Origin of the sequence: Sporomusa acidovorans (assembly GCF_900101845.1) — a bacterium.
GTDB lineage: Bacteria > Bacillota > Negativicutes > Sporomusales > Sporomusaceae > Sporomusa > Sporomusa acidovorans.
The window spans coordinates 57,672-115,342 of sequence record NZ_FNAM01000009.1; the positions used below are offsets into that span (position 1 = coordinate 57,672).

The following is a 57,671-nucleotide window of genomic DNA, read 5'->3' on the forward strand; positions in this document are numbered from 1 at the left end:
AATGTCCGGATGCCGCGTTCACAAAACATCACATTAAAATTGCCTTCACTCATAATATACTCGGCAGCATGCAGCCATTCGTTGATTGTTGCCGCCATACCACGCTTTAACAGCACCGGCATACCGCTTTTGCCCACTGCTTTTAAAAGTTGGAAATTTTGCATGTTGCGGGCCCCAATTTGCAGAACGTCCGCATAGGCACTTACTGTCGGAACAGACTGGATATCGACAACTTCGGTAACGATCTTGAGTCCGGTTACAGCCTTAGCCTCCGCCAATAGCTCCAGTCCTTTCTCTTCCAGCCCCTGAAAAGAGTAGGGCGAAGTCCGGGGCTTATAAGCCCCCCCGCGTAAAAACTGGGCACCGGCCGCTTTGACAATTTTAGCTGATTCCAGCAGTTGTTCCTTGCTTTCCACCGCACAGGGACCTGCCATTACAACCAGGTTTGCGCCGCCAACCAGGATACCGCCAATATCAATGACCGTATCTTCATTTTTAAATTCCCGGCTAACCAACTTATACCCGGCAGTAACAGCAATTGTCTTTTCCACCCCGGGCATGGCCTCCAGGGGAAGCTGGGCCATAAGTTTTTTCTCGCCAATCAGACCAATGATTGTGCGGACTTTTCCTTCCGATAGATGAACCTTCAAACCAGCGCCGGTTACCCGGGCCACTACATTGTCAATTTCAGTCTGCGCAGCGGCTGGGCTCATTACAATAATCACAATTATCGCCTCCGTGTAAAAATATAAAAAGCCCCGTCCCCCTAACAGGGACGAGACTTGTGCTCGCGGTACCACCCTGCTTGCTTAAAATTAGCAAGCCGCTTTCTTCAGGTACAGGTTATTCCGATACCCTAGCCTCTGATAACGGTGGCCTCCGGCGCAGTCTACTGGAAAATCGTTCAACCTGCTGCTCATGGGTGTATTTCAATCAACACGCTTACCGGGTCGCACCATCCCCCGGCTCTCTGAAAATAGCATAGCTGATTTACTTATCCCCTTCATTGCATTTATATATGCTGTTGACAAAGACTATAGCACGATCACATTCCTTTGTCAAGGAACCAAAACCAAATTAATTAAATACATTATACAGTTCTTTTGTAAAATCTAAGATTATACCAGGCTTCTCCCTCAGCCGGTAATTGTTCCCAGCCTGCCTTCGTTAATTGGTCCACTAACCCTGCCAGCGCTTTTTGATGGCGATTATTTTTTTCATCGGGGGTAAAGGAACATGACATAATCTCAATTTTAGCCGACTTCTTGATGATAGTATCCTTAATTCGTGCCTGGAACTCACCAATGTCACGGGGAAATATCCCCCAGCGCTCGCCGGTAGTCTTATAGATAATTTCACACTCCATGATAATGCCCCCTAAATTGCGGCTGTCCGGGCTACTCCTTGCCTTTTAACTCCTCCAATGCTTTCGCCAACTGGTCAGGACAGGAAGTATTCTTATCGCCGCATTTGATTCCTTTCAGCTTACTGATAACCTCTTCCACTTTCATTCCTTCTGCAAGCCGGCTTACACCTTGCAGGTTACCGGAACAGCCTGATTGAAACTGAATTTTTTTTACAATCCCTTCTTCGACCAAAAACTCGATCTTTCTGGCACATACACCACTTGTTATGTAAGTATTCATTCCAGTCCACATTTCCTTCCCATATACGTAGTATGATAACATTATAGCATACTACTTATGCAGACATAATAATTTCTTTATAGCCGGCGAACAGCGTCGATCAATGGCGGCACAACCTGTTTTTTACGCGACATAACACCCGGCAAAAACCAGCTGCCGTCTGACCGTCCTGGGCCGAAAGCAGTGGCAATAAGCCCTGACGGCTGACCGTAAAACATCAGGTAGGTTGCCTCATCCAATATGCCTGTAACCAGCAGTATCGCCATATTATACTGTTCCTTTATACAGATTGCCTGCAAAGCAGCCTCGATCTGGCTTTGCTGTTGGAGCACGCTTTCGGGGTCCATAACAGAGATTTGACTGATAGCAACATAATATTCGCCAATCTGAAATTCTTTCAGATCGGTGGCAACAATATCGGCCGGTGTCAGCTTGTCAATTACCGAACCGGCTTTTAGCATCGCCATTCCGAAATCCTGAATAGAAAGTCCGGCGATCTGGGCCAATTTATTAGCCGTATCATGGTCTTTCGCCGTTGCGGTCGGCGACTTAAAAAGTACGGTATCGGAAATGATGGCAGCCAGCAAAAGACCGGCTAGTTTCTGAGGGATAGCTACATTCCTGTGCCAGTGCATATTGGCTACAATCGTAGCTGTCGATCCCACAGGTTCATGTCTGATAAAAATTGGCTCACTGGTTTCAAGCCCGCCTAAGCGGTGGTGATCAACAATTTCAACAATTTTTGCTTCCTCAATGCCATCCACTGCTTGCGAGCGTTCATTGTGATCCACTAAGATAATCTGATCGCGCTCAGGGACGATCAGTCTGTCACGGTCAATAAGTCCCACCAGTTTTCCTGCCTGAACCACAGGATAATTACGGTAACCTGTACGAATAATACTGTTTTTTATGTCAGAAACCATATCATCAGGCTTAAAGGAGGTCACATTCGTTTTCATGATTTTCCGTACCGGAATGCTCTGGTTGATCAACCGCCCACAGGTATAGGTATCCTGCGGCGCTTTTATAATATAAGTACCTGCCGTCCGTGCCGCCCTTACGACCTCGGGGGCCACTGCGAAATCGCCGGTAACAATCAGGCAGGCCACACCGATCTCAATACAGGCAAGCTGAGCGCTGGTGCGGTCACCCACTAACACGATATCATCGGGCTGAATCACTTTAGCCATAGTCTGCGTACGGGAAGCAGCGATTTTAACATGTCCTTCAATTCTTTTTGACAACTCTCCACCGCATACCAAAGTTCCGCCAAGGCACTGTAATATACCGGCATAGTCGACACCTGTTTCCCGCAAATCCTGCATGCCCAGTTCATTAACATATCGCTCTGCCAAATCACTGACAGTAACGATGCCCACTAAGCTTTTGTCACTCTCAACAACCGGAATAGATTTCAAATTATGCTCTTTAATAAGCTGACCAAGCTTCCGCAAGGTATTCCAGGGATGAATAGCGATTGTATTCTCATGCATGACATCTTTTGCGCGCGGGTATAAATCCAAAATCAGTTCAGGCGGCTGCACGCCAAAGACATCCAATACATATTTGGTCTCCGCGTTAATTTTACCAGCACGTGCCGGAACTGTATGCTCGCCCAAAGCCGTTTTTAGATGTGCGTAAGCAATTGCTGAACAAATAGAATCCGTATCCGGATTCCGGTGGCCGATTACATAGATTGGTTTGGACAAACTGTTCTCAACTCCTATACTTTTTGAACTACGACCTGGCACATTCACCAGCCTCTCCCTTCATGATGGCTAAGCCATGATCCAGCGCCGGTAATATAACTTCTAAACATTCCCGCACACCTTTGGGACTGCCGGGAAGATTAATGATTAACGTTCTGCCGCGCATTCCTGCTACCGCGCGGGACAACATAGCCCGTGAAGTTTTTTCCAATGACTTGGCTCGCATTACTTCGGGAATACCGGGAACTTGTCTGTCAATTACGGCCAACGTGGCTTCCGGAGTAACATCGCGTGGGCCAAGGCCAGTACCTCCGGTCGTAAGGATAAGATCAATTTTCAAATCATCGGCCATTTCTATCATAGCCTGGCTAAGGGCTTCGCGCTCGTCGGGGACGATGACATACCGCTTGACCTCGCCAAGCTCAGCCATAACTTCGGCGATGGCCTTACCGCTCAAATCCTCGCGCTCGCCGCGTGAGCCCTTATCGCTGGCTGTAATAATACCGATACTATACATTTTCAATCACCTCCAGAATATCTCCTGTTGCCACCTGTCCACCTGTCACTACAATGGCAAATATCCCTTCTTTAGGCATAACACAGTCACCGGCCTGATAATAGATTTTGCAACGATTATGGCATACCTTGCCAATTTGACTGACTTCCATCAAGACCTCACCAATCTTTAGTTTTGTGCCGATTGGCAGTGAAGGCAGGTCAATACCCGCAGTAGTTAAATTTTCGGCAAAGTCACCCGGATGCACATCAAGACCTTTTTGCCGCATCTTTTCGATACTTTCCAGAGCTAATAAACTTACCTGCCGGTGCATAAAGCCGGCGTGAGCATCCCCTTCCAGCCCCATTCCCGGCAACAATTTTGCTTCCCCAACATTTTTTTTGCGTTCACCTTTATTTTTGCTGGTGCATACTGCTACAATCTTTCCCTGCATGCTTTAATCCTCCCTTACAAAATTACCGCTTTTTCCACCCGATTTGGCCCGCAGCCGGATATATTCAATCGTCATGGCCTTATCTACCGCCTTACACATATCGTAAATCGTTAATGCTGCGACAGATACCGCTGTCAGTGCCTCCATCTCTACGCCAGTCTTGCCGGTCGTTTTAACTATAGCCCGAATATCAATAGCATTGCCTGCATCGTCTACAGTAAATTCAAGATTAACCCCTGTTAACAGCAACGGATGGCACATGGGGATTATATCCCATGTCCGTTTGGCCCCCATTACGCCGGCGACCTGTGCGACTCCCAAAACATCACCCTTACCCAGGGCTCCCTGCTTCACCAGTTCGAGGGTAGCAGGCTTCATAACAATCCGTCCTTCCGCCACTGCTTCCCGTTTTGTTTCGTCTTTGACAGTTACATCTACCATACGGGCTTTGCCTGCATGATTAAAATGGGTTAATTCCACTATGATTCCCCCTTCTGGAGCTAGCAAATTTCGTCTTAGCAACTAACCGGCAAAAATAGCCCAGCTTCACCAATTATCATCCGCCTATCTGCGACATCTTCCGGAAAAATTGAGTCGGCTCAGCGGCATTTGTCAGCGAATGCTCCTGTGGTTTACTTTTTATAACATGATAAAAAATCTCCGCAATTTCGTCATCGCTGGCGCCATTGCGCAAAGCGCTTTTTACGTCAACTTCTTGATTGGACAATAAACATGGTTTAAATTTTCCATCCGCAGTCAGCCGAATTCTGTTGCACACTCCGCAGAAATGGTCGGAAAGCGGTGTAATAAAACCAAATGAGCCTGGGGCCTGGGGCAAAGTGTAGTACTTGGCGGGACCGTTGCCGTAAATATCCAAAACAGGTTTTAATACTCCCCGCCCGCTGGAATTAATCGTAGTTTTCACCTCATCAATACTTGGACCAGGGCCGATTTGAACTTCTCCTATCGGCATATATTCAATAAATCTGACCGCTATGGGCGTGCGGTGTACTAGATCAAGGAAATAGGCAATATCCTGTTCGGTTATTTGATTAGTTAGCACAACATTTAGTTTTACCGGTGTTAGTCCCACGGCTAAAGCAGCCTCAATTCCTTCTAAAGTTTGAGCCAACTCCCCCCCACGGGTAATCTGGCGAAACCGTTCGGGATTGATCGTGTCAAGACTGATATTGACGCGGGTTAAACCGGCAGCTTTTAGCTGAGCGGCCATCGGCGCCAGCAGACTGCCATTTGTCGTCATGGACAAATCGGTAATTGTTTGCAAGGCGGTAATGTTGCGAATAAACTCAATAATACCTTTGCGGACAAGCGGCTCCCCGCCGGTAAGGCGGATCTTATTAACTCCACGATTGCTAAGTATCTTTATTATCCGTAGAAATTCTTCATAGGATAGAATTCCTTCATGGCTGAGCATTTTTACGCCCTGTGTCGGCATACAGTAAACACAACGAAAATTACAGCGGTCTGTCACAGAAACCCGCAAATAGTTGATTTGACGGTTATGACAGTCATACATAGCAATCAGTCCTTTACTATTTCGATTTTAGTACACTTGCTTCTAAAAAGTCCGCCATGGCTGCCGGTTCTTCCAGGGAAAAATGGGGAATTGCATCATAAATTACGGTATCAGCTGCTACAGCCAGAAGTTCCGTCTTAACCCCCAAGGGATCATGGCCGGCCGCCTGACGGTATATTTCAATTTTTGCTTTTTTTTCCTGCTTGTAGCCTTCGGTAAAGATGATGTCAACATCGCGAATGAGCTGGATCACCTGATTCAGCGGCACTTCTTGTTCAGATTTTTTAATCAATGCCATTTTATGAGGGGAAGTCAGGCATACTACATCCGCACCGGCCTGAGCATGCCGCCACGTATCTTTGCCTGTCTGATCCATTTCAAAATCCTGGTGATGATGCTTGATAACCGCAACTTTATAACCTCGCTGCTTCATTACCGCAATTAACTTCTCCAGATAAGTTGTTTTACCACTGTTTGACCGCCCTACTACAGATATAACCGGGATCATGATTGTCGCTCCTTTTACCTATATATAATACGCAATATAACCCCCCGGACATTATGCCAAAATAGCGAAAACCAAATGACGATGATCGCTACTTACACTATGACAATAACGGGCTTTATTAATTTCACACATACTTACTGCAATATTCCGTATATTTGTAGAAACTTCTCCATTTTTAGCTGATTAACCTCCTCTTAAAATTAACTTTCATGATTTTTTCTTCAGCTAGCAGGAATTTTATTACTCTCTTGGGAAAAATACTATACTAAAAATTATTGGGAGGTATAATAATGGCTAACTTAACTTTTTATGGTCATGCCTGTTTTAGTTTATGCGCAAAAGATACCACATTATTATTTGATCCGTTTTTTACCGGCAATCCGGTTAATCCTGGTAATCCGGCCGAAGTCAGTTGCAACTATATTCTGGTCAGCCACGGGCATAGCGATCATCTTGGTGACACGATAGACATAGCTAAACGCACCGGCGCAACCGTACTGTCCACTGCTGAAATCGCCTCGCTAGTCGGTCAGCAGCAATGCGCCAATATCAGCATGCACTTGGGTGGTAAGCGTACCTTTGATTTTGGCTATGTAAAACTAACGCCCGCTTTTCATGGCGCCGGTGTTCCCGGCGGACACGCCGCCGGTTTTATTGTTAATTTTTTTGGCAAAACAATCTATTTTGCGGGTGATACTGCCCTCTTTGGCGATATGGCCCTGCTGGGCCGTTTAGAAAATATTGATTTTGCCTTGCTGCCCATCGGCGACAACTACACAATGGGCCCGGAAGATGCGGTTGAGGCAGTAAAAATGCTCAAGCCGAAAACAGTAATTCCTATGCACTACAATACCTGGCCGGTTATTGCTCAATCACCAGAACTATTTAAAGAAAAAGTAGAAGCACTTTCCATTTCTGTACAAATTTTAAATCCGGGACAAACCATTACCCTGTAAAAAAAGCGACCATGTCATATTTATAACTGAACTGCTTCCACCTATTCTTTTAAAAAATAATCTTAAATAAGCCTTTTGCCATTACTGCTGGTAAAAGCCTTCATCATCTCGATATATTTATCAAAATTGCCGGCATCAAAAGCTGATACCGGCAATTATTGATTCACTATTTTAATCCAAAGCTTTCACAAGATCTCTAACATCACCAATAATCGCTCGGGGAATTGGCAAATCAAGCATGGTTTTTAGTCCCGGCTCGGAGTTAATGACAAGCGGAACCATGTTAACACAGATAGCAATAGTCGCAATTCCTCCCGGAATTTCCGGTTTTATCTGAAGATTCATATTTGGCGTGCCATTAACAGTAATATAGTCTCCTGTTTCAATATTTTCTAATTCAGGTTTAATTTGTTGCGGATGTTCCATCGTAATAAATGTTTTGCCATCAAAATCAGCATATCCAAGCTGTCGGCAACCTGCCACATCACCGGCATTGACTGAAACAATATCCGTTGCTCTTGGTACTTTCGTCAGAATTGGTTCTTTATCTTGCCGGATATTATTCATTTTGATGCCAAAGGCTTCCTCAAACATTCCGAAAGATTGCAAAAAACCAATGTGACCGGCAATGGTTTCATTTTTTACTCCCTGAATAAATTCTTCCGGCTTCAGACCAATTCCCTGTTCTACCATAACTGCCTTACCAAAACAGGCCAAATCATTAATTCTTTTCACATTAAGGCTTTCCACTGTATCACAGACTCCGGTAAGCATAATTACTACCAAATCCATAATAAAACCGGGATTTACACCTGTGCCGAGTATCGAGACTCTATTTTCCTTAGCAATTCTATCCATTTCATCAGATAATTCAGGGTCAACTACACGCGGATAGGACATTTCTTCTGCCGTCGTAACAATATTCATGCCAGCTTCCGCTGCCATCTTAATCTGAGGAAATACAACTTTTGTAAAAGAAGCTGTCGCCAAAAGACAAACATCGGCAAAACCTTTTTTTATAACATCTTCGGCATTTTCGGTAACTGTACAAGAATTATCTTCGTTCGCCGCAATTTCTAATATTTCATAAAGCTTTTTACCGACTTTCTTAGGATCCATATCAATAGCACCGACAATTGTAAAACCTTTTTTACCTAACATCATTCTGGCAATGCCGCTTCCCATAGAACCTAATCCCCAAACAACGACTCTAACTTTTCTTTTCATTATAACTCCTCCTAATGATAAATAACTAATTTAAAATCATATAACTATGCACTATAAGCCTGTTCATTTTTATAATATTTTTTTACATAAGGTGATGTCATTGCAATCAACAGACAGCCATAATCAACGTTAAATTCTATTACGTCACCAATAGTAAATTTTTTCTTGCAATCAGTCACATCAAGAATCAAATGGTCGCTACTGGCACCGAAAATATTTATATCTTCATCAAGGGGTGTTAATCCGTCTACCTTTATATCCTGTCTACCTATGGCAACAATCGCCCGTTTCCTTATCCCCTTATCCTCATAATGCGGCTTCCTGCCAAAAGCATCTACACCAATGTTCCCTATTGGAATTGTTGGTTTATCTTTCAGTTCCACAATTTGACCTTTAATAATAAACGCATCTTTGTAACAATTAGGTATAAGCTGCCCGTAAGAGGTTTCCCTCCCTAGCATAATGGCTTCACCAATTCTCAATTGATTAATTTCCCGAGGAATTGTATGATTGATCACCATGTATAAGCTACTGGAATTCCCCCCTGAAATGATCGGTACTGTAATTGAAAATTTCTCTTCTATATCTTTTTTTAATTTAACGAGCATCCCTAAATTGTGTTTATCAGGAATTACCGCCCCGTAACAAGTCACATTTGTCCCCAAACCAAACAAATGGATATGCTTCATTTGTAATATTTTTTCAACAGTATCCATAACATCCTTTATCAATACCCCTTCTCTTAAATCCCCTACATCAACCATAAGAATAATGTTATGAATTTTATTTAACCTGGCGGCCGCTTCCGCTAATTTACTGATGGTACTAATCTCGGAATTAAGACTGATATCACTATATTGAACAACATCATCGATTTCACTTAGCATCGGAACTCTCAGCAATAGTTTCGTACAATTTAAATCCTGTAATTTCTTCAAATTTTTCATTCTGGAATCGGCAATTTGCGTAATTCCGGCCTTAAGAAAAGCTTCTACAATTGGCTTTTGGGCACAAACCCCTTTACTAACAGCACCTATATCAATGTGTTCGTTATGACAAATAGCTTTAATTTCACAAATATTATGGATTATTTTCGCTATATCGATATCTATGCATGGATATTCCTGCCTCATAATTCCTCTCCCTTTTCAAAAGCACTTATACAACTGCCGCCTCCATAACCTTCGCTATCCCTAAACTTTGCATTAGCAATGCCTGCGAGGCAGCTTTATTTTCTCTGCTTAACACTCCGGCACAAGCCATAATATAGTCTTTATCCAACAAAACTTTAGCGCCCTTTCTCGGCATCATTGTCACATCTTCCTTCAAATACCTTATCGCCGTCAGTATTGTCTCGCCGCCCGGAATTCTTGTCAGGGCCCCGCCTGTGCCCACTATATACTTCACTTGGGATAAATCTTTGCCGTACGCAATAAAGCCGCCATCACCGTCATATTTTCTTTTAAGCGTACCGGCGTGTCTTTTCAGGGCAACGTCAACCGCTTTTTTCGTTAATAAGCGGCTTGCTGCAATATCTTCTTTCTCAATGGGGATCGCTGTAATGTGCTGCGCGATATATTCTTTTGAAAACCCTCCCAAATCCCTGATATCAAGCAGTTCTATAACATTGTTACTGTTTACAAATACCCCTAGGTCACCCTCTACCGTTCTTTTAGCTTTGGGCTCAGGATTAACCAGCATATCTAATATAGCACTGCTTCCTTCAGTAACGGAGTGAACATCTGTCGTTGCTCCGCCAACATCAAACACCAATAAATCCCCCAGTAAGTCATATAACAATTTAGCGCTTTCCATCACCGCGCCCGGTGTTGGCATAATACTTCCTGTCACCATCTCTTTGATATGATTCATTCCCGGGGCTTTTACAATATTTTTTTCAAACACTTCCTGGATTACTTTGCGTGCCGGTTCAACATTCAACTCATCTACACTGGGGTAAACATTCTCTATTATATAGAGTTCCTGACCTTTGAAGATTTCCCTTATTTCTTCTTGGTTGGCAATATTGCCGCAATACAATACCGGCTTATTAAATTGTTCATTACTGATTAATTCAGCATTATATAACGCTGTTTCTCGTTCACCATAGTCTGTTCCGCCGGCAATCATGATCATATTAGGATTGATTTCATATATTTTTTTCAAATCACTTTTTCGCATTCTCCCGGACGTAACCATTTTTATTACCCCACCGGCACCTAATGCCGCTTCCTTAGCTGCTCGGACAGTCATTTGCCCCATCAACCCATGAACAGTTATTTTCAAGCCTCCGGCCGCACTGCTGGTAGCGAGCATTTTGCCCCAGACAAGCGGTTCTTTTAGCTGATTTTCAATCTCGCGTATCGCCGCTTTTAGACCAACTGTTACATCACCTTCTAAAACTGTAGTGGGGCCTTTTCCTTGAAAAGACATATCAATAAAAAATCTTCCTTGTTTATCCTGTTTGGAACTAAAGGCTGTGACTACCGTCGTCGTGCTGCCAATTTCCGCCACTAAATAATCAACTTTCAACTTTATTCCCCCCTATCTATATACAACGTGCTAAAGATTTGTGCAGGCGGGTGGTGTGTTGGCAAAAGCGGAAGTCAAACGCCAGTGGTGGGGCGTTGCCAATACACCATCCGCCTGCGCCCGCAAAATTCAATGCGGAATATATAGAAGGTTACCGCCTCATTCTAAACAGGCAAATTTCTAAATATCAATACTTTTATTTTTCGTTGTCCGCTACACCCATTAATTTCTTAATAATGAATGATGCAACATCAGTACCGTTTGATCCTCTGCCAAATCCGACATCCATTCCATTGGCCCTTGCTATCTCGTCAGTAACTTGTGTACCTCCGGAAACAAGGATGATTTTATCTCTTACTCCCTTTTCAATACAAAGGTCATTTAACTTCTTCATATTTTTCGTATGCACGTCATTATGGGTAATAACTGTACTGCATAAAATAGCTTGTGCCTTCGATTCTATCGCGGCATCAACCAATTTTTCCAGCGGGCATGAAGTGCCTAAATAAATTGTCTCCATTCCAAACTTTTCAACACCGCCGTGTTTAATGTCTATTACTTCTCGTAAACCGACAGAGTGTTCATCTTCCCCAACTGTCGCCGCAACAACCTTGATGGGATGCTCTTTTACATAATCTTTCATGACTTGATTAGGCAGTACTTTTCTACGTTTGGGAAGCACTAGTTCGTCCCGTCTTACAGGCACAAAGTCACAAATTCCTTTAATTTCAACAAGTGTTCCCTCGGCTTTTTGCAATACTTGCTTATGCACAAGCTCAACATCTTTCAAATTCATTCTCTTGCCCATTTCCAAGGCTGCAGCTTCACTGATTTGTTCATTTTCAGGAATACATAAAGTAACCTTTACATACCCGTCTTTGGCCCATTGCACTTCGGGAAACACCGTACCATCTTCTTTTACCCGCTCCATTCTCTTAAACACATTATCATTGTCATCCAATTCATCAATATATTTAATTTTAGAATGATTGCATAATGTGCATTCACGAATGGGATCACAAGGTTTTTTATACTGACTGGGCACATGGTTATGGCCAAAATGAGCGCAAACCGGTGCGAAATAGTCCTCTTCTCGCTTTACGATGGTATCAACAGCATCACCACCATCCATTTTTCTGGCGATACCATCTCCATTTCTTTCCGGATACAAACCAGAATCCACAAAGAATCCTGCAGCAACCGCTTTAAAATATCCGCCTACTTCCAGCATTTCTTCTAAAAATAAGACTGCTCTTTCTTGAATCTCCCTGGATTTTTCCGGTAAATAACCGTTTCTTTTCAGTTCTATCATATCCATTAAGCCGTCCATGGCTATAAATGACTGTTTAGCTGTATTAACAGCATGAATGTTGTTATAATGCCACGGTACATTTCTTCCTTCATCAGGAGTTATTGTACTTTGAATATCTGCTGATGTTAATTCCGAAATCAGCAAATTCAATGTATGCCCAACGGTTGCTTCCCGTTCACACGACTCAATATATTTCGTGTTCATTTGCGCTCTCATTTTGTATTTTCTAAAAAACTGTCTTAGCGCCACAGCGTATGGTAGATCATATCTCATACACGGAGCCGGCGCTGATGTCGGCGGTACCGTGGATAGAGAAATATTTTCCGGTTTCATCCCCACCAATTCAGAGAACTTGGCATTAATGGCGTGCTGCACCATCAATTCGGGCATTACATTATAGCCCTTCATGGCGGTGGCATTGGCATTATGCGCCCCATCAATTTGCAGCATGCCTGCCCAAGCCATTATTTTCTTGGCCACAGCGGCATCGACAAACGAGCGACACATATTAATATTTCTGTATAGCACATTATATTGCGGATCCTGGTGGGCCCCATTAACACCTTCCTCAGCAAACATTACGGCTATATCGGGACCTGCCACACCGGAAACATAAGAATGAAAATTAATTTTTCTACCGACTTCTTCTTCTATTAAATCAATCGCTTTTCTTGTTGCTCTGACTTCTTTTCTCGTAATAGGTACCCCGCCGATTCCTTCCGGCGTTCCTTCGATTAATCCATCATAATGACTCTGGCCGGCCGTTCTAATCACCATCAAGTGATCGGCGCCATGCCAGGCAGCCATTCTCATTCTTCTTAGATCGTCTTCAAATCTGCCGGAAGCAATTTCCGTAGTAATGACCGGTAACGGTTGCGGATCTATATTTTCAAAACTTCTTGCCGCAGGAAGTGGTTGACTTTTCTTTAACGGAGTTGATATTTCACGATAAGTAAATTCGCCGGCTTTTCCATTGTCATATTTTTCCCGCCAATGCCATCCTCTCCATTTTGGTTCATATTTATCTAAATCTTTTAATACCTCTTCTACCATAAGTTTTTTATTTTCATCCAGCTTTTCAAGCATTTTTTTCACCACTTTTCATTTTTTCAACAACCTTATCCCAGCCTATCCCTTTCGCCAATTCAGCACCGGCTTCAAGATAATCTATCTTCTTTAAATCAGCATAAGTCAAAATAACGTTTCCAATCCCTTTTCCCAGCAGATTCCATTTTGCACCATACTCTACTAACGGCTTAGCTTCCAAACTGGAAAACCCCATTCGCAGCGCAACCGAGCGCTCAATAGCCGGTGATGTATGCGTATATGCTAAATCAACAATCGGTTCTACAATCTTTTCAGTTAAACTCCAAAACCTTTCATACAATTGTTCATTTGTCAAATTTTTTAAGTGATGTCTACTTTGTTCAAAATCATCTGTTCTCTTCATAACCTAAACTCCTCCTATCCAACTTGAATGTCACGCTGTACTAATACTTTTAAAACTTCTTGCTTATCCATTTTGGTTTCTTCCGATAAAAACTTCACATCTATTTCATTAAGTTTGTTATCATGCACCTTTTTGAGAGCGTTATTGATATAGGAATTTCGTAGCCCCGCTAAATCCACATCTTTTACTGAAACAATCGATGGATGTGACGGAATGACAATGTTTTTTCCTGGAATTTGATCTTGGGGATCTCCGACAAAAACTCCAATCCCATTTTCTTTTGCAAAATTCAATTGCGGGATTAAATGTTTTCCCGCTCCCGTATATTCTGTTTCTTGGACAACGATGATATCATCATCCCCATATTCCTGCGCAATTGCAAAGGCAGCCGCCAGCGAGGTATTGCCGGCAGGCCCTCTTTCCATTCCTTCCAGTTGCGCTAATATTTCAGTCATCCAAAATACTTCACCCTGTGTAATCGTTACATACCTGTCTAAATATCTTAATGGTCTTGCCGCACTTCTCGGAACATCAGATCGGTCCGGATTGGTTACAAAAGGAATCCCAAAACCGGTATGTCCTGTTGTAAATGATTTCTTATTGAAAGCTATATCGGAGGCCATATGCAGACCGGAAAGATCAACTGAAGCACCTATTATGCTAGTACTGGCAGCGTCAGCCTTAAAAAGTCCTCTGGCAGTACCAGTAACATTTCCGCCGCCGGCATGTGTTATAACAACGGCCACCGGATCTTTACCAAACTTTTCTCTACATTGTTCGGATATTTCATAGCCTAACGTTTCAACGCCCGCTACGCCAAAAGAAGAATATAGGGAAGCATTATAAAATTCCGTATCATCAAGAACTTTTAAGAAAGCATAAAATAATTCAGGTCCTACGGTAAGCCTGATAACTTCTGCCCCGTAGCTTTCGCATTTTCTCCCTTTCTCAAGAATTTCCGGCTGCCCAACTTTCCTTGAATCATAACACTCGTTAGCAATAATACACTTAAGTCCCCGAATATTGGCTTGCGAGGCTACGGCAGCGCCATAATTTCCGGAAGTAGCTGCGGCAACTCCTTTATAGCCTCTCTTCATGGCGTCGTATACCGAAATAGACGCTCTTCTATCCTTAAAACTTCCTGACGGATTGCAGCTTTCGTCTTTTACACAAATCCTGGCGGCTGTTCCCGTCTTAGATGATTTCCTTGCTAATGTAGTAATGTTTTTTAATTCCAACAATGGTGTATTGCCTACGCCAACTTCCTGTTGTATTGCCTTTACGTCCTGCAGACAGTAACCGACATCTCTCATTAAACCTTCATAGTCAAAAGCGAGTTTTCCAGTTTCATATTTATCAAAATCAATTCCCACCGACTTAAGCATAATTTCATTTTTTTTGACCATAAACTTCTCATATTCATTCATCATGTAGACCTCCCATAAGATATGACCAATTGTTCTCTTTTACTGACCAATCATTTCCCTTGCTTGTTTTCCCACATGACTTATCTCTTTTACATATTTACCGTAAGTATGGTAATATCCGGGTTCTACCTCTACGACAATCCCTTTGGCAATCCTTCCCACATTTGTTATAACCTCTACCGCATCTCCCCGTTCACAATTTTCAAGGCAATTTCCTCTGATCCAGGCTTTAAGTGGCGTGATTTTTGTTTCTTCCGGTATAGTTTGAGCCCGATTTTCCGGAGTTAAAACGACTTCTTCAATTTCAACCCATGTACCCTTGTTAATCATAACCATTCACCTACCATAGTTGTATTTTTAAGAAATGTACATGTACTTATTTTATTATCGCAATTATTGTGCCAACTAAGATTAAAGTTAAAAAATTTTTTATTGATAAAGAAATCCCATGAAACCGTTATATAACTATATAAAATAAAATGAAACCGCAATTAGATCTTGCCTCTAATTGCGATTTCACTTATTCTATCGCAAAATAATTTGCGGTAATGCAAAATCCTTTGCTTTTTTGGGTAAAATATCGAATTATCAGGACTTACTGTCAAACACAGGCCGTTTTTACCCACGAAAGCTGGGAAAGAGATTATTGAAATGTATATTTATAAAAAGTACAACCTCCATTTTTTTTGAAGGTTGTACTCTTTATAATCTGTATGTATAGTTTTGCCGAATACTGACAGAGATAAGTACTTTACGACACCACGCAGGCGCCTGAAGATTCAGGTCATCGACATCGCGGAACTGTCTGCCTGAAGAAAGTTATCTTTTACATCGTTCTACATTCCCCTTGGTTTGGGGCCTTCTTGGGCGGCAAAGCATGAAAAATCTTCCTCAAATACCCAAATAGAAAACTACTATTTAAGCCTATAAAAGTAAATGTTCAATCATAAACTTATAAAGTTCAGGTACAATTTCAAAGGAATAAGAAAGATTTAATCTTTCACTGCATTTGTGGAAATCTTTTCCGAAACCACCAAAAACAACTCCCGGTATACTCAATAGCTTTAATTTTTCGAAGGGAATTGTATAATTTTTATACATACCAATAATATTTTTACTGCAATTCTCAACATCAGCCTTTGAAATATTACCGGTATAACTCAAATCGCAAATGCCCATAAAATAATTTCTTTTTGCTATATCTACTTTAAAATTTACTTTCGCAAAATCCAACATTTTTTGTACTGTGTGTAACAAAAATTCATCATTAGCCCTAGACTTATCCAACGATTTACTCGGATAAAACGGAGGTGCGAATGAAATAACAATGGTAGGCTCCTTTACACTATAATAATTAAAAGTTTCTTTGACACTATGGATTGCAGTAGTTTGTAACCCCATTCCTGCAGCTGTACATTTGTCAATAAAATCATTCATATGATTATCAAAATCTCCAGTAAAGTTTCTTTTGACTTCTTCGTAAAGTTCTTCATAAGTCATAACCCGTGGTTCATAGGTTATCCCAAACCCTTTACATTTTTCATTTATTTTGTCAAAAGCCTTGACTCCAATATCTTTTAATAAAGATATAAGCTCACTAGTGCTCCTGCCGATAGTTAATAAATTATAATAGGCCGCTGCATAAAGAGGAGTCTGAACGGAATAATATTCTTTTAAATCAGTTTGTTTCAAACAAGTTGGCGGAGCAGTAACTATATCTCCAGATGATTCGCAAAAGTCCGTATTCAATTCAAGCATAGCATTTACTTCTGATGCCAATAAATTAGGATTCAACGCACTTGTTGAATCACATACATGAGCTGCCTTTCCCGCAAAAAATAACAATGGCATAATTTTACCGCAAGTACCCAAATATATTTTTTTAGTATCATCCTCCACGTAATCCGGGAGACAACATTCTGAAACAAATGCACCTTTAAATTCCAATTTATTTTCATTTTGAAGTCTTTCTAAAATGTGGACTGCCGCAAGCATCCCTTCTGAATTAGATTCTTCTCCCGGTACAGCAATAAATAAAATATTACCTGAAAAATCTCTCCGCTCAGAATAATAACGAAGAATTTCAATTCCTAGTGCGATTCCGAATTTCATATCTGCAGTTCCTCTACCAAAAATCCAATCACCAGAATGTAAATCTTTAGTAGCGTCTTCATCTAGAGGAAGTTCATGAATCCTTTTCGTAATTTTTATAGGATCAAACGCAATTTCCATTAATGGTCCAAAATCATCAATACCAACAACATCATAATGACCTGTGATAATAACAGTCTTGTTTGATTCTTTTTTCCCTTTTACCATTGCCGTTACAACGGTTCTCTCTAATGGATCGTCTTGAACCGGGTAAACTTTTAGCAATTCTGGATTTTTGAGAAAATAAGCCATTTTTTTCAAAATATCATGTATTCCTACCGCCGCAAAATTCTCGCTCTTAGTCCCTGAAATTCCTGGTATTAAAGCAAGCTTAAACATAGTATCCATGATTTGTTCTTTCAGCATGATTGCAGGCCCCTTTCACTATAATAATTTCTTATTTGGTTTTCTCAGCTTGAAACTCTTGACTTTGTATGTCTGGTTTCATTTTTTTATATAATACTGCTCCCATACATATTTATCACTAGGCACGGCATTTAAAATGAACAATAATATTGTAAAGCCTATAATCCATACTAACGAATCAATACCAGGAAAAATATTTTTCATAATGATTGACGAAGCCACAATTTGAGAAGCTATAGTAACCGTCCAAGCTATCCATTTTATCCATCCCACAGTAAATCCTAGCTCAGAATTAATAAATTCTATTGCATAGGCTTGTACCGTCCCTGCTATTGGCATTGCAATTAATAATTCTCCTAAACAAAACATCATCAAATACATTACGATTGCCCCCAAAAGATAGCTAATAAGGTTCCCCCTGGTTCTGCCTTCTCTAATACATATCCTGAACCTAAAAATAATCCTGTCCCTATTGTCCCGCCTGCTTCTAATTGCGATTTCACTTATTCTACCGCAAAATAATTTGCGGCAATGCAAAATCTTTTGCTTTTTTTTGAATCATCAGGTACTTACTATCAAACAACAATTATACAGGCCGTTTTTACCCCCGAAAGCTGGGAAAGAGATTATTGAAATGCATATTTATAAAAAGTACGGCCTCCATTTTTGGGGGAAGGTTGTACTTTTTTATAATCTGTATGTATAGTTTTTCCGAACACTGACAAAGATAAGTCACAGTATCACTTCAATTCAATACAATAGGATAAGCTCAAGATTTTTTTTCAATATCTATTCCATATTTTTTAATTTTATATTGAAGATCCTGTCTGGAAATATTTAAACTTCTTGAGGTCTTAGTAATGTTATTATTATTTTCTCTCAATATTTTCTGAATAATAGCTTCTTCAATATCTGTCATAAAACCATCTAAATTAATTTTTCCAGCCACATTGGCCACGATATTATGTACATCCATAAAGGTAATGTCCGAATCGTTATTACCAAGGATATAATCAAAACAGTCTTGCGATAAAACAGAATGATCATCCGCCATATTGATTGCGGCTTCAATAACATTTTTTAATTCCCTGATATTTCCCGGCCACTGATATTCGAGGAATTTCCTCAACATCTCCTGATCAATCCCGATTATCGATTTTCCTAAAGTCCTGTTATAATTCTTAATCAACTCATCCACTAAAATTGGAATATCTTCTTTGCGTTCTCTAAGGGGAGGGATATTAATTCTTAATACCCCTAATCTGTAATAAAAATCTTTTCTGAGCCTACCCTCTTCCATTAATTTTTCCGGCTGTTCATTGATTGTGGCAATAACCCTTACGTCAACATCAATATTATTATTACTGCCAACACGCCGGATAACGCCTTCTTGAAGTGCTCTTAAAAGTTTCGATTGCAAATACGGTTCCATAGAATTCACTTCATCCAATAAAATAGTTCCATGGTTTGCTTCTTCAAATAACCCTTTTTTATTCTCCGCACCTGTAAAACCTCCTTTTTCCGTGCCAAATAACATTGACTCCAATAAAGTAGCCGGAATGGCTGCACAATTAATCGGCACAAACGGTCTGTCTTTCCTCATGCCGCCGTAATGAATGCTTTGCGCAAATACTTCTTTCCCCGAACCTGTTTCCGCATATAATAATACCGATGAATTAGACATGCTGGCTTTTTTTGCTTTTTCAATTGCCTTCTTCATTTTAGGGCTCTTCCCATATATGTCATCAAAAGTATAATGCCTTTTTTTCTGCTTTTTATATAAATTTTGCAATTTATATATACTTTCTGTCAGACCTTTTAATTGCGTCATGTCTTTAGAAATTTCAATAGCTGCGATTACCTTATTTTCTGAAACAACCGGTACCGTTGTGTTTATGGTGGTAATTTCCTTTTTGCTTCCACTGCCATAATGTTGGATCAGGTCAACGATTTTCTTTCCTGATATCAATACTTTCATCAAGGAAGACTCACTCTCTGCGACATTCTTCAAATATTCATTTACTTTTTTCCCTAAAACGGCATCAGGACAAATACCCTCAACTTTCCCCATAGCATTATTATAATATCTGGTTTTTCCATCCACATCCACGATATGAACTCCAACTTCCAAATTTTCTATTAAACTATTTAATATTTTTTCTGCAGAAAAATCATTCATTTCTTCACCTTATTTTATATTTTGATTTTTTATATGGCATAATAATTAAATACTTACTTATTAAGCTACTTTAAAAATCAATGAATACGTGATATATTTAATGAGTATCTTGCGTAGTTCTGAGAAAGCTGAAAAATACTGGGTCTAATAATAGACTTTATCTCAACAACGTGTAAAAGCTTTTAACATTTTGCTCACAATAAAATGCTTATAAAGAAACATTCGTCCTTTCCGAATGTTACATATTCCCGGAGGAATTAATTATGAAATTTATTGAAAATATTATTAGCAACCTTATGAAAATAGGCTTAACGAAATATGAATCTATGGTTTATTTGACACTACTAGAAAATCAAGAAATTACAGCCTACGAAATTAGCAAACGTTCGGGCGTCCCACAGTCAAAAATATACGGAACTGTCGGATCACTTATCGAAAAAGGGATTGCGCTACCTAATGGAACTGACCCTACAAAATATGCGGCGTTACCATTGGATAAATTCCTTGAAAATTATAAAACGGAAACAGAAACTACAATTGATTATCTAAAAGACAATATTAAAAATATAAAAACTGATAATACAACAGATTATATTTGGCATTTTAATGGTTCTGAACAAATATATACTAAAATAAAATCTATGTTAGGAAATGTACAAAAAAGTATCTATTTAACAGCATGGGCTAAGGAATATGATTTTTTTTATAAGGATCTATTCGCTGCCAGCGAAAAAAATATTGACGTCGTTTCAGTACTGTATGGCACTACCCAAAAAACAGTTGGAAAAATATATTACCACGAAATGCACGATATGCATAAAATCGCCGCCAAATATGGGCGCTGGTTTAGTCTAGTCATCGACAATAAAGAATCTTTATTTGCTTCCTTTAACGAACAAAATAGCTGTGCTGTATGGACACAAAATATCGCCTTTATGCTAGTAACCGAGTCTTTTATTATGCATGATATCTATATTGCTGAAATCTATTTAAAACATAAAGAAGAGCTCAATAAGGAATTCGGGGAGAATCTTGAAAAATTACGACAAAATATACATATTGGATAAAATCAAGCCAGAATTATGTTAGTTATAACTAAATTCTGGCTTAATTTTTTGCTTTACTACAGCTTTATTAACTACTATAGCGGATATTTATTTTTAATTTAGACGCATACAAGAATACAAATTTTTCTGTATTATCTAGCATCTTTATAATTCAATTACTTTGCAATTTCTTTAGATACATTAGTTGTATTAGAAAAGAATTTAAAGCCAAAATATAATATCAATATTGTTGGAACTCCTGCATAAATAGCCATTTTTTCCGTAGGATCAAAGAGCATCGCCACCGCAATTGCTATATAAAATACAATCGCTACAATCGGTGTTATTGGATATAATGGCGTTTGATATTTTAAGTTTTCAACTTTGTTTCCTTCAGCTATATAACGTTTTCTAAAGCGCATCTGACAGACACAATCAATTGCGTAAATAAAAATATCAATACTGGCAAGCAATGATATAAGAAAAAGATATACTGTATCCGCTGCAATAAAACTTGAAACAACTGCCAATGCTGCAAATGCAATAGAAATAATCAGTGAATACATAGGTACTTTTTTTTCATTTATCTCAGCTAATATTTTAGGTGCTTGATCATGCTTGGCAAGCGACCACAACGTTCTTGTACTTGCATATAAAAATGAATTGGCTGATGATAAAGCGGCAGTAATAACAATAATGTTCACTAAAAGGGCTGCCCCACTGATTCCGGCATTTTGAAACATATAGGCGAAAGAACTTCCAGCAAGATTTGCTTGCCTCCAGGGCAGAACACACCCAATCAAAAAAATACAGGCAACATAACATAACGTTATTCCAATAATATATTCTCTAATAGCCTTTGGCATCTCAACTCCAGGATCTTTGCTCTCACCTGCTGCCGTGGCAATAAGATCAGACCCGCCAAATGCAAAAATAGCAGATAACATCGATACTACGATTGCACCATAACCATTAGGGAAAGCCCCCCCGTCGGCAACAAAATTCGTAAATCCGATCGTTTTTCCTCCAATTACACCTGTGATAATACCAATTCCTGTTATGACAAAAAGTACGACGGCTATTACTTTAACACTGGCAAACCAAAATTCTGTTTCGCCAAAGTTTCTTGATGGCAAAACGTTGAGTACGAAAAGTAGAATTGTAAATAAAACAATCCAAATTAAGGAATCAATACCCGGAAAAATATTTTTCATAATAATGGATGAAGCAACAATTTGAGCCGTAACGGTCACCGCACAACTGATCCATTTTAACCATCCTGCTGTAAATCCCATAGCAGGGTTTATGAATTCGGTAGCATATGCTTGTACTTGACCTGAAACCGGCATTGCTACAGTTAGCTCTCCAAGACAAGCCATCATTAAATACATAATGATAGCACCAAGCACGTAGGCAACTATCGCTCCCCCCGGCCCAGCTGTATGGATAACATTACCAGAAGCTAAAAATATTCCTGTTCCTATTACTGCACCAATCGTATACATGGAAATATGTCGGCTTGACATACCACGTTCGAGTCCCTGAGACTTCTCAAGAACTTCTTTTACTTCATTATTAGTTTGCATATTCTCTCCCCCTATATAATAACGTTAGGTAAGACCAAACTAATTATTTTCCAGTCCGAGATTTTATATATGCCCAATTATTAATGTTTCTGTAAAATTCTAATAACATAATATTTCTATTAAAATTTCTGTTATCTCGAACGAAGAGATATATTGTAGCCATTTACAAAATCGAGGTTTATAATTGTCCTTTCTACGAGAATAATAATTTAAATAACTTTATCACCTTCTTTGAATTAACAGTTACTGTTAATTTATCCTACAAAAACTGTTCCACTTTTCCCTTGTAATGCTTCTAAAGCTTTATCAAGTGAAGCGATGATAGATTTTCTTCCTATTTTAGACTCTTGAAATTTCAAAGCTGCTTTCACTTTAGGGAGCATGCTTCCCGGGGCAAATTGACCTTCGGCAATATATCTCTTGGCTTCCGCCATAGTCATTGACGATAAATTTCTTTGATCCGGCTTGCCAAAATTTACAGCGACTTTATCTACCGCCGTTAAAATCATCAGCACATCCGCATCTAATTCATCAGCAAGTTTTCCAGCAGCAAAATCCTTATCAATGACTGCAGCCACACCTTCAAGACTACGGTCTTCCTTTTCTACAACCGGAACTCCACCGCCGCCAGCGGTAATAACAATATTACCTTTCTCTATCAGTGTCCTAATTGTATTAATTTCAACTATTCTTTCCGGCTGAGGGGATGCTACAACCCGCCTAAAACCCCTGCCGGAGTCTTCCACCATAGCATATCCTTTTTCCTTTATCAGTTTTTTTGCTTCTTCCTCATTATAAAAAGGGCCTATTGGTTTTGTTGGTTTCTTAAAACCTTGATCATTCTTATTTACAACAACCTGTGTAATTACTGATGCCACCGGCTTATTTATTCCTCTTTTGGTTAATTCATCTCTTAGCGCTTGTTGAATATGGTAGCCAATCATTCCTTGACTCATTGCACCACATACATCAAAAGGCATTGCGGGTGTAATTTTACTGCAATATTCATTCTGAATTACAAGTCTGCCCACTTGAGGACCATTTCCATGGACAATAATAACTTCGTACCCTTTTTCAACCATGTCAGCCAAATGCACAGCAGTCTGTTTTACTACTTGCAATTGAGCTTCTGCGGTTGGCGACGCTCCTTCTGCCTGCAGGGCATTACCGCCTAATGCAACTACTACCCTCATTTTTTCTCCTCCCCAATTATTCACCTAACGATGCGACCATAACAGCCTTTATTGTATGCATCCTATTTTCAGCTTCATCAAATACCACAGAATATTTGCTTTCAAATACCTCATCAGTTACTTCCATTTCTTTCAGCCCAAATTTTTCAAAAACTTCTTTACCCTTTGTAGTATTTAAATCATGAAAAGATGGTAGACAATGTTCAAATATCACATTTTCATTTCCTGTTAACTTGATCATATCCATATTAACTTGATAAGTCTTTAACATATTGATTCTTTTAGTCCAAACTTCATCCGGTTCACCCATGGACACCCATACATCTGTGTAAAGTACATCAGCGTCCAGCACACCTTCTTCAACATGATCCGTAACTGTTATTTTTGCCCCTGATTCTTTTGCCTCGTTTTTACATCTTGTTAGTAATTCTTCATCAGGAAACAATTCTTTGGGAGACACAATTCTAAAATCCATACCCATTTTTGCCGCCCCGATCATTAGGGCATTTGCCACATTGTTTCTACCATCACCAACATAAACAAACACCATCTTGTTATAGGGCTTATTTAAATGTTCTTGCGCCGTTAAGAAATCAGCTAAAACTTGAGTAGGATGGTCCGCATCCGTAAGACCGTTCCATACCGGAACTCCAGAATATTTTGCTAAATCATCAACTGTTTTTTGCGCAAATCCTCGATATTCGATGCCATCGTACATTCTTCCCAATACTCTGGCCGTATCGGCGATAGATTCCTTTTTACCCATTTGACTTCCCGTAGGTCCAAGATAAGTAACATGCGCTCCCTGGTCAAGTGCGCCAACTTCAAACGCACATCTTGTTCTTGTCGAATCTTTTTCAAATAAGACCACAATATTTTTTCCTTTTAATCTTTGTGTTTCGGTACCTGTATACTTAGCAACCTTTAAGTTCTTAGCCAAATCAAGCAAATACTTAATTTCTGTTTCTGAGAAATCCATTAATGTCAAGAAATTTCTGTTTTTAATATTGACGCTCATGTTTATTTCTCCTCGATTCCTTAATTATTTAACTTACTTTTTAGAAAATTTAATAAAATTATTATAGACTACCGCGGTGGTTAATAACATTTTTTATATTATGCTAACTAATCTGAATTGTCAATAGATTTTTTTAAATAAAATTTATCAAGTATCAATACCAGCAAAATAGAATAGTCGCAAAAATTATGCCAATAAATTAAGGCTGTTGAATTTTTCAACAGCCTTAATTTATTGGCATATATTTAAATTACTAGTTGACGTCGTACAAAATACTACTATATTACAAAGTTGCCAAGTTAATTTAATATTAATTTTTTTTGATTAATGCAAAAAATTTTGCGGAATACTTTGCTAAACAATCGTTTTTTTTGTGAAAAATAGAAAATGTTATTTTATCTTTTTATAAATTCAATTGCTCTACTTATGCTATAGTTCTTAACAAAATGCCTATAAAGAGCGCGGAGTAACCACAGTCTGTTTTTTATGCAATAGTTTGGCATAAATATTGCATAAATATTTGAATAGTAAGCCACTATCACTTATATGAAGGGAGGCAATGATCTGATGGCTACAGCAAAAAAGCAATTTTATAATATTAAATATAACAGAAAAATGATTATTATTTTTTTTGACTCTGGGTAAAGATTTGAAACAGCAACAAATATGTAAAAGATATTCCTAATCTCAACAAATCTTACTATTCTATTTTCGCCAGAACAGAAACGGAAACATTGTATGCTCATTAAATTAAAAAATAAGATAAATTGCAAACATGGGAATTAAGGATTCATATCGAGAATGATTGAGGAGGAATTTTTAATGGCGAATGATAATTTCAATGATAAAATTCAGCAGACTATGGAACAGCAGTCTGGCTTGAATCGCAGAATGAAAAGTCGCCATCTATTTATGATTACTCTGGGGGGCGTGATTGGAACCGGCCTATTTTTAGCTTCAGGTTCAACAATAAATCAGGCCGGGCCAATTGGTTGTATACTAGCCTATGCTATTGGCGGCTTTATCATGTATATGGTTATGCTATGTTTGGGAGAATTAGCGGTAGAAATGCCAGTAGCCGGAGCGTTTCAAACTTATGCCAGTATTTTTATTTCACCGGCCTTTGGTTATCTCTTGGGCTGGTTATATTGGTTAAACGGGGCAATTACTATTGGAATTGACTTAGTGGCTGCCGGTATGCTACTAACTACCATGACGGGAATTTCCGAATGGATCTGGGTGCTACTATTTGGTTGTCTGCTATTCGGCTTAAATTCTTTGCGTGTTGATGTTTTCGGCGAATCGGAATTTTGGTTTGCAAGTATAAAAGTAGGCGCTATTATCGCCTGTATTGTGGTTGGTGGCTTGGCAATTATGGGTTATGCCGGCGGTCATGAGGCAATTGGTTTTAAAAATTATTTTACAGACGGCGCCTTTCCTAATGGCATTGGCGCAGTACTGCTAGCAATGATAACAGTTGCGTACTCTTATAACGGAACTGAAATTATCGGAGTCGCCGCCGGTGAAAGTGAAAAGCCGGAAAAAACTATTCCCAAAGCAATTAACAACACTGCGTTTAGAACATTATTGTTTTATGTACTGTCAATGGTCGTTGTGGCAGCTATCGTTCCTTGGAAAGAAGCTGGTGTAAAAGACAGTACTTTTGCTGAAATTTTTCAATATGCCGGTGTCCCTGGTGCTTATAGGATTATGACCCTGGTCGTTATTACTTCAGCGTTATCTTGTGGTAATTCCTGGTGTTATAGCGCAACCCGCATTTTGTGGGCAATGTCCAAAGAAAATATGGCTCCTGCTGTCTTTGGAAAATTAAACCGTTGGCAGGTTCCAATGAATGCATTAATTTTGACGATGGCGGTTTCCGCCGTATCATTATTATGCAGTGTGGTTGCTGTAGACACATTGTATCTCTGGCTGATCTCCGTCTGCGGCTTGGCCTGTGTGCTGGGTTGGATGGGAATATGCGCCTCACAATATTGCTTTCGTAAGCAATATGTTAATAATGGCGGAAAAGTTGCAAATTTAAAATATAAGGTTCCTTTCTTCCCACTAGTTCCCTTCTTAGGCTTTTTCCTTAATTTAATTATTATAATTGGCTTATGGTTTGATGAAAGCCAACGCATCGCCATTTACGTTGGCGTTCCATTTATTCTCCTTGTTATGATATATTATTACGTATTTGTCGCACCAAAAAGAAAAATGCTTTCCAATAGGGCTGGAGGCCATGTAAGCCGCTAAAAATCCTAAAAATATTGATAAACTGATTAGGGGTAAGCCATCGGCAACTCCTTATGGTTTACTGGATACTTACCTTTTTGGGAGTTGCTAATGGTTTTTCCGATTCTTGTTGCAAACTTTATTATACGCTATTTCCGTTCCTTAAACGTTAAGGATATTAGTATATCACTGTAACCTGTTAATTTAGAAATAATCAAGAAAAAAGCCTGGTGAGTATATAAAATTGAAATCAAATTTATTATTACTACTGGCGGCAGTGATTTGGGGATTGGCCTTTGTAGCACAACGAGTTAGTATGGACTACATTGGCCCCTTTACGTTTAGCGGTGTTAGGTTTGCATTAGGCAGTCTTTCTTTATTACCACTTATTTTCTTTTGTAAAATAAATCCTCATAATTCAAATAATAGCATAGATAATGAGATGACAAGCAGTTGGCGCATTGGCTTTATTGCTGGAATAATCATTTTTTTTGCTATTTCCCTGCAACAAGTCGGACTGCAATACACTGCGATTGGGAAGGCTTCATTTATAACTTCTTTATACATCGTAATTGTACCAATCATGGGCATATTTTTGCAGCAACATATTACAACCAAAACTTGGTGTGGCTGTATGTTAGCGACAACAGGGTTGTACCTGTTATGTGTCAAAGAAGGCTTTGCCATTTCTTACGGAGATCTTCTGGAATTAATCGGGGCCTTTTTTTGGGCAGCCCATCTTTTATTTATCGACCATTTTGCCAAAAAGGTTGATACACTACAATTTGCCTTTCTTCAATTTATGTCCTGTTCACTGCTTAGTATCGTAACTGCGCTTTTAATTGAGCCTATTGCTCTAGACGCCATTTTACAAGCCCGCGTACCCATTCTATATACGGGAATTTGTTCCACTGCCATTGCCTACACATTACAAATTGTTGGACAAAAGCATGCCGAACCTTCGCATGCTGCAATTATCCTAAGTATGGAAACAGTTATTGCAACTCTTGGTGGCTATATTTTTTTAAATGAAAGGCTGGGGTTCTACGAACTCCTTGGATGTACACTGATGCTGTCCGGAGTACTGCTGGCTCAATTGCAAGGGAGAAAATCTGATCCAAAACAAAGTAAAGAATTGAATATTATTTGCAAAAAAACTGACGCCCCTTAAAGAATGACGTCAGTTTGCGCAATTTTTGTTAGTGGCAATTCATAGCTAACCTAATCGCTCTTCTATTTTGCTATTTCATAATTCCTTCACCATAGCAATCTCATCACAATTGGGAAATTTAGGGCAATTAATGCATTCCTTCCACATTTTATGAGGCACACTTTCTTTGGGCACCTCTTTAAAATTGAGTTTAGCAAAGAAACCGGGCTGGTAGGTCAGGGCAAACAGAGTTTTAACCCCTAGTAATTTAGCCTCCTCTGTCAATAATTCGACAATCTTGCTTCCTACCCCGCTTTTCACTTTACTGGGATGAACAGCCAATGCACGAATTTCTCCCAACTCTTCCCAAACCAGATGCAATGCAGCAATGCCAACGACTTTTCCATCCTCTTCGGCCAAAATAAATTCTCTCAGACCTTCGTACAAAGTATTTCGTGCCCGGGGCAGCATGAGCCCCTGCTCGGCATAATCGTTAATTAATTTAAGAATATCTTCCACATCACTAAACTTAGCCTTACGAAAAATCATCATCCATCCCTCCAAGTCTACCGCATTATTATACATCATTAATAATATTTATACAATATTAATTAGAATCAATTTGACTGCTTGGACATAATTCATGAAGTGGACAATGATCGCATAGAGGATTCGCCGCCTTACAAACCTTGCGTCCATGCCAAATGAGCCAATGGTGAGCGTCGCTCCACTTTTCCCGGGGAATGGCCCGCATAAGTCCCTGTTCTACTGTCAGCGGCGTATCACCGGTTGCCAATTTAAGCCGGTTGGCCACGCGGAAGACATGCGTATCGACAGCAATTGCAGGGACTCCAAACAATTGGCTTAATAATACATTAGCGGTTTTACGGCCCACTCCCGGTAATTTAATTAATTCATCGAAACTATCCGGTACTTGTCCACCGTATTTTCTGCACAAGATTTCGCAGGTAGCCAGGATATTTTTTGCTTTACTCCGATAAAGGCCGCAATCCCTGATTGCCGCTTCCAATCCGCTCTGACCGAGTTCAAGAATTTTCTCCGGTGTATTATACTGGGGAAACATCCGTGCCGTAATAATATTTACACGCACATCGGTGCACTGCGCGGACAAAATCACAGCTACCAGTAATTCAAAAGGTGTTGAATAGCTTAGTGCCGTAGTCGTATTTTTATAGTTTTGCTCTAAAAGATCAATCATTTGCTGCTTTATAGCTTTTGTAATTCGCACATCAAAATCCCCCAATCTATTACTTGTAACGACAAAAATATTGTACCTTAATTAAAGGATAAACTCTAGTAAAAATACCAGAGTTTATCCTTTTTATCGTACCGGATCATAAAACATCCCTTGCATTTTTCATACAAGAGATGTTTTATGTCCTTATATTTAGATAAGTGCCAGCAAAACCAGGCTCATAATTTGTGTAGCATCTTAAGGTTCTTGAACCACTGCACGTGCATTACCGCCTGCATGTAATGAGCTATTTAGTTAACTTCCACAATATGGATTTCATCTTTCTGCAGATCTACCATTTTTCCATTATGCATACAAACAATTGGTTTCGTACCATACTTATGCCGGATGTTGAAAGCAATAATTTGGGCTATTTGCCCGGTGCTTAACACCACATTACTTCCAATCAGGCTGTCCCGGACATTATTAAGAAAAGTCAGGCAAATTTCGGGTTCAAGCCCGCTAAACATTTGATTCGCAATTGTGTCAAGCGCTTCAAACGGCGTTACTCTGCGGCGATATACCCGGTCTGAAGTCATAGCCTCGTAGATATCGGCAATAGCAATAATTTTTGCATCATGATGAATTTCATCACCATGAAGACCAGCTGGATAGCCGCTTCCGTCCAAACGCTCATGGTGCTGCAAAATCCCCAGTTTAACACTGTTCGGGACCTGCTCCAATCCTTGAACCAGTTGATATCCTTCACCTGAATGCCGTTTAATGGCTTCAAATTCTTCACAAGTCAGCTTGCCCGGCTTATCAAGGATTGCTAAAGAAATAGCTAATTTCCCGATATCATGGAGTAATCCGGCTAGAATCAAATTCTTTAGCTCTTTGCCCTGATAATTGCACCATTTTCCTAAGACTCCCGTAATAATCGCTACGTTGAGTGAATGTTGAAAGGTATGCTCACTATGGCGTTGCATTTCGTATAAATAATCAATGGCACCAATGGTCTCCGCTAAAAGAATAATCTTGTGCTCTGCCAGTTCCCGTAACTCCAGAATGGGAACCTCTTTAAATTTTTGAATATACCGAAATGCCTCGATAACCCGGTTCATTGTTTCTGTATAATTTTTTAAAAAATCTACCCTTGTGCGCTTAATTTCTATAGCTCTTTTCCCTATTCTTTCTTTTCCGTTGCCCACACACAAGGAAGAAATTCCCCAATTCTTTATTTTGTTTATGTAGGCTGACGTTAACCGTGTGCCACGGTCTAATAACTTAACTTCATGCTCTCCAGTCGTTACTTCTGCACTCAATAACATCCCCGGGGTTAAATTCTCTATCAAAATTGACCTCACACCTGAGCCTCCTGACTAATTTGAAATAGTTTTTTAAACATTGATGATTAACCCAGCCTTATTATTCGGCGTTTTCTGGCTGGCCTGCAATCCATATACTAAAAATAATACAAGACCCCATCTAGGTCTTGTATATGGCATCCTTGCCCGGCAATAACCCTAAACCTTCTTAACTGTAAACACTTCTTGTTTTTTTAATTCAAATCGAACTTGCAGAAAAAACCGCTTTCTATTTAATTCTATCATATTACATCTTTCGACTTATTTCAATTGTTGCCGCGATCTAAATTTATCACAATATAACAGTAAAATATTGTGAGCAAATTACAATCTCCTGACTTTTATGGAAATAGTTCAACACTATTTTACAAAATAAGTTTTTACAACTTAATACGGCGTTTGCGAAAACAGCCACATAATGTAAATACAAATTCTAAACGGTTTTTTCAGCTTGCACTTTATTTATAAGATCTCTTCTAAAGTTAACAACAAGTTTATGCCTTTGTCAATATCGTATTCAGCTAATTTACCAGTTCCATCCGTAACAAGTTCTTTAGCCTAATCATCGTCACCGAATGGAGCAAAAATTGATATGCTCCATTCGGTTGAAACCGACAAAATTGTTACCGGTATCGCCGGAATGGATGATATCAAAAAGGTTGGCCGGGTAGGTGCAAAAGCCCTGATCTACTTTGAAGTTGTAACCACTTTTGCTTTAATCATGGGTTTATTCCTGGTAAACTGGTTGCAGCCAGGTGCCGGCATGAATGTCGATGTCAGTAAATTGGACACGAAGGCTATCGCTGCCTATACGGCAGCCGCCCAGACACACAGCAGTTCTGTGGATTTTTTTATGAACATCATCCCCACCAGCGTGGTTGACGCTTTTGCCAAAGGAGATATTTTGCAAGTGTTATTGTTTTCCATTCTCTTTGGCTGGGCTATACTGGCTATGGGCAAAAAAGGCGAAAACATATATAATCTGATCAGCGATATTTCCCACAGCTTTTTTGTCATTGTCGATATCATTATGAAAATTGCTCCAATTGGCGTTTTCGGTGCCATGGCTTTTACAATTGGCAAATATGGTATAGCCTCGCTTGGTCCACTGGCAAAACTTTTAGGATGTTTTTACATAACCTGCGCCCTTTTTGTCCTCGTAGTTATTGGTGCTATAGCCAGATGGACCGGTATTAGCATTTTTAAATTTCTGGCTTATATTAAAGAAGAACTGCTCATTGTGCTTGGCACCTCTTCTTCCGAAAGTGTACTGCCACGCCTTATGGAAAAGCTAGAAAAACTGGGTTGCCCCAAGTCAATAGTCGGATTAGTTGTGCCCACAGGTTATTCCTTCAACCTTGACGGCACATCCATCTATCTCACAATGGCCGCTATTTTCGTAGCGCAGGCAACCAATACCGAACTTACCTTGACCCATCAGCTTACCATCCTGGCTGTTTTGCTGCTTACCTCGAAAGGAGCATCCGGCGTAACCGGCAGCGGGTTTATCGTATTGGCAGCAACTCTATCAGTAATACCAGGAATTCCTGTAGCCGGACTCGCCATCATTTTTGGCATAGACCGCTTCATGTCCTTAGGAAGAGCGATAACCAACTTAATTGGTAACGGAATTGCAACAATAGTTGTCGCGAAACTTGAGAATGAACTTGACCAGGAAAAACTCCGGGACTCCTTATTCATAAATGCTGCAAAGCAAAATTCCACCGACCGCCATGTAAGCTAACTAACGGTGCTCTCTTACCAAACTGCCCTGACTGAAACACGCAAAACACGTGGATACAATGCAGGTTTTTCGTGTTTCTATCAGAAACAATTATTATGAAAATTTACTATATCAATTACAAATAAATTTATTATTTGCTTTGATATAAACTTAACTTGACACAGCCTAATTGTCTGTTATAATAAAAACATACTTTTAAAACATTAAGATATTAGGTGTGACGATCATGATGCTAACAACAGCTAAATTATATCAACATGAATACTTTTTCTTTTTTGCTTGGGCTAACTTTTTTAGCGCAGGCTTTTTTAAGTTGAATAATTTAATAACAAGTTTATCTGTGAGTCCTTAACCTTAACCGGTATCAACCTTAAGAAAAAATAAAAAAACCTAAGGCTCATTGAGCCTTAGGTTTTTTATTTTACATTATCAGAAAGTATAACCTTTCTGATAATAAGTAAGAACGACTAAGGCTTCTGCCGGCGTCCTAAGGGACTTGGCATAAGCCAAGTCTTATCTTAAAAATATTATTAACAGGAGGCGTTCGTAATGGTTATTGTATTAAATACTTTAGCATCACCTGAACAAATTGAAAAACTGAAACAGGAATTAGAAAACTACGGCTTAAGTGTATGGCCCACATACGGTAAATTTCAAACTATCCTGGGTATTGTGGGCGATACCGGCAAACTTGACCGTGATTATTTACTGAGCAAGCCGTATGTGGAGAAGGTACTGTCTGTACAAGAACCCTATAAAAAGGCCAATCGTTCCTTCCATCCTGAAAATACGGTCATCCCGGTTGGCTCACAAGCAATTGGCGGCAATCAACTGGCCATTATCGCCGGTCCCTGCTCGGTTGAAAGCCGTGATCAGATTATCGGTATCGCCAAGGATGTAAAAGCCGCCGGCGCGGGTTTTCTGCGGGGTGGCGCTTTCAAACCGCGTTCTTCACCTTATAGCTTTCAGGGAATGCAGGAAGCAGGACTTGAATTATTAAAACAGGCCAAACAAGCAACCGGGCTGCCCATTGTTACCGAGATTATGTCAATAAGTCAGTTGGAACAATACCACGAAGATATCGATGTTATTCAAATTGGCGCACGCAATATGCAAAATTTCGATCTCTTAAAAGCAGCCGGGCAAATTAATAAACCTATCCTGCTCAAACGGGGATTAAGCGCTACTATCGAAGAACTTTTAATGTCTGCCGAATATATTATGGCTGGGGGCAATGAAAACGTAATTTTATGCGAACGCGGCATCCGGACCTTTGAAACCTATACCCGTAATACCCTTGACCTCAGTGCCGTGCTGGCAATCAAAAAACTCAGCCATCTGCCGGTTATTGTTGACCCAAGTCATGCAGCCGGACTGTGGTGGATGGTTGAATCTTTATCCAAAGCCGCTGTAGCCGTAGGTGCTGATGGTGTTATCATTGAAGTTCACCAAGACCCTAGTAATGCCAAATGCGACGGACAACAGTCCATAAAACCTGAACGATTTGCTGCACTAATGAATTCCTTACGGGAAATCGCGCGTATTGATAACCGCACTGTTTAATAGAATGAGCTAAGTTTCAAATATGGAACTTAGTTCATTTTATGAGCCACATCCAATAATTTTCTTTTGAATTTCTAACTGATTACTTCCTGAACCCGGCCAATGGTGCCATCGGTTAACCGGACTTTAATCCCACGATGATGCACCGGACTGCTTGTCAGAATGTCTTTGACGATTCCTTCGGTTAACTGACCTGACCGTTGATGCGGTTTTTGCACAATTTTCACTTTCGCACCTGGTACTATATTTTTTCGTTGTGTCCCGTCCATGTTATTTTCCACTTCCTGTTTATATTTAATGCGATAACTTTGTTCAAATATACCACCGGTCTGTATCGCTCAGTCTTTTTCAAGCGAAATATATTTAGTAAAGGCTTTCACCATTTCTTCCTTGGCTTTGCGCTTAAGGCGTTTTATGGCATACTCACGCTTGCGAGCCATGCTTTCGGTAGCATGCTGTTCATAGTATACCAAAGCAACAGGCAGACGACTGCGGGTATAGCGGGCACCAATCCCCTTATTATGAGTCGCAATTCTTGCTTCCAGGTTGTTAGTCCAGCCGGTATAAAAGGTTCCGTCCGCACATTGAACAATGTAAGTATACGGCATATTACCTACCTAGTGTTATGCCTTGCCTGCCATGCTGAAATGTTTGCATAGCACCGCCTTTATTGCGGCATAACTCACAGCATCGGGCAAAGCTTCTTTGATCGGCTTCAATTGGTTGCCGCCAATTTTTTTTATGGTAGCTATAATAAGTTCTTCGTACTGCTGGGGAATAAGCCTGTCCCAATTAATACTATGCCCCTCTTGCGCACAACGTACCAGATGATTTTGCACGGTGTTGACGGTTAAGTCCCGCGATTGAGCAATTTCTTCTAAATTCATATCTTGACGGTACATGGTTAAGGTAATAAGATGGCTGGGTTCGGCCTCGGCTTTGCTGCTCTTTTTGCCTGCCGCCTGTTTAGCCGGTACGGCGGCAACAACTGTCTCCGTACCGCCTACCGGCGCAGCATGCTCTGTTAAATAGCGAGTAATAACAGCCAAAAATTCTTTCCCATATTTCTGTAGTTTTAACTCGCCAATCCCCTTGATCTGGTGCATAGCGTCAAGATCTTGAGGACGGTGCTGACTCATTTCCCGCAGGGTCGTATCGGCAAACACAACAAACGGCGGAACATTTTCCCGTTCGGAAATTCGTTTGCGGCACTGCCGTAACAACTCAAACAGAGTATCATCCTGAACAGGCTGACGTTCGGTAAATACCTTCTGCCAAACTCTGGTCTCACCGCGCAACACTAAAGATGCCTCCGGTTCCAACTTTACTACCGGATATTCGCTTTCAGTCAGGCGTAAATAGCCGGTAGCAACCAAACGCTGTACAAGGGATTTAATAGCCTGTACGGTGCGCTCCGCCATCAAGCCATAGGTTGGCAGCCGGTCAAGGCCCAACTGTTGGACTTTTTTATTTTTTGACCCTTTTAACACATCGGCAATAACGGAAATGCCGAACCTTTCCTTCAGGCGGTAAATGCAAGAAAAGACTTTTTGAGCATCCACCGTAATGTCCACCTGTTCGCCATCAGCCGTACAATTGCCGCAATGACCGCAACCTTCTTCGGTTGTGGGCTCGCCAAAATACTGTAAAATATAATGCCGCAGACAATCGGGTGTATGACAATAATCCACCATCTCCTGCAGCTTTTTTAATTCGTGCTGTTTACGTTCAGGCTGTTCAACGGACTTATCAATCAAAAAACGCTGTAACAGCGGATCTTGCGGTCCAAACAGCAGGATACATTCGCCCGGTGCGCCATCCCGTCCGCTGCGGCCGGCCTCTTGGTAGTAAGACTCCATGTTTTTCGGCATATTGTAATGTATCACATAACGTACATTGGATTTGTCAATTCCCATTCCAAAGGCATTGGTGGCCACCATAACCCGGATATCATCATACAAAAACTGCTCCTGCTGAAACTTGCGTTCTTCATCGTTTAAGCCTGCATGATAATGCCCGGCAGCAATCCCCCTCTTCTTGAGCAGCGTATAAAGCGTGTCGACTTCTTTACGGGTTGCCGCATAAATAATGCCGGCCTGACCGGCATTGGCCTTAACATATTTCTGGACAAATTGCGGTTTGTTTTCGCCGCGCAAAACAGAAAAAGAAAGATTAGGCCGGTCAAAGCCTGTTATATGTACTTGCGGCCATTGTAATGCCAATAGATTTTCAATATCATTTTTGACCTCAGGCGTAGCGGTGGCCGTAAAGGCACCAATTACCGGTCTTGCCGGCAAATTGGCAATAAACGTGCTCACATTGCGATAGCTTGGGCGGAAGTCATGACCCCACTGCGAAACACAGTGGGCTTCGTCAATAGCCAGCATACTAATCTTTAGCTGTCCCACAACCGCTAAAAACCAGTCGGCGGTCAGCCGTTCAGGCGCTACATAGACCAGTTTATACCGTCCGGCACGCATATGCTGCAGGCGCCGCCCCGCTTCTGAGCCACTGAGCGAACTATTGATAAACGTCGCCGGTATTCCTGCTTCCGTTAACGCGTCCACTTGATCTTTCATTAGCGAAATGAGCGGTGAAACCACGATGGTTATACCGGGAAGCAGCAGAGCTGGAATCTGAAAGCATAATGATTTGCCTGCCCCGGTAGGCATAATGGCGATGGTATCCTTGCCGCCAAGCAAACTCCCGATAACCTTGGCCTGCCCTGGCCGAAATTCATCATAACCGTAATATTTTTTTAATATTACCCGTGCCTTTGTCAACATATATTTTTATCTCCAATTCTAATCACCAGCAGTTGCTGTTAAAAAAATCCAATGCCAACTGCTTCTTTTACTATGATAGCATAAGACAGCCTATCTGGCTATTCCCTGCGGATCGCATCACTTTCCGTCATACCTGATCGTTATAGTATCAGGAAAGGTGCCCGCAAGACACATAGCCACCCGGATAGTCAGCAAGTTCTTGCAGCGATGGCCGAGTTTCCGCTACCGCCAAGGCCAATAAGTCACCATTGATCTCCAATAATAACCGTTCTGCTTTTAAATACTTCACTGCTTTTTTAAGCTCTTCGCCGCCCCAATCCCGCCCTGCTACCCTTCGCACAAGTTGCGCAAGCTGTTGCTTACTAGTTACACTGCCGCACACTTGATAAACATCTTTGGTTATTTCACGCAGCCTATGGCACGATTGCACGGCACAAGGCCGCGAATCCGCTATTTCCCATACTTCTTCGTTGACCCTCCTCATACATAACAACGCTCTGGATTTACTCCAGAATCTTTTGCTCCATACCTTGACCTTTTCTTCCAGCTGGCGATAAACCGGATCAAAAGCCGGTTCATCCTGGTTAGAGTCTGCAAAATAATGCGCCAACTGATCAATAAGCCCCGGCAAATCAGGATAAACATACTGATATCCCGGAGCAGGACACAGTTTTAGCCCATATTGTTCCGGATGATTTACATAGACGCTGCCCCGGTCAAAGGCCATTTGAATCATGTCATTCGGCGGCTGCAAATGAACAAGTTGGTCAATCCAGGCTTTCATTTCCCGGTACCATTCCACCTTCTCACCGGGAAACCCCCACAGCAGGTTCCAGGAACAACGGATACCCAGTTCCAGCGCATTCTTTAATAGTTCGACATGTCGAATAGCCTTATTCCCTTTATTCATTAATAACAAAGGGCCGTCATGCAGACTCTCGATTCCCGGTTGCAGCCAGCGAACTCCCGCTGCCGCCAATTTGCTCAATTGTTCCCGGGTAAGATTAGACTTGGTTTCATAAAAAATGTTATATGTTACAGGCAATACCGAAAAATCGGCAATCACGGTGCGCAAATGCTCCATGCCCAGAATGTTGTCGGTCGCTTCAAAAGACTGCACACCATAGCGTTTTGACAGCGTAGCAAATTCAGTTGCCACGCGTTGTCGGGACTTTGGACGATAACGGTAGCCCTGACCGTTCAGCCCGCAAAACGTGCAGGGATGTCTTTCTCCCCACCAGCAGCCCCGGGACGTTTCCACTAATAAACCGGGAACAATATGCTCCTGCAATAAACTTTGTTGTAATGCATGAAAATAATCATCATAGTCCGGGACAGGAACGCTGTCCATATCGTCGACAACCAGGCGTGGCACCTGATCGTCACTGTTAAAAGGCATACCTGCCCATAACACGCCATACGGCAATTCATTTTTGGCAGCAAGACCTCCTTGTGTCAGCACAGACCGGCAAAACTGAGAAAAACAATGGTCGGCCTCACCGGAAACAGTAAAATCCAACCAGGGAAAATTCTCTACCATGGTCAGCCCGGCCTTGCCTTCGCAATTTTCGCCGCCCATAACCGTCACTACCGCCGGTGCAAGTTGTTTGATCCGCCGTAACAGTGCCAAGGAAGCACAATTCTGTTCAAATAGAGACACACAGCCGACAATTTTAGGGTGACTGGCTAGAACGCGTTCAGCCACTTCGTTTACAAAACCAACCGCCAGGGAACGCACTTCACGGACAATAGCAAGCAGTCTCTCCAGGAACTGTGGATCAACCCCTGCCGGGCGGGTATGCCGGCGGTGCGTATAGTATAGCTCGTCTCCTGGCAGCCTGTACCCGGAAAAAGCCGCGGCAGCGAAGGCAAACTCCCCGCCAAAGGTTTGCCGGTAAGAGTGAGTTATGCTTTGGTACTTATACACACCAATCTGTTCGGCTAATGCCAAATTGCTATATTCCACTTTTGTTTTGATTCCAACCTGCATCAGGGCACTTTTCAACAATCCCAGTGCCAATGATGGATGGGCAAGATCGGCAAACGGCATATTGACAAGACAAACATCTGCTTTTTCTGATACTGCCATATACTTATTTCGCCCCCTTTCATTTTCCCCAAATAGGTCATCCAGAGCGGAAGTCTTGAATTTTTCAGCGATATCCCGCCTCCACGCACATAAGTACACTGTGTCTTTATTCCATATATTACTAACTTTTTCGCCCTTTATTGGGGTATGTCCTGCTAAATGACAATAAGCATGATAAAATTCTCACAAACCCTTTCCGACCATTGGCTATAAAAAAACCACCTCCGTCGCCAATGATCAGTTCTTGCCTAATCACTTGCTAGGAAGCGGGATTTTCATTTTTCATTTGTTTTTACTTTGGCTATCGATTTAGCTCCAGCTACTCCAAACCTCCGGACAATACCCCACTGTCGCCTTAGCGCCGTTGCGCACAATCGGCGTCCGTAATAGGAGCGGATGCTCCAGCAGTTCTTCCTCTATGTTGTGAACCAAATATTTCAAATTGCGTTTAGCATACTCCTTGCCTGATTTGTCAATAAGATTGTCCAGGCCGCCAGCCGCTGCTCTTACCTTATCCAGTTCTCCCTTGCTTAACCCTCTAACCGTTAAATCAATAAACTGAAAAGGTATCTTGCGTTCTTTAAAATACCGTTCAGCCTTACGGGTATCCTGACATTTTTTTGTCCCCACTATTTGTATATTCATCGTCCTTCAACTAACTCCTTTATCTGCTTAGTTGTCGAATTCCGCCACCAATTCATTAAGATACGTCCAGCGGTTAAGCAACTCATCAAGTCTTGTTTCCAGTTCCTGCTGTTTTTTAGTCAGTTCCTGCAATAGTTCAAAGTCACTGCCTGCCGTATTAATCGCCGCAGTTATCTGGGCAAGTTCCTGCTCAACACCGGCAATGACATCCTCTATCTGCTCATATTCCCGCTGTTCTTTAAAAGACAGCTTACGGGGCCGTCCTTTAGGTTTATCCTGCCCGCCCTGTTTCTTAGGCGGTTCACTTTTCCTATGATCGGCCTGCTCGGCTTCCTGCATGCTGACTTTTTCCTGATAATCCGAATAATTGCCAGGGTACTGGGTAATTTTTGCTTGCCCCTCAAAGGCAAATATTTTATCAACAAGCCTGTCAAGAAAATACCGGTCATGGGAAACCACAATAACAGCACCGGGGAAATCTTCCAGATAGTCTTCCAAAATACTGAGTGTCTGTACGTCCAGATCATTGGTAGGTTCGTCCAACAAGAGTACATTGGGCGCACTCATGAGAACTCTGAGCAAAAATAAACGGCGTTTTTCCCCGCCTGACAGCTTGGCGATCTGCGTCCATTGCTGGCCGGGCGGAAAGAGAAACCGCTCTAAAAGCTGCGCTGCGCTAATGGTACCGCCATCCGCAGTAGGCAAATAATTTGCTTCCTCTTTAATATATTCGATCACGCGCAAATTTTGGTTCATTTCGGTGCTTTCCTGCGAAAAATACCCAAGCTTCACTGTCTGTCCAACCTCAACCTGCCCGCTGTCAGCAGGTAGCCTGCCGGCAATCAGGTTAAGCAAGGTGGATTTACCGCTGCCATTGGGGCCGATGATACCGACCCTGTCATTTTTAAGAACAATATAACTAAAGTTCTTAATGAGCGTTTTACCTTCATACGTTTTGGTAATATCCCTGATTTCAATAATCTTCCTTCCCAGACGGCTGGCACCGACGGCAATTTCCAACTGGGCGTCGGCCGTCAAAGGCGTCTGGGCACTAAGTTCTTCAAACCGTTCAATTCTGGCTTTTTGTTTGGTACTGCGGGCCTGTGCTCCCCGTCTTATCCAGGCGAGCTCATTGCGCAGGATATTCTGGCGTTTGCGCTCACTGGCCTCCTGCTGTTCTTCTCTTTCGGACTTAGCTGTCAAAAACGTGCTATAGTTCCCGGTATACGCATACAAATTGCCTTTATCCAACTCGATAATACGATTTGCCACTCTGTCCAGAAAATATCTGTCATGGGTAATCATCAGCAGTGCGCCTTTGCGTTTGGCCAAATATTGTTCCAGCCAAGCCACCGTATTGTTATCAATATGATTGGTAGGCTCATCCAGAATTAAAAGATCAGCAGGATTAATAAGGGCGCTGGCTAAAGCAATGCGTTTACGCTGTCCGCCCGATAGTGTGCTGACAATCGCCGTAAAATCAAAAATTCCCAGCTTGGTAAGGATGGTTTTCGCATCACTTTCCAGTTGCCAGGCATTCTGGGCATCCATTTGCTGCGTCAAGATAATGAGCCGTTTTTGACAAGCCTCATCCCCCGGACACTGCTGCCCCTGCATCAGCACCTGTTCGTACTCTTTTAACACCTTCATCACCGGTGAATGGCCTTTATAAACCTGTTCCAGCACGGTAGCATTGGCATCAAACTCAGGGTTTTGCGGTAAATACTCGATCTGTACATTATTGCCTGTCGTGATTTTACCCGCATCAGCCGGTTCTACGCCGGCAATTACCTGCAAAAAGGTCGATTTACCTGTGCCGTTGACACCAATCAGACCTATCTTATCGCCTTCGTCAATACCAAAGGTAACTTGTTTAAATAAAACTTTCTCGCCATAGCTTTTGGTCAAATTCTCGATCGATAATAAATTCATAGTACTGTCCTTTTCATGAGTTTTCTTCATTTTAACACACTTATCAGGTTTGTTGAAGAAATGCTCTTTACTTTTATGGAAAATAGTAGTATATTAGATTCTCATCTATATCGTATACCCTTAGTTTTGCTTGTGCAAACTGAAATAACAGCTCATTTATTATAGAAAAGAAAGGTGTTTTTAATGACAACCAATTTTTCAGCTCTGGGCATCCGCCCCGAACTGGCTCAATTTCTAAAACAATCCGGCATTAACCAGCCTACCCCTGTTCAGCTACAAACCATTCCGGCTATATTGGCAGGCAAAGATGTGATTGCCCAGTCGCAAACAGGTACCGGTAAAACGTTGGCCTTTTTACTGCCAATTTTAGAAAGAATCAGAAACTCAGCCCCCCATGTGCAGGCCCTAATTGTCACCCCCACCAGGGAATTGGCCCTGCAAATCAAGACCGAGGCCGCTAAGCTGGCGCAAGTGTTGTCCATCAATGTATTAGCCGTCTATGGCGGTCAGGATGTGGAGGAACAAATCCGTAAACTTCGCGGCCAGCCCCATCTCGTCATTGGTACTCCCGGCCGCCTGCTTGACCATGTACGCCGCAAAACACTGATGCTTGCGGGCGTAACCAGACTCGTGCTGGACGAGGCCGATCAAATGCTCCATATGGGCTTTTTGGAGGAAGTCGAAGAGGTGATCCGCTTGACTTCCCCCAAACGCCAGACTCTGCTGTTCTCGGCGACGCTGCCGCCCAAAGTGCGTTCACTCGCGGCACGGTATATGACCAAGCCGGCAGATATCCGCATCCAGGGTGATAATGTTACCTTAGATGAAATCAAACAGATTATCATGGAACTGCCGGAAACAGATAAACTGGACAGGCTCTGCAGCCTGGTTGATGAATACCAGCCGTATCTGGCGATCATCTTTTGCCATACCAAGGAACGTGCCAAAGCACTCAATACCGCCCTGCTGCAGCGCGGTTACAAAACAGACGAACTGCACGGCGATTTATCGCAGGCCAAACGCGCCCAGGTTATGAAGCGTTTTAGCGAGGCCAAATTGCAGCTTCTGGTTGCCACTGATATTGCCGCCCGGGGCCTCGATATCGAAGGCGTTACCCATGTCTTCAGTTACGATATTCCCCATGACACCGAAAGCTATATCCACCGCATCGGCCGGACCGGCCGGGCCGGGGAAACCGGAACAGCCATTACCTTTGTCAGCCCCGGTGAACAAATGTATCTGCGGTTAATTGAGCGGGGCATCGGTTCAACAATTGAAAAATATAAAGCCAACGGGCAAAAGGTAATTAAAAATGTCAGCAAAAAAGAAAAACCTACCGGACTAAATAAAGTTTCGGAAAAGGCAATAGCCGGTAAAAATCTGTCTGATAAAAAAGCTTCACGTCATGGCGGCAATAATTTAAGAAGCCGCCGCAAGCCAAAAGCTGCCGGCGAAACAAGCGGCGGCAAAACTTATCGTGGTAAGCGGCAACCGAAGGGCAAGGCCTAATCAGCCTTGCCCTTGTTGCCGTACCGTCGGTGCCGGTATGTCCGGTTTATTATTTTTATCATCAAAGGAAGCCCGGCAGGCCGGATAGCGCGAACAGCCCCAAAACTTGCCATGCTTGCCGTTTCTCAGTTGCAGCACCCCTTTGCGGCAGCGCGGGCAGGGATGATCACCTTTAAGCGGAATACTCATGCGTTTGGCTTTACTGCAAAGGCTGGCCGTAAACCGGGCTTGCTGCAGCAGGAATGTATCCAGGCTGGCGTTGCCATCAGCCATCTGATGCAGAATATCTTCCCATAATGCGGTAAAATCAGGGTAAGTAATCTCTTCCGGCAATATGTCCACCAGCAAATACGCCGGTTCTGTCGGTTTCAAATATTTCCGTTTAGTTTCTTCCCGCAAAAAGCCGCGCTCGATTAATTCCTTGATAATCGTGGCGCGAGTAGCCTCGGTACCGATACCGGCCACATCTTTAAGCTGTTTTTTTAAATCAGGATTTTTTACATATTTATGGATTTCCTTCATCGCGGCCAACAAGGTTGCCGCCGTAAACCGCCCTGGCGGCTTAGTTGATTTCTTTTCAGCCGAGGCCTTGACAAAGCGCGGCTGATCACCCTTAACCATAGCTGGCAGCATTGAGCTGTCTTCTTCTTTTTTTTCTTCCGTATCGGCGCTATAGATTTCTTTCCAGCCTAATTCCTTAACAATCCGGCCATTGGCTATGAATGCTTCAGCCGCATACTTAAGTTCAGCCCGGGTCTGGTCATAAACATGCACAGGATAAAATTGGGCGATATACGCCTGCGCAATAAGGAAATAAATGTTTCTTTCCGTCTCGCTTAAGCCGGCGAAATTACAGCGTACTACCGTCGGTATGATGGCATGGTGAGCGGTAATTTTTTTGTCATTCCAGGCACGGCTGACAATAGCAGTATCGGCTTTGGCCGCCCAGCCGGCCAGTTCATTCTGGGCAAGATTGCTCAGATTAGCAATAATGACACCGGTATCCTCCTGCTGCGATTCCGGCAAAAATTCACAGTCAGAACGCGGGTAGCTGGTCAGCTTACGCTCATAAAGTTTTTGCGCCGTATCCAGCACTCCCTGCGGGTCATAGCCAAATTTTTTGCCGGCCATGACCTGCAGGGTCGAAAGCGACAGCGGCAAGCGCTGCAGTTCTCTTTTTTCGGTGGTTTCGCAGGAAATAACCGTCGCCGGCTCGTTAGACGTCTGCAGCCTGGAAAACAATTCCTTGGCAATGGTTTTATCCGCCAGCCGTCCTTCGGCATCAAGCCCCGGCTGTTCCTCCTGCGGCTTCCAATAAGCGGTAAAAACCGTGCCATCCTGATCAAAATCAGCCTTAACGGTAAAATACTTAACTTGTTTGAAGTTCTCTATCTCCCGTTCCCGGCGGACGACAAGCGCGAGAGTCGGCGTCTTGACCCGGCCAACCGGCAAGGTTGTCCGGTGTCCCGCCTGCTGAGCAGCCAGTGTATAAGCCCGCGACAAATTCATGCCAATCAGCCAGTCGGCCCGCGATCTGGCCAGTGCTGATTCCTTTAAGTTCTGAAAATCTCTGTTATCCCGCAGGCTGGCAATCGCTTTTTTTATGCTCTGTTCATCCAATGCATTGAGTAAAATCCGGCGAACCGGTTTTTGATTATGCACATAGTCCAGTACTTCATCAATAAGCAGCTGGCCTTCCCGGTCAGGGTCACCGGCATGAATGATTTCCGTAGCCTGGTCAATCAGGCTTTTGACAACCTCAAACTGTTTTTTACAGGAATCGGCCACTAATAGCTTCCAGCTTTGCGGTATAATCGGTAAATCCTCCGCCCGCCATTTTTGGTACTTGGGATCATATTCATCCGGCTCCGCCTGGCGGAGAATATGCCCATAACCCCAGGTAATGACTCCGTCGCCGGTGGTAATGTACCCATCCTTGCGGCTTACCGGCCCGGGAAGACACTTGGCAATCTCCGCTGCCATGCTGGGTTTTTCAGCAATATATAACTTCACTTAATCCTAACTCCTGACTTTTTTCCTGCTTTCTTATCAAAAACTTTGCCATAAGCCAATTGCTTTGGTTGTATTTTTATCCTTAAAGATTTTTCGTAATGGGGTATTAGCGCCGCCTCCCGTGGTGTGACCAGTGAAATCGCAATCCCGCTTTTTCCCGCCCGGCCGGTACGCCCGGCCCGATGTAAATAAACGGCCGGATCTTCCGGCAAGTCTAAATTAATAATAAAGTCGATACCCGGGATATCCAGCCCCCGCGCCGCCAAATCAGAAGCTACCAGCAGCTTAAGTCTGCCGCTGCGAAACCCCTCCATAGCCTTTTTCCGGTCCTCTTTTACAAACCGGCCATGAATGCCGGCCGCAGACAAGCTATGATACTTAAGTTTGTCCACTGTCAGTTCAACATCGTCACTACGGTTAATAAAAACCAGCGCTCTGTCAATCGGAATGGTATGCACAATCTTGCGCAGCAATTCAAATTTATCCCGCTGTTCGCTGACAAAATAGATGTGTGTGATATCAGGCTTACTATCGGCCTCATCCTGTGACAATAAGATTTCAACAGAGTCATTCATCAGCGCTGTGACACGTTCAAGCGCCGCCCGCGGCACTGTCGCGGAAAAGGCCAAAAGCTGCCTGTCCTTTTGCGTGGTCTTGATAACAGCTTTAACACTGTCACCATTTTTATCATCAAGCAACCGGTCCACTTCATCAAGAATAATCGTCTTAACTGTTTGGCTGTTTATCTTCTTTTTCTGCACCAATTCAAGAATCCGTCCGCTCGAACCGGTAATTATATGCGGTTTTTCCTTGAGTTTTTCAATCTGCCGCATAATATTAACATCACCAATGATGGGGGCTGCCGTTACGGCCAGGCCGGCATGTTCCGCCAGCAATTCAATCTGTCGCAGAATCTGTATGGCAAGTTCGTGAGTCGGCGCGAGAATAAAGGCCTGTGTCTCACGTTTGTTCGTATCTAACTTCTGAAAGAGCGGCAATAGGTAGGCCAGGGTTTTTCCTGTACCGGTGGGCGATTGACCGATAAGGTCTTTGCCTGCCAGAACTGGCGGTATCACCTTGGTTTGTATCGTTGTGGGCTTTGTTATCCCGGTCTTGGCAAGCCCCTGCACCAGGGATGGCGTTAAGCCCAGTTCGCAAAAATCTTTCTTCATAAAGTAATAATCAGCCTCCCTGTATTATTTCGGTTTTACTTCCTGGAACACCTGATCAACAATCGCCTGGTTGCCGTTTCTTATCAATTTCGGTTACAATATCAATAGCTGTTGATTTTACATCAATAGCCAAGTTAACTTTTCCTAAATTTTCTTTTTGCAGCAAGCCTATTTCTTTTACAAGAACTTTGAGCCTGGCAAGTGTATGACCTAGGTCAATATCCGGTTCCATAGATTCACCCCATTTACATTATGTCCTTTTTTAGTATATCATGGCCTAATTCAACACCAAAATGTTCAATACCTTTAATTCGAAAATGCTGACCCATAATTCAATGTTTTAAGACCGTTTTCCTATAAAAACTAAGAGGCGAGATTGCTTTCTTCCGGCTCGTAGGTCAGGAAACTTTGCTGTACCTGCCACTACGAACAAGAATCTGGCAATCTCGCCTTTTTGTCATTGCCTGTTAATTGGTCAAACTGCGAATCGGCGCCGGGATTCTCCCCCCCCGGGCAATAAAGTCGTCTGATTTAAATTTGCTTACAGGCAGTATCGGACTATAGCCAAGCAATCCGCCAAATTCAACAGTATCCCCTACGTTTTTACCAGGTACGGGAATAACTCTCACTGCCGTCGTCTTGTTATTGATCATGCCGATAGCCGCCTCATCGGCAATAATAGCCGCTATGGTGGCTGCCGAAGTATCACCGGGAATAGCGATCATATCAAGGCCAACCGAGCAAACACAGGTCATGGCCTCCAATTTTTCCAAAGACAGGCTGCCGCGTTCCACTGCGGCAATCATACCGGCATCTTCGCTAACCGGAATAAACGCTCCGCTCAGACCGCCCACATGCGAAGAAGCCATCAAACCGCCTTTTTTAACAGCATCGTTCAAGAGGGCTAATGCCGCCGTCGTACCGGGTGCGCCACAGCTCTCCAATCCCATTTCTTCGAGAATATGGGCTACACTGTCGCCTACCGCAGGTGTCGGTGCCAATGATAAATCAATAATACCGAAAGGATAACCAAGCCGTCTGGATGCTTCCCGCGCCACCAATTGACCAACACGGGTGATTTTGAAAGCAGTGCGTTTTATAGTTTCGGCTACTGCACTGAAATCACGCCCCCGTACATCTTCTAATGCCCGTTTGACCACGCCCGGCCCGCTTACGCCCACATGAATAGCAACCTCCGGTTCACCAACTCCGTGGAAAGCACCGGCCATAAAGGGGTTGTCCTCAGGCACATTAGCAAACACCACCAGTTTGGCGCACCCCAAAGCATCTCTGTCCTTGGTGCGTTCGGCGGTAAGCTTGATGACTTCGCCCATTTCCCGGACGCAGTCCATATTAATACCGGCTTTGGTGGAACCTAAATTGACTGAGGAACATACCCGTTCCGTTACATCTAACGCCTCAGGAATGGAGCGAATCAAAATGCGGTCTCCGTTGGTAAATCCTTTTTCCACAAGCGCTGAAAAACCGCCGATAAAGTTCACGCCTACTTCCTTGGCGGCAGCATCAAGCGCCTTGGCTACTTCGACATAGCTATCGGCACGGCAGCTTTCGGCGGCAATGGCAATCGGCGTTACCGAAATACGTTTATTGATAATGGGAATACCGTATTCTGCTTCAATATCTTCCCCTGTTTTGACCAACTTTTCTGCAGTACGGGTAATTTTGTCATAGATATTTTGACAAAAGTTCTTCATATCCGGATGACCGCAATCCCGTAAACTAATGCCCATCGTAATTGTCCGGATATCAAGCTTGTTTTCTTCAATCATGCGATTCGTTTCATGAACGTCCTTTATTGTAAACATATGTATAGCCTCCAAGTTTAAGACTCATTAGCAAGAATAGTTATACGCGGTGCATTACATTAAAAATATCTTCATGCTGCACTTTTATATCAAGACCCATGGCAGTCCCTTTTTCTCCAAGCAGTTGACCTAAATCCTTTAGACTAATAATAGATTGCGACATATCGACCAGCATGACCATGTTAAAAAAACCTTCCAGGATATTCTGGTTGATATTAAGGATATTAATATTATTCTCAGCCAAAATGTTACTGACCATGGCAATGATGCCTACCCTATCCCGCCCGACAATTGTTATAACAGTTTTCATATCATCACGCTCCAAAAATTTCTATTATCTGTTTACAGGTATGATAATATTATACTCAATTTTAAGGAAAAGCCAAGTGTATGTAAAGAAAAAACACCTGCCACGCACAGCAGGTGTCAATTTGTCCGCTGACTACATTCATTTTATCCCGTGTTTATGCAGTAAGTATTCATACGCAACCATTGCCGCCTTTGCGCCGTCACCAGCCGCAATAACAATTTGTTTGTCAGGACCGTTGGCCACATCACCGGCAGCAAACAACCCCGGAATATTAGTACGCGTACGGCAGTCGGTAACTACCTCACGGTATTTGTTAAACGCCAGTATGTCCTGACAAAATTCAGAGTTCGGCAATAAACCAATTTCCACAAATACTCCCTGGATGGCAAGCTCGGTTTGCGCCTTAGTCTCATTGTTGCTGATTATAAGTGACTCTACGGCCTCGCTTCCTTTGATTTCAGTCGTTGTGTAACCGCTGAATTCAATAACAGGTTTAGTTAACTCCCTAAGTCTTTCAATAACAATGGGGTCAGCGTTATAGCCATGCAAGGATATAAGATAAACCTTTTCCGCCACGCCGCTAAGTTCAATGGCAGCCTGCAAGGCGGAGTTGCCGCCGCCAACCACAGCTACATGCTTGCCGGCATAGAGAGGTCCGTCACAAGTAGCGCAAAAGCTGACTCCTCTGCCAATAAATTCAGCTTCCCCCGGCACTTCCAAGCGGCGTGGCCGTTTTCCCGAAGCGACAATAACGGCTTGGGCCTGATACTTACCACCATCACTGATTACATGAAAAGTTCCGTCCGTGCCCTGAGTTAACCCGGTAACTTCTTCATATTTAATGTCGATAGGGAACTTTCTTACCTGCTCATCAAACTTTTCCATAAGCTCCGGTCCGGTAATAAACTGATAGCCCATATAATTCTCAATATCCATAGTCCACATGGGTTGACCGCCAAATTCTTTTGTCAACATAAGTGCCTTCAATCTTTTACGCGCTGTGTACACAGCGGCTGTCATGCCGGCAGGGCCTCCGCCAATAATGATTAAATCATACAAAGCTATTCACCCTCACAATCGTATTTGCTTTTGACAACGCGTTAAATTTTTGCAGGCAATTTATACCTCAGTCAAAGAGATTCTAGGAAGCCAACACGTATACTATGCCTGCTGCCTGCTGCGTTTTAGATGTACGCTATATAATCTCATCATTTTTTGCTTCTATAAAGACTATATGTCAGTACTTCGTCGTTTGCCACCATTCTGCCGGCAGTTACATCGGCAATAAATAACGTATGTGATCCTACATCTACCGTCTTGTCTGGCAAAACCTTCGCTTCCACATAAGCAAGACAGTCTTTCAGTATGGGGCAGCCGTTTTGTCCGGGAATATATTCAACATTAGCGAATTTATCCACATTTCGTCCTGATTGGTAACCAAATTGCCGAACAGCCTCCATTTGTTCCGTGCCCAGCATCGACACGGCAAAAATACCACTGCTCATTAGATAGTCATGCGTAAGATTCCTTTTATTAAGACATACTGAAATACGCAACGGTTTACTGGTTAATTGAAACACCGTATTACAACATTGTCCGTTGATGTTGTTATCTTTAACGGAAGTGACGACATAAAGACCATAACTTATTTTGTCCAAGGCCGAGTTGACGGTATCAAGTCCGGCTGTTAGCACGGCCTGATCCGTCAGTGCCACATTATCATCCAGTAACAATACAAATTGTTCGGCACCAACACCGCACAGCGGGCATTTGGCAGGCGGCGTATCCCCCGTATGTACGTAGTCACATACCGTGCATTTCCAACGCTTAGCTTTCTTTTGCTCCATCACATTTTCTGCATAGGCAACAAATTCCTCAGCGCCAACACCGCAAATTGGGCATTCATTCGGTGGTTCCTTTCCTTCATGGATATACCCGCATACCTTACAACGCCATTTAGTCATATTCTTTCTCGCTCCTATAAAAAAATTTTAAAAATAATTATCTTTTAATTATTATTTTCATTCCTGCTTGCACATTTGTCAATAATTTGCTAGTATTTTTTATAAATAGTTTATAAATATATTTTTATACAGGAAATCCAACAAAATTTTTTATTTCCTGATTCGTTTAAACAGACAAAAAAAGTGAGGGATTGCTTAATGATAACTCCAGAATTAATTGCCAGAATAAACGCTTTGGCCAAAAAAAGCCGCGAGGTTGGTCTTACCGATGAAGAACGCTCTGAACAGGCTGAGCTTCGCCGCCTTTATATTGATCATATAAAAGCACAGGTAAAGGCTCAGCTTGACTGCATTGAAATTGTTGACCATGATGAAAACTGTGATTGCGGCTGCCATAAACACTAAACAGATAACGCCAGAGCCAACCGCTCCGGCGTTATCTATTGAAAAAATTATCTGTTATTTTCAAAAGTATCACAGTCAGTATCCGCTGTCTTGGAAGCATTCGGACCGGCGACATGAATATGTTCCGCATTGCAATAATTGCCCGTTTGCCAAAACTTGCAATTATTGACAAAACATTCTACTGCCGGAGTGATCTGCGTACCTTCCATGAAGGCCGCTGATACCGTTCCTCCAATGTTGGCATTATGCAAAGCGCCAACCATATCACCCATTGTTTTACGGTGATGAAAAGCGCGGCACAGAGTATCCTGCGGCTTGGCCGATGTTCCTTTCATGGCATCATTATACACACTGATTTTGGCGGCCATGCATTGATCTCCGGGCATATAATGGGTACATTGATCAACAGTGCATTTAACTATTGGATTGGACATAAGGTTATTCACTCCTTTATTTTTTGTTAGTATCTGCCCAAATTCGCCTTTTATACCCTTATATTGCCACCAACGCCAACGCCATCCGGGTATCATACGCACAAACTGGACAATAGATTACATGCAAACAATAATCTTCTGATTGAAGAGGCAGGGATTCTTTATCCATATAGGGACTATAGGGTCCCAGATAATTGCTAATCGAACCGCCGTCAACCATTTTTCCTCCACAGTAGGGGCATGTTTCGACAATTGCCTGCAGGGCATTGCACAACGGACAAACTTTTTCCATGGGTCTCACCTCATAGTTTAGTTTGTTCGCGCAATCAGACATTCATCCATTTACGCTTCCTTTACCATGTCTCTTCAACAATAAGCCAAAATGCTATACTACAAAAATAAAAATTACATAAACTAACCAGACAGAACCGTATCCATATAGAGTAGCAAAAAATATATATTTACAGGTGATAATAAATATGGCAAAAAACAACCCTCCTGATCTCAATATTCGTCCAAGAATCCTGTATCAAGTGGCAAAAGCCGCCTGGGAAGGCCAGTTATTTGAACGTAAAGAAGAAATATGTCATTTATTACAGCGGGAGTTTGAAGATAAGGCAACGCGCCGCCTTGTCGCCAACCAAATTCGTTTGGCCATGGGGCTGGAGCCTAATAATTCCGAAGAAGTAATTAATGAGTATGACGAAGAGGCTCTCATGGGCATGGGCAGTGAACCGGCTGCGATCAGCAACCTGCAGATTTATGAAAATTGCCAGGGCACTGCCTGCGAAACCCACTGCCCGCTTAGCACAATCACCCGGGACGAACTGGGACAGGCCTCCATTGACAAAAATCAATGCAAAACAGACGACCAATGCGCCCAGGCCTGCAGGTTTGATAATTTGACAGACAAGTCCCAGTTTGTTCCGCTCATCAATTTACTGCGTCAAAATACACACAAAGTATACGCATCGGTAGCTCCTGCCTTTGCCGGTCAATTTGGAGCGGAAGTAACAGCCGGTAAATTGCGAAGCGCCCTGTTAAAATTGGGGTTCAGTGAAATGGTAGAAACAGCTTTATACGCCGATTTGGTTACCATCAAGGAAGCCTTTGAGTACAATGAGCATGTCAAGGGTGAACACGACTTTTTAATCACAAGCTGCTGCTGCCCGATCTGGATCAAATTAATTGAAAACAAATTTCCTGATTTAATGGTTCATATATCACCATCCGTATCACCAATGATCGCTTCCGGACGGGTAATCAAAGAACTTGAACCTGACGCCAAAGTGGTTTTCATTGGTCCCTGTATTGCCAAGAAGTCAGAAGCACAACTGCCTGATCTTAAAGGCGCTATCGACTTTGTTTTAACATTCCAGGAACTTGCTACGATCCTCGAAGCGGCAACTATCAACCCGGCGTCAGAACCGGATGAAGAAAATCCGGTAGCTTCCTGGGGTGGCCGGATATATGCCCGGACAGGCGGCGTCAGCGCCGCCGTAGGCATGACACTGGAAAAACTAATTCCCCGCCGGGCGGAAAAGTTTAATCCCATTAAGGTGGATGGCATTCCTGATTGCACGAAACTCCTGGAAGATATCCGCGCAGGCAAATTAAAGGCCAATTTTATCGAGGGGATGGCTTGTAAGGGCGGCTGCGTAGGCGGCCCCGGACGGCTTCTGCCCCCCGAAGAGGGAACTGCCCGGGTAAACGATTATGGTAATGCCGCGCCAGCCCATACACCTGTCGAAAATCCTCAGGTTTATTCAATTCTGGCCAAACTTGGCCATTATCATGATATGCCCGCTATGACTGGTACAAGCAAAATGGCGACCATCCTCGCCCGTAAACTTAACCCTGCACCCCCAAAATAAAAGCGAAAAGCCAAAGCCCCTGTCCGTAAATAACGGACAGGGGCTTACAATTTAATGCTTATCAAAACAGGACTTGCCGATAAACTCGCGTAATATAGAGTTGTGAGGGATTTCATCATCATCTACTGATTTAAAATACTCCAGGAAGTTAAGCAACCGGCGCGCTTCCGAATACTCAGGCTCTTTCCGGGTGACTCTTTCCAAAAGGGGCTCAGCGTATTTTTTAAGTACGGCCAATTCATAAATAAGAGCTGAATTAAACATGAGGTCGGCTTGTTCCTGGAAGGGAAAGATGTTGCGTTCCTCGCCCCTTCGCACTGAATTCCACATTTTAAGAGTCATTAACGCGTCATGTGAGCGGAACTGGCTATCCCGAACAATGCGGCGAATAAGCCGGGCATCTGTCGTTGGGATACGGTTATGACTATCTATGGATAGTTGTGTTAACGCACTAATATAAATTTTGATTTTACAATGCCGGGGAACGGCACTTGTCAAACGTTCATTAAGGCCATGAATGCCTTCAATGATTAAAGGCTGGCCTTTATCCACTTTAATCCGGTGGCCCCGGTATTCCCGTTGTCCTGTTTTAAAATTAAAGGTAGGCATCTCAACTTCTTCCCCGGCTAAGATTCGGGCCAAATGAGAGTTAAATAATTCTAAGTCAATGGCTTCAATAGCTTCAAAATCATAGTCTCCATTTTCATCAAGCGGTGTATTATTACGATCAACAAAGTAATCATCCAGAGAAACAGGTACAGGCCACACGCCATTTACTCTTAACTGAATATTGAGACGCTGGGCAAAGGTTGTTTTCCCTGAGGAAGAAGGTCCAGCTACTAAAATCACACGGACTTCGTTACGGTGCGCGGAAACAAAATCGGCAATTTGCGCAATTTTTTTCTCGTGCAATGCTTCCGCTACCCGGATAATATCTCGGATCCCCCCTGTTTTCGTGCGTTCATTAAGAGTAGCCACATAACCGCAACGCAAGATATTGCCCCATTCTGCCCCTTCCTGAAACACTTTAAATAACTTTGGATTTTCGTTAAATTCGGGCAATTTATCCGGACTTTCCTTTTCAGGCAACCGTAAAATAATTCCCGGCGGATAATATTTAAGCTCGAATACTTTCAAATACCCGGTAGACGGCGTCATTGTCCCGTATAAGTAATCATACACCTGACCGCAATAATAAATACTTACCTGCTCCCTGCCAATCTGCTCTAGCAGGCTGACTTTTTCGGTACGGCCGGCGGCCTTAAACAGCTCGATGGCTTCCGTTTTTAACAGTACTTTGCGAACTATCGGGCGATCTTCGGCAATGATCTGCCGCATGTGCTTCCCTAACTGGACAATATCCTCCGGTGTCACATCCCGTCCATGGTGCAGTTCACAGTATAACCCTTTACTCAAAGAGTGCTCCACCGTCACTTCACAACCGGGAAATAGTTCCTGTGCAGCTACAATCATAACCAGAGTCATGCTGCGCTGATAAACCTTCATCCCGGCATCGCTGCGGAGATCAATAAAATCAACTGTACTATCCTGCTCTAACACAATTTGCAAATCTCTAATTTCATTGTTCACTTTTGCGGCCACTACCGGTGTTGTGTACCTATGGGCGGCATCCCGGCTCAATTCCAGTAATGTAACGCCTTTGTCATGCTCCTCGGTACGGCCATTAGAAAAAGTAATTACTATTTTCTCTGACACCTAAAAGGCCTCCTTATGCGGATAAAACTCTCTATACACTCTATGTATTATTCAACCATATGACCCCATTTCCTGCATTAAATTACAGTGCCACATAAAGAAACCTGGCCTCAGCAATATCGCTGCGCCAGGTTTCCTTTTTAGAAAAGTACTTATCGCAACATTTTCAGCAAGCGGTAGGCGATGATTGGCAACGGTGCTCTTCTTACTGCCAAACGCATCCCGAGTAATACCAAAAAAAAGGCCCCTATTACATGAACAATCCAAAAGCCGGTGCGAGGAAATTCAAGGGTAGTGTCGTCGATAAGGTTATTGTGCTGACAGCTCATTCGGATCGACCTCCTTTTTATTAGTATTTCCCACACTTTAATAAATGAATAATGGTAATCTATACTATTCATTGCCAAGTTTATTTTACTTTTCGACTTCAGCCATGGCCTGAGCCATTTTGGCAGCCATTCCGGTTATTTTAAATGACGGAACGGCACATACGGCAATACGAATTCCTTTTCCCAGCGGTACAGCAAAGATATGGTCTTCGTGCAACTTATTGCATACGGCGTCAGGATCCTTAGCCGGGACAGTCAGGAAGAAGCCGGCTATGTATGGCAGCATGTGCAGGTTAGCTGCTTTGGCCTCGCGGACAAAAATATCCGCCCGCGCATGGATAAGTCCATAGTATTGTGCGCGTTCTTTCTCCACTTGCGCCATAATGGTCTTATCATTATAAATGGTCGCTAAAAGCCGCATGCATCCCCGGTTAATATTAGACCAGGTAGCCCTGCTGGTAAATTGGTTAATATCGGCAAACTCCCGGGCAACATCCTTATTGGGGGAAATGCCGATCATCGCACCTGTGCGCTGCCCATACATAGTGTAGCCTTTGGACATACTAAAAGCCAGGATAATAAGCACGTTGTCCGGTAAATTAGTAAACTTTTTCATGAATGCGCGGCACTCATTTTTCTCGCCCGCATAATCAATATAAGCAATATCCACCAGCAGTATCAAGCGTTTGGACTGGTCTTTAGCCGCATTTTTAACTACATCCAACAAACTGTCCCAATCGCTGTTGCTTAAACTATAGCCGGTAGGATTATGTGCCGGGGTATTAATAATAGTAACCAGGCTGTTTTGTTTTCTTAACAGTTCTGCAACTTTGCTTTCATAGGATTTAGTATTAAAATTTTGTTTTTCATCAAACAAAGTATAGGTGTCCAACTTGCGCAAAGCATCTTGACACAACACTTTATACGGACCCCAGAACCAGTCGGAAGTTAGCAGAGTATCCCCAATCTCTGTGTAATTGGCAACCGTATGATGTATGACCCCTGAGCCGCCGGAAGTTGCTACGGCACTCGTATAAGCTTCAGGCCGATTATCGGCAAAAGCCAAACTTGTGGCAGCCTCCAAAAACTCAGGCAGACCAGCAATAGGCGCATAGTTAATCACTTCATTAATTGGCAGGCTGCGGTAAACCTTTTCCACTGTAGGCAAACATACCAGCGCTTCCTTGTCATCCAGGATTGCGCCAATAGTAGCGTTGACAACTTTATCTTTGCCATATTGGGCAGCATCCTTATTGGCTGCTGCCGAGGCCCCAAAGATCTTATCAGTCGCAAATTTTCCTTTAGCATGTGGTGCGGCAAGACTTAACGTCATTTTATCTCCTCCCGTTATTCAAAAATCATGGATACATTTTATGCAGCATACGCGGGAATGGAATCGTTTCGCGTATGTGCTCAAGGCCACACAACCAGGCAACAGTCCGTTCAAGACCTAACCCAAAACCGGAATGTGGCACTGTACCAAACCGTCTTAGATCAAGATACCACGCAAAAGCTTCTTCAGGCAGCTTGTGCTCCGCAATCCGCTGTTTTAATAATGTCAAATCATCAATACGCTGGCCGCCGCCAATAATTTCACCATAGCCTTCAGGCGCCAATAAATCGGCTCCCAGTACAACTTCAGGATTATCCGGGTCAGGTTTCATATAAAATGCTTTGATCGCGGTTGGATAGCGATGAACAAATACCGGCGCATTAAAGTGACTGGAAATAATGGTTTCATGAGGAGCGCCAAAATCATCTCCCCAAGTAAACTCTTCTCCAGCCTGTTTTAAAATTTCTACTGCTTCGGTATAACTAATCCGTGGAAATGGCAATTTGATGGCTTTCAGTTTCTCGACATCACGTTCCAGCGTTTTAAGCTCACTCAGGCATTTGTCCAGCACACGCTGAATTACATAGCCTATCATTTCCTCTTGGAGCTTCATGTTATCGTCAATATCATAGTAGGCCATTTCCGCTTCGATCATCCAAAATTCCAGCAGATGCCGGCGGGTTTTAGACCTCTCTGCCCGGAAAGTTGGGCCAAAACAATAAATACGGCCTAAAGCCATCGCGTTCGCTTCATTATACAGTTGGCCGCTTTGCGATAAATAGCCCTTTTCGCCGTGATAGTCAAGTTCAAATAAGTTCGTCGTACCTTCACAGGCCGCCGGTGTTATGATTGGCGCATCAGCCAGGATAAAGTCGCGCTCATAAAAAAAGTTCCTGAGTGCGTGTTCAATCTCGGAACGAATACGCAATATGGCCGCCTGACGCGGTGTACGAATCCAGAGATGACGGTGTTCTGCCAAAAAATCAACACCGTGTTCTTTGTGAGTAATCGGGTAATCCTCGGCAACTCCAACAATCTCTAAGGAAGTTACATTCATTTCGTAACCGCCAACTGACCGGGGCTCTTCCCGTACAAGCCCTTTCACGCGAACTGAGCTCTCTTGGGTTAGACTCCTGATTTTTTTAAACAGTTCCTCACCGATTTCCTGTTTAACAACCACAGCTTGCATGAGTCCGGAGCCATCCCTGATAATAAGAAAGATAATCTTACCGGATGATCGCTGATTATAAACCCAGCCTTGCACAGTCACTTGCTGTCCAACATGTT

Annotated in this window: 52 protein-coding genes, 1 pseudogene and 1 other annotated feature (2 of these 54 cut by a window edge); of the genes and pseudogenes, 9 read left to right on the forward strand and 44 right to left on the reverse strand. The window is 42.4% G+C overall.

Annotated elements, in window-relative coordinates; genetic code table 11:
* The 9 genes from aroF (BLR65_RS08440) to mobB form a co-directional block, all read right to left on the reverse strand.
* Positions 1 to 725, reverse strand: partial view of a 3-deoxy-7-phosphoheptulonate synthase gene (aroF, locus tag BLR65_RS08440; protein ID WP_093793752.1) — the 5' portion only. The gene continues 292 nt to the left of window position 1, outside the view; the window shows 725 of its 1,017 coding nt (coding positions 1-725); it begins with the start codon at positions 723 to 725; its stop codon lies beyond the left edge, outside the window.
* A 43-nt stretch (positions 726 to 768) separates the two neighbouring features.
* Positions 769 to 1,016 (reverse strand) — a binding site (T-box leader).
* A gap of 74 nt (positions 1,017 to 1,090) precedes the next feature.
* Positions 1,091 to 1,366, reverse strand: a complete 276-nt coding sequence (locus BLR65_RS08445) for a hypothetical protein (protein ID WP_093793753.1) — start codon at positions 1,364 to 1,366, stop codon at positions 1,091 to 1,093.
* Between the two features lie 31 nt (positions 1,367 to 1,397).
* On the reverse strand, positions 1,398 to 1,646 hold the full coding sequence (locus BLR65_RS08450; RefSeq protein ID WP_093793754.1) for a TIGR03905 family TSCPD domain-containing protein: 249 nt from the start codon (positions 1,644 to 1,646) through the stop codon (positions 1,398 to 1,400).
* Positions 1,647 to 1,723: 77 nt separating this feature from the next.
* A complete protein-coding gene (locus tag BLR65_RS08455; RefSeq protein ID WP_093793755.1) occupies positions 1,724 to 3,355 on the reverse strand; it encodes a putative manganese-dependent inorganic diphosphatase in 1,632 nt (543 codons plus the stop codon).
* A 28-nt stretch (positions 3,356 to 3,383) separates the two neighbouring features.
* Positions 3,384 to 3,872: a MogA/MoaB family molybdenum cofactor biosynthesis protein gene (locus BLR65_RS30815; protein WP_093793756.1), complete on the reverse strand. Its 489-nt coding sequence runs from the start codon at positions 3,870 to 3,872 to the stop codon at positions 3,384 to 3,386.
* On the reverse strand, positions 3,865 to 4,305 hold the full coding sequence (locus tag BLR65_RS30820; RefSeq protein WP_093793757.1) for an MOSC domain-containing protein: 441 nt from the start codon (positions 4,303 to 4,305) through the stop codon (positions 3,865 to 3,867). The genes BLR65_RS30815 and BLR65_RS30820 overlap by 8 nt, the downstream gene beginning before the upstream one ends.
* Before the next feature lie 3 nt (positions 4,306 to 4,308).
* Positions 4,309 to 4,785, reverse strand: coding sequence for a cyclic pyranopterin monophosphate synthase MoaC (gene moaC / locus BLR65_RS08470; protein ID WP_342741374.1), 477 nt, complete (start codon positions 4,783 to 4,785; stop codon positions 4,309 to 4,311).
* Between the two features lie 76 nt (positions 4,786 to 4,861).
* A complete protein-coding gene (gene moaA, locus BLR65_RS08475) occupies positions 4,862 to 5,842 on the reverse strand; it encodes a GTP 3',8-cyclase MoaA (protein ID WP_093793758.1) in 981 nt (326 codons plus the stop codon).
* Positions 5,843 to 5,858: 16 nt separating this feature from the next.
* Complete coding sequence (gene mobB / locus BLR65_RS08480) at positions 5,859 to 6,350, reverse strand: molybdopterin-guanine dinucleotide biosynthesis protein B (RefSeq protein WP_093793759.1); 492 nt, start codon at positions 6,348 to 6,350, stop codon at positions 5,859 to 5,861.
* Positions 6,351 to 6,640: 290 nt separating this feature from the next.
* Between mobB and BLR65_RS08485 the strand changes: the two genes are divergently transcribed.
* Positions 6,641 to 7,306: a metal-dependent hydrolase gene (locus BLR65_RS08485; protein ID WP_093793760.1), complete on the forward strand. Its 666-nt coding sequence runs from the start codon at positions 6,641 to 6,643 to the stop codon at positions 7,304 to 7,306.
* Positions 7,307 to 7,477: 171 nt separating this feature from the next.
* Here the strand turns inward: BLR65_RS08485 and ord are convergent, their stop codons facing one another.
* The 10 genes and pseudogenes from ord to BLR65_RS08535 form a co-directional block, all read right to left on the reverse strand.
* Entirely contained in the window at positions 7,478 to 8,533 is a 1,056-nt protein-coding gene (ord, locus tag BLR65_RS08490; RefSeq protein ID WP_093793761.1) for a 2,4-diaminopentanoate dehydrogenase, read from the reverse strand.
* A 44-nt stretch (positions 8,534 to 8,577) separates the two neighbouring features.
* Entirely contained in the window at positions 8,578 to 9,666 is a 1,089-nt protein-coding gene (orr, locus tag BLR65_RS08495; protein ID WP_093793762.1) for an ornithine racemase Orr, read from the reverse strand.
* Between the two features lie 25 nt (positions 9,667 to 9,691).
* Positions 9,692 to 11,065 (reverse strand): GlmL-related ornithine degradation protein, encoded by a 1,374-nt coding sequence (locus tag BLR65_RS08500; RefSeq protein ID WP_093793763.1) that lies wholly within the window; start codon positions 11,063 to 11,065, stop codon positions 9,692 to 9,694.
* Between the two features lie 196 nt (positions 11,066 to 11,261).
* On the reverse strand, positions 11,262 to 13,463 hold the full coding sequence (oraE, locus tag BLR65_RS08505; RefSeq protein ID WP_093793764.1) for a D-ornithine 4,5-aminomutase subunit OraE: 2,202 nt from the start codon (positions 13,461 to 13,463) through the stop codon (positions 11,262 to 11,264).
* Positions 13,456 to 13,827 (reverse strand): ornithine aminomutase subunit alpha, encoded by a 372-nt coding sequence (locus tag BLR65_RS08510; RefSeq protein ID WP_093793765.1) that lies wholly within the window; start codon positions 13,825 to 13,827, stop codon positions 13,456 to 13,458. Before BLR65_RS08510 ends, oraE begins: the two co-directional genes overlap by 8 nt.
* 14 nt (positions 13,828 to 13,841) lie before the next feature.
* Positions 13,842 to 15,257: a 2-amino-4-oxopentanoate thiolase subunit OrtB gene (ortB, locus tag BLR65_RS08515; protein WP_211285250.1), complete on the reverse strand. Its 1,416-nt coding sequence runs from the start codon at positions 15,255 to 15,257 to the stop codon at positions 13,842 to 13,844.
* A gap of 36 nt (positions 15,258 to 15,293) precedes the next feature.
* Positions 15,294 to 15,584: a 2-amino-4-oxopentanoate thiolase subunit OrtA gene (ortA, locus tag BLR65_RS08520; protein ID WP_093793767.1), complete on the reverse strand. Its 291-nt coding sequence runs from the start codon at positions 15,582 to 15,584 to the stop codon at positions 15,294 to 15,296.
* A gap of 594 nt (positions 15,585 to 16,178) precedes the next feature.
* Positions 16,179 to 17,771 (reverse strand): M20/M25/M40 family metallo-hydrolase, encoded by a 1,593-nt coding sequence (locus BLR65_RS08525; RefSeq protein WP_093793768.1) that lies wholly within the window; start codon positions 17,769 to 17,771, stop codon positions 16,179 to 16,181.
* A gap of 78 nt (positions 17,772 to 17,849) precedes the next feature.
* Positions 17,850 to 18,274: pseudogene (locus BLR65_RS08530) on the reverse strand (hypothetical protein).
* 266 nt (positions 18,275 to 18,540) lie between these two features.
* Positions 18,541 to 19,950, reverse strand: coding sequence for a sigma-54 interaction domain-containing protein (locus BLR65_RS08535; RefSeq protein ID WP_093793770.1), 1,410 nt, complete (start codon positions 19,948 to 19,950; stop codon positions 18,541 to 18,543).
* Between the two features lie 263 nt (positions 19,951 to 20,213).
* Here BLR65_RS08535 and BLR65_RS08540 point away from each other — a divergent pair, with 263 nt between their 5' ends.
* Positions 20,214 to 21,017 (forward strand): TrmB family transcriptional regulator, encoded by an 804-nt coding sequence (locus BLR65_RS08540; RefSeq protein WP_093793771.1) that lies wholly within the window; start codon positions 20,214 to 20,216, stop codon positions 21,015 to 21,017.
* Between the two features lie 155 nt (positions 21,018 to 21,172).
* On the opposite strand, the gene BLR65_RS08545 is transcribed toward BLR65_RS08540, so the two are convergent.
* The 3 genes from BLR65_RS08545 to argF all read right to left on the reverse strand — a co-directional run bounded on the left by BLR65_RS08545 (position 21,173) and on the right by argF (position 24,793).
* Entirely contained in the window at positions 21,173 to 22,582 is a 1,410-nt protein-coding gene (locus BLR65_RS08545; RefSeq protein WP_093793772.1) for an amino acid permease, read from the reverse strand.
* A gap of 254 nt (positions 22,583 to 22,836) precedes the next feature.
* Positions 22,837 to 23,775, reverse strand: a complete 939-nt coding sequence (gene arcC / locus BLR65_RS08550) for a carbamate kinase (protein WP_093793773.1) — start codon at positions 23,773 to 23,775, stop codon at positions 22,837 to 22,839.
* Positions 23,776 to 23,791: 16 nt separating this feature from the next.
* A complete protein-coding gene (argF, locus tag BLR65_RS08555) occupies positions 23,792 to 24,793 on the reverse strand; it encodes an ornithine carbamoyltransferase (RefSeq protein WP_093793774.1) in 1,002 nt (333 codons plus the stop codon).
* A gap of 822 nt (positions 24,794 to 25,615) precedes the next feature.
* On the opposite strand from argF, the gene BLR65_RS08560 reads away from it, so the two are divergent.
* Together BLR65_RS08560 and BLR65_RS08565 are read left to right on the forward strand one after the other, a co-directional pair.
* Entirely contained in the window at positions 25,616 to 27,049 is a 1,434-nt protein-coding gene (locus BLR65_RS08560; RefSeq protein ID WP_093793775.1) for an amino acid permease, read from the forward strand.
* A gap of 223 nt (positions 27,050 to 27,272) precedes the next feature.
* The gene (locus BLR65_RS08565) at positions 27,273 to 28,199 is read left to right on the forward strand and encodes a DMT family transporter (RefSeq protein WP_245692623.1); all 927 of its coding nucleotides are present in this window, start codon (positions 27,273 to 27,275) and stop codon (positions 28,197 to 28,199) included.
* A 75-nt stretch (positions 28,200 to 28,274) separates the two neighbouring features.
* Here BLR65_RS08565 and BLR65_RS08570 read toward each other — a convergent pair whose 3' ends face one another.
* The 3 genes from BLR65_RS08570 to BLR65_RS08580 form a co-directional block, all read right to left on the reverse strand.
* Positions 28,275 to 28,727, reverse strand: coding sequence for an N-acetyltransferase (locus BLR65_RS08570; RefSeq protein WP_093793777.1), 453 nt, complete (start codon positions 28,725 to 28,727; stop codon positions 28,275 to 28,277).
* Between the two features lie 58 nt (positions 28,728 to 28,785).
* Complete coding sequence (nth, locus tag BLR65_RS08575; protein WP_169717019.1) at positions 28,786 to 29,427, reverse strand: endonuclease III; 642 nt, start codon at positions 29,425 to 29,427, stop codon at positions 28,786 to 28,788.
* Positions 29,428 to 29,684: 257 nt separating this feature from the next.
* On the reverse strand, positions 29,685 to 30,740 hold the full coding sequence (locus tag BLR65_RS08580) for an HD-GYP domain-containing protein (protein ID WP_093793778.1): 1,056 nt from the start codon (positions 30,738 to 30,740) through the stop codon (positions 29,685 to 29,687).
* 592 nt (positions 30,741 to 31,332) lie between these two features.
* Between BLR65_RS08580 and dctA the strand changes: the two genes are divergently transcribed.
* Together dctA and aroF (BLR65_RS08590) are read left to right on the forward strand one after the other, a co-directional pair.
* Positions 31,333 to 32,484, forward strand: a complete 1,152-nt coding sequence (dctA, locus tag BLR65_RS08585; RefSeq protein ID WP_093793779.1) for a C4-dicarboxylate transporter DctA — start codon at positions 31,333 to 31,335, stop codon at positions 32,482 to 32,484.
* A gap of 549 nt (positions 32,485 to 33,033) precedes the next feature.
* Positions 33,034 to 34,047 carry a 3-deoxy-7-phosphoheptulonate synthase gene (aroF, locus tag BLR65_RS08590; RefSeq protein WP_093793780.1) on the forward strand — a complete coding sequence of 338 codons (1,014 nt, stop codon included), beginning with the start codon at positions 33,034 to 33,036 and terminating at the stop codon, positions 34,045 to 34,047.
* Positions 34,048 to 34,121: 74 nt separating this feature from the next.
* Here aroF (BLR65_RS08590) and BLR65_RS08595 read toward each other — a convergent pair whose 3' ends face one another.
* From BLR65_RS08595 to BLR65_RS08620, 6 genes are all read right to left on the reverse strand, one after another.
* Positions 34,122 to 34,328 carry a YwbE family protein gene (locus BLR65_RS08595; protein ID WP_342741375.1) on the reverse strand — a complete coding sequence of 69 codons (207 nt, stop codon included), beginning with the start codon at positions 34,326 to 34,328 and terminating at the stop codon, positions 34,122 to 34,124.
* 57 nt (positions 34,329 to 34,385) lie between these two features.
* Complete coding sequence (locus BLR65_RS08600; RefSeq protein WP_093793782.1) at positions 34,386 to 34,655, reverse strand: GIY-YIG nuclease family protein; 270 nt, start codon at positions 34,653 to 34,655, stop codon at positions 34,386 to 34,388.
* Between the two features lie 15 nt (positions 34,656 to 34,670).
* Complete coding sequence (recQ, locus tag BLR65_RS08605) at positions 34,671 to 36,833, reverse strand: DNA helicase RecQ (RefSeq protein WP_093793783.1); 2,163 nt, start codon at positions 36,831 to 36,833, stop codon at positions 34,671 to 34,673.
* Between the two features lie 148 nt (positions 36,834 to 36,981).
* Complete coding sequence (locus BLR65_RS08610; protein ID WP_093793784.1) at positions 36,982 to 38,922, reverse strand: RiPP maturation radical SAM C-methyltransferase; 1,941 nt, start codon at positions 38,920 to 38,922, stop codon at positions 36,982 to 36,984.
* 309 nt (positions 38,923 to 39,231) lie between these two features.
* Positions 39,232 to 39,567, reverse strand: a complete 336-nt coding sequence (locus BLR65_RS08615; protein WP_093793785.1) for an arsenate reductase family protein — start codon at positions 39,565 to 39,567, stop codon at positions 39,232 to 39,234.
* A 27-nt stretch (positions 39,568 to 39,594) separates the two neighbouring features.
* Positions 39,595 to 41,499, reverse strand: a complete 1,905-nt coding sequence (locus tag BLR65_RS08620) for an ABC-F family ATP-binding cassette domain-containing protein (protein WP_093793829.1) — start codon at positions 41,497 to 41,499, stop codon at positions 39,595 to 39,597.
* Positions 41,500 to 41,682: 183 nt separating this feature from the next.
* Here BLR65_RS08620 and BLR65_RS08625 point away from each other — a divergent pair, with 183 nt between their 5' ends.
* Positions 41,683 to 43,008, forward strand: coding sequence for a DEAD/DEAH box helicase (locus tag BLR65_RS08625; protein ID WP_093793786.1), 1,326 nt, complete (start codon positions 41,683 to 41,685; stop codon positions 43,006 to 43,008).
* Here BLR65_RS08625 and BLR65_RS08630 read toward each other — a convergent pair whose 3' ends face one another.
* The 7 genes from BLR65_RS08630 to BLR65_RS08655 all read right to left on the reverse strand — a co-directional run bounded on the left by BLR65_RS08630 (position 43,009) and on the right by BLR65_RS08655 (position 50,293).
* Positions 43,009 to 45,021 (reverse strand): DNA topoisomerase III, encoded by a 2,013-nt coding sequence (locus BLR65_RS08630; protein ID WP_093793787.1) that lies wholly within the window; start codon positions 45,019 to 45,021, stop codon positions 43,009 to 43,011.
* Positions 45,018 to 46,193 carry a DEAD/DEAH box helicase gene (locus BLR65_RS08635; RefSeq protein ID WP_093793788.1) on the reverse strand — a complete coding sequence of 392 codons (1,176 nt, stop codon included), beginning with the start codon at positions 46,191 to 46,193 and terminating at the stop codon, positions 45,018 to 45,020. Before BLR65_RS08635 ends, BLR65_RS08630 begins: the two co-directional genes overlap by 4 nt.
* Before the next feature lie 55 nt (positions 46,194 to 46,248).
* Positions 46,249 to 46,425 (reverse strand): hypothetical protein, encoded by a 177-nt coding sequence (locus BLR65_RS29640; RefSeq protein ID WP_169717020.1) that lies wholly within the window; start codon positions 46,423 to 46,425, stop codon positions 46,249 to 46,251.
* A 235-nt stretch (positions 46,426 to 46,660) separates the two neighbouring features.
* Complete coding sequence (locus BLR65_RS08640; RefSeq protein WP_093793789.1) at positions 46,661 to 48,019, reverse strand: PFL family protein; 1,359 nt, start codon at positions 48,017 to 48,019, stop codon at positions 46,661 to 46,663.
* 40 nt (positions 48,020 to 48,059) lie between these two features.
* Complete coding sequence (locus BLR65_RS08645; RefSeq protein ID WP_093793790.1) at positions 48,060 to 48,329, reverse strand: ACT domain-containing protein; 270 nt, start codon at positions 48,327 to 48,329, stop codon at positions 48,060 to 48,062.
* Between the two features lie 138 nt (positions 48,330 to 48,467).
* Positions 48,468 to 49,388: an NAD(P)/FAD-dependent oxidoreductase gene (locus BLR65_RS08650; RefSeq protein ID WP_093793791.1), complete on the reverse strand. Its 921-nt coding sequence runs from the start codon at positions 49,386 to 49,388 to the stop codon at positions 48,468 to 48,470.
* A gap of 149 nt (positions 49,389 to 49,537) precedes the next feature.
* A complete protein-coding gene (locus tag BLR65_RS08655; protein ID WP_093793792.1) occupies positions 49,538 to 50,293 on the reverse strand; it encodes a flavin reductase in 756 nt (251 codons plus the stop codon).
* A 198-nt stretch (positions 50,294 to 50,491) separates the two neighbouring features.
* Here BLR65_RS08655 and BLR65_RS08660 point away from each other — a divergent pair, with 198 nt between their 5' ends.
* A complete protein-coding gene (locus tag BLR65_RS08660; RefSeq protein ID WP_093793793.1) occupies positions 50,492 to 50,698 on the forward strand; it encodes a DUF896 domain-containing protein in 207 nt (68 codons plus the stop codon).
* Between the two features lie 47 nt (positions 50,699 to 50,745).
* On the opposite strand, the gene BLR65_RS08665 is transcribed toward BLR65_RS08660, so the two are convergent.
* Positions 50,746 to 51,132 carry a DUF1540 domain-containing protein gene (locus tag BLR65_RS08665; RefSeq protein ID WP_093793794.1) on the reverse strand — a complete coding sequence of 129 codons (387 nt, stop codon included), beginning with the start codon at positions 51,130 to 51,132 and terminating at the stop codon, positions 50,746 to 50,748.
* Positions 51,133 to 51,190: 58 nt separating this feature from the next.
* Positions 51,191 to 51,424, reverse strand: a complete 234-nt coding sequence (locus BLR65_RS08670; protein ID WP_093793795.1) for a hypothetical protein — start codon at positions 51,422 to 51,424, stop codon at positions 51,191 to 51,193.
* Positions 51,425 to 51,611: 187 nt separating this feature from the next.
* Between BLR65_RS08670 and BLR65_RS08675 the strand changes: the two genes are divergently transcribed.
* Positions 51,612 to 53,006, forward strand: coding sequence for a [Fe-Fe] hydrogenase large subunit C-terminal domain-containing protein (locus BLR65_RS08675; protein ID WP_093793796.1), 1,395 nt, complete (start codon positions 51,612 to 51,614; stop codon positions 53,004 to 53,006).
* A 51-nt stretch (positions 53,007 to 53,057) separates the two neighbouring features.
* On the opposite strand, the gene BLR65_RS08680 is transcribed toward BLR65_RS08675, so the two are convergent.
* The 4 genes from BLR65_RS08680 to asnS all read right to left on the reverse strand — a co-directional run.
* Positions 53,058 to 54,722: a nucleoside kinase gene (locus BLR65_RS08680; RefSeq protein WP_093793797.1), complete on the reverse strand. Its 1,665-nt coding sequence runs from the start codon at positions 54,720 to 54,722 to the stop codon at positions 53,058 to 53,060.
* A 152-nt stretch (positions 54,723 to 54,874) separates the two neighbouring features.
* A complete protein-coding gene (locus tag BLR65_RS29645) occupies positions 54,875 to 55,051 on the reverse strand; it encodes a hypothetical protein (protein ID WP_169717021.1) in 177 nt (58 codons plus the stop codon).
* Positions 55,052 to 55,136: 85 nt separating this feature from the next.
* The gene (locus BLR65_RS08685; protein ID WP_093793798.1) at positions 55,137 to 56,384 is read right to left on the reverse strand and encodes a pyridoxal phosphate-dependent aminotransferase; all 1,248 of its coding nucleotides are present in this window, start codon (positions 56,382 to 56,384) and stop codon (positions 55,137 to 55,139) included.
* A 25-nt stretch (positions 56,385 to 56,409) separates the two neighbouring features.
* Positions 56,410 to 57,671, reverse strand: the 3' portion of a protein-coding gene (gene asnS / locus BLR65_RS08690; RefSeq protein ID WP_093793799.1) for an asparagine--tRNA ligase. It continues 31 nt past the right edge of the window; the window shows 1,262 of its 1,293 coding nt (coding positions 32-1,293); its start codon lies off the right edge, out of view — the gene reads right to left on this strand; its stop codon occupies positions 56,410 to 56,412.

Bases quoted from the DNA above. Each gene is read 5' to 3' on its own strand.
- BLR65_RS08645 (WP_093793790.1), bottom strand. From the start codon at position 48,329: ATGAAAACTGTTATAACAATTGTCGGGCGGGATAGGGTAGGCATCATT.
- BLR65_RS08635 (WP_093793788.1), bottom strand. From the start codon at position 46,193: ATGAAGAAAGATTTTTGCGAACTGGGCTTAACGCCATCCCTGGTGCAG.
- ortB (WP_211285250.1), bottom strand. From the start codon at position 15,257: ATGATGAATGAATATGAGAAGTTTATGGTCAAAAAAAATGAAATTATG.
- BLR65_RS08665 (WP_093793794.1), bottom strand. From the start codon at position 51,132: ATGTCCAATCCAATAGTTAAATGCACTGTTGATCAATGTACCCATTAT.
- BLR65_RS08570 (WP_093793777.1), bottom strand. From the start codon at position 28,727: ATGATTTTTCGTAAGGCTAAGTTTAGTGATGTGGAAGATATTCTTAAA.
- oraE (WP_093793764.1), bottom strand. From the start codon at position 13,463: ATGCTTGAAAAGCTGGATGAAAATAAAAAACTTATGGTAGAAGAGGTA.
- BLR65_RS08685 (WP_093793798.1), bottom strand. From the start codon at position 56,384: ATGACGTTAAGTCTTGCCGCACCACATGCTAAAGGAAAATTTGCGACT.
- BLR65_RS08535 (WP_093793770.1), bottom strand. From the start codon at position 19,950: ATGAATGATTTTTCTGCAGAAAAAATATTAAATAGTTTAATAGAAAAT.
- BLR65_RS08540 (WP_093793771.1), top strand. From the start codon at position 20,214: ATGAAATTTATTGAAAATATTATTAGCAACCTTATGAAAATAGGCTTA.
- BLR65_RS29640 (WP_169717020.1), bottom strand. From the start codon at position 46,425: ATGGAACCGGATATTGACCTAGGTCATACACTTGCCAGGCTCAAAGTT.
- BLR65_RS08640 (WP_093793789.1), bottom strand. From the start codon at position 48,019: ATGTTTACAATAAAGGACGTTCATGAAACGAATCGCATGATTGAAGAA.
- BLR65_RS08510 (WP_093793765.1), bottom strand. From the start codon at position 13,827: ATGAAGAGAACAGATGATTTTGAACAAAGTAGACATCACTTAAAAAAT.
- BLR65_RS08625 (WP_093793786.1), top strand. From the start codon at position 41,683: ATGACAACCAATTTTTCAGCTCTGGGCATCCGCCCCGAACTGGCTCAA.
- BLR65_RS08600 (WP_093793782.1), bottom strand. From the start codon at position 34,655: ATGCCGTATACTTACATTGTTCAATGTGCGGACGGAACCTTTTATACC.
- argF (WP_093793774.1), bottom strand. From the start codon at position 24,793: ATGAGCGTCAATATTAAAAACAGAAATTTCTTGACATTAATGGATTTC.
- ord (WP_093793761.1), bottom strand. From the start codon at position 8,533: ATGAAAAGAAAAGTTAGAGTCGTTGTTTGGGGATTAGGTTCTATGGGA.
- arcC (WP_093793773.1), bottom strand. From the start codon at position 23,775: ATGAGGGTAGTAGTTGCATTAGGCGGTAATGCCCTGCAGGCAGAAGGA.
- BLR65_RS08525 (WP_093793768.1), bottom strand. From the start codon at position 17,771: ATGCTGAAAGAACAAATCATGGATACTATGTTTAAGCTTGCTTTAATA.
- BLR65_RS08660 (WP_093793793.1), top strand. From the start codon at position 50,492: ATGATAACTCCAGAATTAATTGCCAGAATAAACGCTTTGGCCAAAAAA.
- BLR65_RS08445 (WP_093793753.1), bottom strand. From the start codon at position 1,366: ATGGAGTGTGAAATTATCTATAAGACTACCGGCGAGCGCTGGGGGATA.
- recQ (WP_093793783.1), bottom strand. From the start codon at position 36,833: ATGTTGACAAAGGCACGGGTAATATTAAAAAAATATTACGGTTATGAT.
- BLR65_RS08485 (WP_093793760.1), top strand. From the start codon at position 6,641: ATGGCTAACTTAACTTTTTATGGTCATGCCTGTTTTAGTTTATGCGCA.
- dctA (WP_093793779.1), top strand. From the start codon at position 31,333: ATGCTCCATTCGGTTGAAACCGACAAAATTGTTACCGGTATCGCCGGA.
- BLR65_RS08610 (WP_093793784.1), bottom strand. From the start codon at position 38,922: ATGGCAGTATCAGAAAAAGCAGATGTTTGTCTTGTCAATATGCCGTTT.
- aroF (WP_093793780.1), top strand. From the start codon at position 33,034: ATGGTTATTGTATTAAATACTTTAGCATCACCTGAACAAATTGAAAAA.
- BLR65_RS29645 (WP_169717021.1), bottom strand. From the start codon at position 55,051: ATGAGCTGTCAGCACAATAACCTTATCGACGACACTACCCTTGAATTT.
- BLR65_RS08545 (WP_093793772.1), bottom strand. From the start codon at position 22,582: ATGCAAACTAATAATGAAGTAAAAGAAGTTCTTGAGAAGTCTCAGGGA.
- ortA (WP_093793767.1), bottom strand. From the start codon at position 15,584: ATGATTAACAAGGGTACATGGGTTGAAATTGAAGAAGTCGTTTTAACT.
- BLR65_RS08620 (WP_093793829.1), bottom strand. From the start codon at position 41,499: ATGAATTTATTATCGATCGAGAATTTGACCAAAAGCTATGGCGAGAAA.
- BLR65_RS08450 (WP_093793754.1), bottom strand. From the start codon at position 1,646: ATGAATACTTACATAACAAGTGGTGTATGTGCCAGAAAGATCGAGTTT.
- BLR65_RS08675 (WP_093793796.1), top strand. From the start codon at position 51,612: ATGGCAAAAAACAACCCTCCTGATCTCAATATTCGTCCAAGAATCCTG.
- BLR65_RS08560 (WP_093793775.1), top strand. From the start codon at position 25,616: ATGGCGAATGATAATTTCAATGATAAAATTCAGCAGACTATGGAACAG.
- mobB (WP_093793759.1), bottom strand. From the start codon at position 6,350: ATGATCCCGGTTATATCTGTAGTAGGGCGGTCAAACAGTGGTAAAACA.
- BLR65_RS08670 (WP_093793795.1), bottom strand. From the start codon at position 51,424: ATGGAAAAAGTTTGTCCGTTGTGCAATGCCCTGCAGGCAATTGTCGAA.
- BLR65_RS30815 (WP_093793756.1), bottom strand. From the start codon at position 3,872: ATGTATAGTATCGGTATTATTACAGCCAGCGATAAGGGCTCACGCGGC.
- BLR65_RS30820 (WP_093793757.1), bottom strand. From the start codon at position 4,305: ATGCAGGGAAAGATTGTAGCAGTATGCACCAGCAAAAATAAAGGTGAA.
- orr (WP_093793762.1), bottom strand. From the start codon at position 9,666: ATGAGGCAGGAATATCCATGCATAGATATCGATATAGCGAAAATAATC.
- BLR65_RS08615 (WP_093793785.1), bottom strand. From the start codon at position 39,567: ATGAATATACAAATAGTGGGGACAAAAAAATGTCAGGATACCCGTAAG.
- BLR65_RS08655 (WP_093793792.1), bottom strand. From the start codon at position 50,293: ATGACTAAATGGCGTTGTAAGGTATGCGGGTATATCCATGAAGGAAAG.
- moaA (WP_093793758.1), bottom strand. From the start codon at position 5,842: ATGTATGACTGTCATAACCGTCAAATCAACTATTTGCGGGTTTCTGTG.